The sequence below is a fragment of the Synechococcus sp. R5-12 genome (assembly GCF_047502655.1).
In the GTDB taxonomy this organism is placed as follows: domain Bacteria; phylum Cyanobacteriota; class Cyanobacteriia; order Thermostichales; family Thermostichaceae; genus Thermostichus.
The window spans coordinates 1-53,420 of record NZ_JANSIM010000002.1; the positions used below are offsets into that span (position 1 = coordinate 1).

Below are 53,420 nucleotides of genomic sequence, written 5' to 3' on the forward strand. Positions count from 1 at the left end.
TTTTGTCTTCAGAAGCAGACATGGCTCAGTCCCCCCGCAATTCGCGCGCACGGCGCAGCAGCTCCTGCATGGTCTGGCCGGGACGAGGGCCGCCTGCTGCTGAATGGGGGTTAGGAGCTTTACGAGGCTGGGCAACAGGGGCAGTCGGGGGCAGGGTGGGAGGGGAGACAGGAGAAGGGGGTGGAGCACCGCTGGGCAGCGTGGGATCCCAGAGGGCCATGTAAAGATGGCCTTGGGCGTTGCGTTCGATCCTGCCGGCCCAGGGGCCAACGCGGAATTGCACTCGCCCGGAACGTCCCTCGCGCACAGCCTGCAGTTCTCGCTGCAGTTGAGCAGGCAAGGGGGCTTGCAGCATATCCTCCAAGAGTCCTTCCACTTGAGGGGTGGGTACGCCATCGGTGACGGTGGCTTCGGTTTGCCGCAGGGCCAGACTGGATGCGTCGTAGAGCAGGCCCAGGTTCACCCCGCCAAGGCGATACAGGTCATACACGGTGTTGGGCCAAGCACCATGCCCCTGCTGGTTGGGGGATCCCAGGCTGGCCCGTACCGTCTCGCGGGAAGTCTCCAAGGGAAAGGTGCGAAACACCGGCTCGCTCCTGTTGTAGGGTTCCAGCTCCGGCGCGGGATCCCGCCGTCCGTTCTGCTCTGAAGCCAAAACAAGGGGCTCAGGGACAAGCTCCCCAGGCATAGGATGGACATTCTCTGGGGCAATGGGATCTTCCACTGCCGGACGAGATCCTGGCCCGGAAACACGGGGGGCCGAGGGGCGTTGCAGCAACTGTCCCCATTGCCAACTCACCAAAACCCAGCCCAGCAGCCCGCCCATCAGAAAGGGAATCAGGCGCACCCAAAGCAGGGATCCCCCGTTCTCGACCTCCGTGGCCGCCGTCAGGGGCCTGAGCCGCAGAGTACCGGCTGTAACCAAGGACGGCGCAGCGGCAGGGAGACCTCCAGAAAGTGGGCCAGAGGCAGCCTCTTCCGACGAGGCGACTGGGACCTGAGGGGCAATAGATCCCTGTGCTCTGGCTTGAATGTGCTCCAGCTCCGTCAACACGTTAGCCACCGATTGCGGGCGGGCGGCAGGATCTTTGGCCAGGCAACCGAGGATCAAGTCAGACAAACCGGCGGGCAGCGGAAACTTCAGTCCCCAGTCTTCTAGAGGGATGGGCCGGTGCTTGTGGTGGGCCTGGTACCAGCCCGGGAAAGATTCGGTGGTGGGCTTGAGGGGCATCTCCCCGGACACCATCTGGTACAGCATGATCCCGAAGCTGTAGATATCGGAACGGGCGTCCAGCGGCAACCCTTCCAGCTGTTCTGGGGAAGAATAGGCCAGCGTTCCCAGGTAAGCATGGGTAAAGCTCAAAGATTCATGGCTGTTGAGCAGCTTGGCAATGCCGAAATCCACCAGCTTCGCCAGTTCCCCAAAACTGCTATCAGGCACTACAATCACGTTGGCCGGCTTCAAATCGCGGTGGATCACCTGCACCCGTTGCCCTTCCATGAGGATCCCCTCGTGGGCTGCTTTCAACCCCAAGCCAATTTGACGGGCCAGCCGGAAGAAGCGCTCCAAAGGCAAAGCCCCTGCGGCCAGAATATCCTTGAGGGTTTGGCCGTTCAGGTATTCCATCACATAGAAAGGCACCTCATCGGGGGTAAGGCCATAGTCATTGACTTTGACAATGTGCAGGCTTTTTTGGCCCAAAGCCGCGCAGGCTTTCGCTTCCCGTTCAAAGCGCAGGCGGGTGCGCTGATCCATTGCCGGCTGGGAGAGCAGCTTGACGGCCACTTCCACCCCACCAAAGAGCAAATCTTGAGCCAAATAGACTCGCCCCATGCCTCCCTGTCCCAGCAGATGTACGAGTCGATAACGCTGAGCCAAGAGGCGACCCAAAAAGGGATCCGACGCAGTAAACATAGGGAATCGCGGCGGTACAGAGAACAGGTTTGCAAGCCTCGCGAAGGGATCCGGCAGGAGCGGGCTACCTCTACCATAAGCACTGGAGCCGTTATAGGCCATGCTCACCGCCGTCAATCCAGTTGCCCTTGATGTCTTTGCCAATTGTTTACCACCCCGACTACAGTGCCCCCCTGCCGCCGGGCCATCGCTTTCCCATGCCGAAATTTCGCCTCTTGCAAGAGCTGCTGCTGCGGGAAGGGGTGATCCGCCCCCAGCAAGTGCACCACCCTGAGCTGCCCCCTCTTGCCTGGATTGAGTCGGTACATACCCCTGAGTACGTCAGGGCCTACTGTGAGGGATCCCTGGAGGCCAAGCTGCAGCGGCGCATCGGCCTGCCCTGGAGCCCGGAGCTGGTGCAGCGCACCTGTCGAGCGGTGGGGGGTACCGTCTTGACCGCCCAATTGGCCCTGCGCCACGGCCTGGCCTGCAACACCGCCGGCGGCACCCACCATGCCTTTCCCGGCTACGGCTCCGGGTTTTGCATCTTCAACGACCTGGCCATTGCCGCCCAAGTCTTGCTGCAGCAAGGGCTGGTGCAAAGGCTCTTGATCGTGGATCTGGATGTCCATCAAGGAGATGGCACTGCTTGGATCTTTCGCTCCGAGCCGCGGGTGTTCACCTTTTCCATGCACTGCGAGGCCAACTTCCCCGCCACCAAACAACAGAGCGACCTGGACGTGCCCCTGCCAGTAGGTATGGAAGATGAAGCCTATCTCCAGACTTTGGCCGACCACTTGCCCGATCTGTTGGCTCAGGTGCGCCCTGACCTGGTGCTCTACGATGCCGGTGTGGATCCCCACGAGGAAGATCTCCTGGGCAAGCTGGCCCTTAGCGACCAGGGCCTGTTTCGGCGGGACATGCAAGTGCTGAACACTTGTCTAAAGCAGGGCTATCCTGTCGCCTGCGTCATCGGCGGCGGCTACGGCAAAGACCTCAACCGCCTCGTGTATCGCCACTCCCTGCTGCACCGGGCGGCCAGCGAAGTGTACCGCCAATACCGTCTTTAGCCGGGCGCAAACTAGGCGTATTCGGCAATCACTACTGTGATGTTGTCTCGCCCGCCCCGCTCTTTGGCCGCCTCGATGAGCTTTAGGGGAAGTTGCTCCAAATCTTCCACCTGCAGGCAATACTCGATGATCACTTCGTCGTCCAGCTCCTCAGTTAGGCCGTCGCTACACAACAACAGGCGATCCCCTGGGTAAACTGTAATCGGCTGCACAGAAGGTGGACCCGCATCGGGTCGGCCCAGGCAGCGCTCGAGAATATGTCGCCAAGGGTGAATCCGGGCCTGCTCATAGGTCAGCTCCCCCAGTCGAATGGAGCGAGCCACTAAGGTGTGATCCTCGGTCATTTGCTGCATTTCGGATCCCCGTAGGCGATAGAGGCGAGAATCGCCAATGTGAGCGCTCCAGCAGTTGTCATTGGGATCCACCATGGCCACCACCACCGTAGTGCCCATGTCTGCCCGCTCTGGATTTTCCCGCTGATCCTTGAGGATGGCACTGTTGGCTGCTTCTACGGCTTCGCTGAGCAACCGGGGTGCCGGCACGTTTTTCCAGCCTCGATCCAGATATTCTCGGATGGTCTCGACAGCCAACAGGCTGGCTGTAGCCCCGGCAGCATGTCCTCCCATACCATCGGCAACAATAAAATAGCGCCCCTCTGGATCGCAGTAGCAGGCATCTTGATTGCTGCTGCGGATCTTGCCGGGATCCGTAGCGCAGGCATATCGTCGCATCACATCAATCGCTCTGACCGATTCAACCTTAAGAGTACTCTGATTAAAGCAAGAGCAGCGAGGGCAGCCAAAACCAAAGTGATAACCGTTAAGGTAGCATGTCCGGCCAAAAAGAGCTGAGTTGCGCTCAAAAAAAAGGCCGCAAACAACACCCCGTAAATGACTCCCAGCCCGGTGTTGTTCAGCTTGCGCAGCAAGCGCTCCGTCTCGCTGGATCGCACCCGCAGGCGTAGCTCCCCTTGTTCTATCTTGCTCAAGGTCAATTCGATCCGGCGCGGCAAGCTGAGGCTGCTGCTGGTGAACTCAGCCGCTTGACGGCCAACCTGGGCCAAGAGGGTCTCAGTCTTGCTTCCGTTTAAACTCATCAGCTCTTCCGCAAAGGGTTTGGCCACCTCCATAAAGTCGAACTCCGGATCCAACCCTTTCCCCAATCCCTCCAGCGTGGTCAGGGCCCGCATCACAAAAGTAAAGGTAGCCGGAAAACGAAACGGCTGATCGTAGGCCAGCTCGTAAAGGTCTTCGCTAATGGCCGCCACCGAGATTTCTCCCGAGTTGCTGGAAAAGGGTTTGTCCATAAAGTGATCCAGCATGTACTGCACCGAGCGGCGCACCGGAGCCAGATCGGCGGTGGGCACCAGCACCCCCAGTTCCACCAGCGAGGCCACCACCTGATCGGCATTTTTGGAGACCACACCTGCCAGCGTGCCCATCAGCTTTTCTTTCACATCGGAGCGCAGGCGGCCCATCATGCCGAAGTCGTAGAAGATCAACGTGCCATCGGGCTTCACGGCAATGTTGCCGGGGTGGGGATCGGCGTGAAAAAAACCATCCTTGAGCAGTTGCCGCAGATAAGCCTCTGCCCCCAGACGAGCCAAAACCTTGCGATCCAACCCTGCCGCACTCAAGGCTTCGTAATCGCTGATTTTGATCCCCGGCAGGTATTCCAATGTCAACAGGCGAGGAGAGGTGTAACGCCAATACACTTTGGGAACAGCAATTTGCGGCATATCCCGAAAGTTGCGACGGAAGGTATCGGCATTGCGGCCCTCATTGAGGTAATCCACCTCTTCCCAGAGGGTGCGCCGACACTCTTCGTAGATGCCGATCCAGTCGCGGCCCGGCCCGCCCCAAGAGGTGCGATACTGAAAGAACTCGGCAATCCCACGGCAGATCTCCAAATCGATGGTGAACAGCCGGGTCAGCCCCGGACGCTGCACCTTCACCACCACCTCTTCCCCGGTTTTGAGCTTGGCGCGATGCACCTGCCCCAAGCTGGCAGCGGCCAAAGGGGTGGGATCAAAGTAGCTGTAGATTTGGGTTATCGGCCTGCCCAGCTCCTGCTGCACAATCGCCGCCACCTGTTCGTAGCTGAAAGCAGGCACCCGATCCTGCAGCTTGGAGAGCTCCTCGACATATTCCGAGGGGAAGAGATCGGCGCGGGTGGAGAAAAACTGCCCTACTTTAATAAAAGTAGGGCCTAAGTTAAGCAGCGTTTCGCGGATCCAAATGGCTCTGGCCCGGCGGCGCTTGGCCTTTCGCTCAGGCGTGGGTTGCCCCCCATAGCTCCAAGCCTGCTGATCCAGCCAAAGGTAAAACAGCCAGGTGAGCACAAATCGCCAAATGTCCAGCATGCGGCCCTGGCGAGTATAGTTCTCCCGGGCCCAGCGGTAGGCGGTATAGGGCTTGACGGGTTGTGATCCCAAAGAAGTCCGGGATCCCAAAAGGCTCGCGTTCAAGCGTTTCGACTCCGGTACTTCTGCAACTCGGAGCGCAGCTGCGCCACTTCCGCCCGCAAGTCGTCCAGAGTTGCCTGCAAATCTTCTGTCTGGAAAGGCAGCGGCACCCTTTCCTGGGCGGCCATGGATGCTTCTGCCTCAGCCCGGGTCATGACATCCTGGGCAAAGGTTTGCCAGCCCTCCTGCAGCTCAGCCCACACCTTGCCCACTTCCCCGGCAATATCGGTGAGGGCGCTTTCCAAACGCTCGCGCAGAACGTCTGCCACAGCCTTGCCGACAAAAAAAGCCTGCACAACCGGATTCTTCATGCGACCCAAGTGTTAAGAAGCATCACCCAGATTATAACGAATCCTGCTCAAACACAGCGGCGAGCCGACCCACCCGAACAGCAGCGGATCGATCGGCCCGGCGGATTGGGGAGTTCGTCCAGTCCTAGCGGCGGCTGGTGGTCATGTCCGGGATCTTCAGATCGAAGACGCTGATGTTTTGCCGCGCTGCCGGCTTGGGATTGAGCATGCGGGCCATGTTGAGGAAGTTTTCTGGATCCCCGGGTTTGGGAGGACGGGTGAGACGATAGGTGCGCACCACTTCCCGCGTCGAGCGCTTCACGCCGGAGACATCGCGCCAACGGGCTCCATAGCGGGGGGTCACCAGGTTGGCGGGCTTTTCCGACAGACGACGGCGCTGGTAGGGCACCACATCATCCCCAAAGGCAGCATTGTACTCTTCACTATCCACCACGGCATCGATAAAGCCATCCAGCCCCTTGGTGGCAACGATGATGGAGTACTTGATGCGCTCCTGTTGGCTGTAGGTGGGCCGACCCAAGAAGCGCTGGAAGGTGACTTCAATAAAGCGGTAGTTGTCGTTGGGAACCATGACCAGATCCCGGTACACCTCCGACTTGCCCAGGCCGCGCACAAACTCTTTGACCGAGATTGCCCCGTTGCGCAACTGGGACTCCAGAGCTTTTTGCCGATAACTCTCCAGCATCAGATGCTCGCTGAAGATCTGGCGATAGGCAGCGCGAATGATGTTGTCGATACCTGTCGGGTCGTCAGGACGGTAGACGGGCGGGGTTTCGTCGCTGGGCACAAAGTAGCGAGGCACCCGCTCATTTTGGGTGGTGGGGCGATCGGCAAGCAACGGAAGGGACATAGATGGTGCTCCTAAAAAAACGAGAAAAACTTAAGAAAAACACAGTGAGGCAGGGAAGCTAAGGCTCAGCAGCCAATTCCTGCCAGCTCATCTGGGCGCGGAGAGGGATCAGAGGATCGGCATCTTCCAGGGCCATCTGGAGCGCAGCCTCGACTGAGGGGCGCAGAGATTGTTCACCCTGGCGAGCCAAGTCCGTCAGGGATCCGACGGCGGCATAGCGGACTCCCCAATCGGCATCGGCAAGACATTGCCGCAATAGGTGCAAGGCTCGCTCTTGATCGGGCAAGGGCCGCTTGGCCGCCACCCGTCCCAGCCCGCGGGTCGCCGCCCGTCGCACACTGGGGGCAAAGTCCGCTACAATGGCTTCCGCCAAAAAGGGGTAGGCATCCCCATGGCCAATACGGGCCAGAGCCCGCACCGAATAGGCCCGCGCCCCATAGTCAAAACCGTCAATATGGCTCAGCAAGGGCTGCACCGCGGCTTCCCCAAAGCGCAGCACTTCCTCCAGGGCGGCTTCCCCCACTGCAGGGCGATTGAACCCAAAGGCGCGAATTAAGATGGGGATCCCTTCCACTTGGCCCAAAGCGCCCAGCGCCCTCACCACCCGCAACAATTCCTCAGGCGACGTGGCCTGCTCCAATTCTGCTGCCAGTTGAGCCACAGCAGTGGGAAACGCTTGAGCAGCCGAGGCGGAGGACATAGGCAACGAATAGTCAAAGGTACACTTGAAACCGCTGATCAAAGGCACTGAGCGCCCCAGGATCCTAGAAGAGCTTCTCCAATTGCGGCAGGATCACCGCCGTCACCTGAGCCAGCGGCACCCACCCCAACTGAAGCGCCACATCGAACAGCCGCTTCAGAGCATTGATGCGCAGGTTGAGAGCCACGTCGGCTGTGGCCAGCAGCGGTGCCCCCGCCACCCATCCCGATTCGGCCAGGTCGAACAAAGCGGCCTGTCGTAGGCTGGAGTTGGAGTGGGCCAGTAGCGCCACCAGGATTTGGGTCAGCTCCTCAGCTTGCGTAAAGCGATAGAGCACCCAAGCCGCTGCCGAACGCACCCGCTCAGAGGGATGGTTCAAAAAGGGCCGGATCGCTGCCTCAGCCTCGGTGGCCTGAAGCTGACCCAAGGCCTCGATAAGGGCTTCCCAGGGCTGCTCCTGCTCGCGGGACTGCAACAGTGCCAGCAAGGGATCCACCGCTCGCTTGTCCCCCAATTGAGCCAAGGCATAGGCAGCCTCTTCCCGCACGTGGAAGTCGGTACAAGTGAGCGCCTCGATCAAACCGGGCACGGCCCGCGCATCCCCGATTTGCCCCAGGGCCTTAGCGGCATTGCGGCGCAGAGGATAGCCCCCCAAGGCAGTGCGATCCCGCTCATCCTGCAACGCCAAAAGCAGCGGCTCTACCCCCCTTGGATCCCGAACTGTGCCCAGGTACCAGGCAGCATAGTACCGATCTTGCAAGTCATCCCCCTGCAGCCGGGCTATCGCCTGCTCCCAAGTGAGCTGCTGCGGCAGCACCGCCGTGTTGGATGCCATACGAACCGTTGCAGAGCTGTTCATGACACCTGGGCAACCTTGCCGGTAACTTCAGTCGGCCGTCGGGCCTCCCTCACTCAGCAGCGCCGTTGCCCTGAGCGGGAGAGGCATTGGCTCCCGACAAGGCAGTGACCTGCACGATTTTGCCACCCATCCGCAGAATGCGCTGCATCTCGGCAGACAACCGACTGTAGGGAACGGTGGTGCTCAGGGTGCTGCGGCGAACTTTGGCAGAGGTGGCCAGAGCATCGGGCGGGTTGAGCAGACCGGTGTACTCAACTCGGTAAACCCGGCTGCCGGCTTCTGTCAGGGCTTCAGGGCTGGTGGTGCTTTGACCAAACATCGCTTTCCCCAGGTATCTATGAGACTTCGTTTGGAAGACAGGCAAACTGACCAGCGAACAAGCCGTACCGGCTATTCTCGCGAACCAGCACGCTGCCGTTGGGCAATGCCTACAATCCAAAGGCTAACTACCCCAGACTGGAGAGCAGGCGACCAACCCAACCGGCTTAAGAGAAGCCAAGGCGCCAAACCAACCTGGAAACAGGTGGAATAGACCTCTTTGGAGCCGTCGCCTGCTCTGGAGAGACACACAATTGGAAGACAAAGAAAGAGATCGTCCACTCCCAACAAGCAGGGATCTCTGCCCTGGGATCCCCTAGCTGAGGGCGTTGATGGCGTAATCGAAGTAGATGGCAGCTTCGTTGGCCGCTTGACCGCTCAGCATGCCCAGAGCGCGGCTCTTCATGTACTGCAGAGCCACGATGTACCAGCTGGGAGAGAGGTTAAAGGAGCGGTTCACTTCCCGCAGCCCGGCCACCAGGTATTCATCGAGGGGGCCGGTGCCACCCGCAACCAGGGAATAGGTGATGAAGCGGAGGTAGTAGCCGATGTCGCGGGCACACTTGGCCTGAAACACATCGCCGTGGCCCATTTCACCCGGCTGGGTCAAGTAAGGGAACCTCTTGAACACTTCCTGCACCGCTTCCCGCACCAGGGTTTGCTGATTGTTGGTTAGGACACGGGCCGCTTCCAGAGAAGCAGCAGCACGCTGGTAACGACCATTCACGGCCTGCAGTTCGCTGGCATTCAGAAAACGCCCTTGATTGTCAGCGGCAGCAATCGCTTCAGTGATGACAGTTTTCACCTTGCAGCTCCTAAATTCATCAATTGTGTTGTTAATGGACGTTCTGTAGGGAAGGCGGACTGGATTTCCACCTGCCTATCAGAAATGAAGGGATCTAACCGATCTAAAAAGGGACGACTAAGCCAGCTTCGACCCAAAGCTCAAACGATGGCGGCAGCCGCCTTATCGAAGTAGCTGGCCACTTCGCTTTGCAGCGCCGAGCAGTCCCCAGGAGTGATGCCCTTCGGATCCATGATCTTGGCCAGCGCTTCCTTCTTCATGGCAGCAATGCCGTTGGCCACAGAAGTGGTGGGCACCCCCAGAGCAATGTAGGTTTCCCGCAGGCCGTTCAGGCAGCGATCTTCCAGCACAGAGCTATCCCCGGCCAAGGTGGCATAGGTGATGTAGCGCAGGATGATCTCCATGTCCCGTAGGCAGGCAGCCATGCGGCGGTTGGTGTAGGCATTGCCGCCGGGAGCGATCAGATCTGGCTCTTGAGCAAACAAAGAGCGAGCTGCATTGGTTACGATTTGGGCGGCATTGCTGGTCATGCGGTTGACAGCATCTAGGCGCTTGTTGCCCTCTGCCACCAAAGCCGCCAAACGGTCAAAGTCTTGGTCACTTAAAAAGGCACCGCGTGCATCTGCCTGAGCGATCACCCGGGTAAAAGCATCTTGCATGATGGATCTCCTTCTGGTCTTTCCAAAAAGTGGTGAGCGACTGGCTGAACCTCCCAAAAGCCGAATCCCAAGCTTTTTTGCGGGATCCTCTTTGACCTCCAAAAACTGGGGATTCCGTGGCAGCAGGCTGCTCAAAACTACCCCCACCGAACCCCCCAATTTTTAGATAGGTCAAGAACCTCTGCGACTTTCAGACAGCCGAGCATCCAGCCTAATTTTATATCGCGGGAGGGATGAGTGTTTTGTGAAGATTTACAAACCCATCGATACCAAAATGTCTGCTTAGCCTGGGATCTCTGGACTATGGGGCGCAGCAGGGGGGAAATGGGTCTGCGGGCTGGCTCACAAAATGTAAACATTTGTTTTGAGATGGAAGCAGTCTGAGTGGGCACCTTCCTGAACAGAAGTTAACACTCTGGAGGGGTCACCTCTTGCAGAGCCGCTTTGAGGGCTCGACAAAAGTGGGCTATTTGCTGCAGTCCCTCTTCAGGCGTGGGGGCTTTCGCCAGCCGTTGCACAAATGCGCTGCCCACAATCGCCGCATCTGCTCCCCAGAGAGCGATCTGGCGGGCCTGGTCGGGAGTGGAGATGCCGAAGCCCACCCCAATCGGCAGGGGGGTTTGTTGGCGCAGTTGCTGCAGCAAAGCCGGGATCCGCTTTTCCAGGGTGGCCCGTTCGCCGGTAACGCCGGTGGTGCTGACCAAGTAGACAAAGCCACTGGACTGCTGGGCAATGCGGCGCATGCGCTCCGGGGGGCTGGTGGGGGCCACCAGCAGGATGAGGTCGATCTCTTCGGCCTGGGCTGCTTGTCGCAGGGATCCCGCCTCTTCCAGAGGCAAATCGGGGACGACCAAGCCGGCACAGCCGGCCTGCCGCAGTTGATGCAGAAAGTTGGGGATGCCGAGCTGGTGGATGGGGTTGTAGTAGGTGAACAGGATCAGGGGGGCCTGCAGCGAGAGACAGCGCAAGCCTTGTAGAATGGCGCCCAAAGTGACTCCCCGGCTGAGGGCGCGGGTGGCTGCTGCTTGGATCACCGGCCCATCCGCCAAGGGATCCGAGTAGGGTACCCCCAGCTCGATAAGATCGGCGCCGCTCTGATCCAGAACCTGCAAAGCCTCAAAGGTGGTTTCCAAGTTGGGATCCCCAGCGGTGAGGTAGGGGATGAGGGCTTTTTCACCACGGCTGCGCAGCGCCTGAAAGCAGGCTGTGATCCGAGTGGGCATGGGATCCATTCGATTCTGAGGAGATTGAGAGCATCCCCCACTGTAGCGTCTGCCGGGATCCCTAGGGGAGAGGCACGAAATCGTAGCCGGTACCGGAGCGGTTGCCGGGCTCAACCTGCACCAGCACATGGGGAGCATTGCGGTCGCCGGAGGGCAAGAAGCGCACTTCTCCGGAAGCGCCGTCCGGCAAGCGGAAGTTCGGGTCGCCCAGGGCGGCGAGAACAGCGCTGCGGCTGGTGGCTCCTTGGCTGAAAGCTTGCAAGAAAACCCGGGTGGCATCATAAGCCAGAGCGGTGCGCCAGCTCACCTGCCCTCCCCAGAGCTGGGCTGCCTTCTGGGCAAACTCGCGGTTGCGCGGCACCTGGGGATGCCAGGGTACCGCCACCACCAAGCCCTCTACCGCTGCTCCCCCTTCTTGCAATGTGGTGAGGCTGAAGAGCACATCGCCGCCCAGAAGAGCAAGGGGCTTACCAGCTACAGCGTTCTCGCGGGCTACGGCCAGCGCTTTTTCGGCTACGGAAGCCGTGGGAGCTAAAAAAGCTACCTGGGCTCCTTGGCCGACGGCCCTTTGCAGGCTGGCCTGGGGGTTGAAGTCCGACGCCGATAAGTCGAACTCCGCCAGCACGATGCCCCCTTCGCTGGTCAGGGTGGAGGCAAAGGCGTCCCGCAGGCTGGTACTGTAAGCGCTGTTGGGGTTGTAGAAGATGGCCACCCTTTGCAACCGCAACGTGTTGAGAGCATAACGGGCCAGTTGCGTGCCGGCCACTTGATCCGAGGGCACGGTGCGAAAAATGGCATCCCCCAGCATGCTGATGCGGGTGCTGGTGGAGGTGGAGGAGATCATGGCCAAGCCGGCAGGCTGATAAACCTCGGCTGCAGCCAGGGTGGCGTCGCTGGTGTTATGGCCGATCACGCCCAAGATCTCGGGCTGGCTCACCAGAGCCTTGGCCACCGCCGTTGCTCGCTCAGGGTTATCGCCATCGTCGGCAATCACTACCCGCAGCAGCCGTCCTCCGATTCCCCCCTGTTGGAAAAGCTCCTCCTGAGCTTGCGCCACCCCGCGCAGGGTCTCTTTGGCGCGGTTGGGGTTGCTGGAGATGGGCACCACCACCGCCAGGCTCAAGGGACTGCCCTGCTGCTGGGCACGGGCATTGTTCAAGAAAATGCGAGCTTCCGGGTCGTTGCGGTTGCTTTGCAGCCCCATCTCCAACACCGGGATGGCCGCGCTGAGGTTACCTTGGCGCAACAGCTCTGCAGCGGCAACGGCAGCGGGACTGCTATCGGCAAACAAGGTGCGCTCGCCGCTGGTCAGGAGCAGATCTTGTGCTCCACCCCCCAACCCTGGCAGCGATACTGGCGGTAGAGAAATGCCTTCCGGCCAGCGAACATAGCCCGCCCGCCAAGCACGATGACCGCCCCAGAGGAGCAATAGACCCAGGACGATGTAGACAATGGGTGGCGGAGACTTGACAACCATGATTCAGGGAAGAAAACGCCGACCTTTGGCCAGCAAAGACACTGCTCGCGCCCTCAGGGATCCTCAAAAACCCGTCTTTTCAAGGATTTTCAGAGGCTTCTCGAAGAATAACTTAAGGGTAGGGACGGTAGGAAGGGCTGTTGCGGTATTGACGCTCTAGCTGCTCCACAATGGAAACAGGAACAGATGGGGTTTCTGGGGGCTCTTCTGGTGGGGTGCCGGCCTGCGGTCTGGTCTCCGCGTTGAACTGCCGAGATGTTGCCCAAACCACTGCTGCAATCAGCAAAAGGACGATAGCGGCACCGTAAAGAAAGGCGACGATGGCCATCGGGTCAATGGTTTAGCTTTCCCCTTCCATGATAAAGGCTGTCGAGAATCACCCACTTCGGGATCCCTTAGAGCAAGCCCTATGGGACTGGCACCGAGGAGAGGCCAAGGGATCCCTGCTCTTGCATGCCTACGGCCTGGAGGGGATCCCGTTGGCGGAAGAGCCCCAGGTGGTCTCCCCAGAGGTGTTCTTCACCCAGGAGCTGCCGGAGGTGGAAGCCTTGGCCTTGGAACTCTGCCGCGGTCGGGCGCTAGACATCGGCGCCGGTACGGGCCGCCACAGCCTGCTGCTGCAGGAGGAAGGATTTGCCGTGGCCGCCTTGGATCGCTCCCCTGTGGCTTTGCAGATTATGGCAGAGCGGGGGGTGCGTTGCCGCATTGCCGCCGATCTTTTCCACTGGGCGGGGCCAGGAGAGCCCTTCGATACCCTACTCCTGCTGATGAACGGCGTCGGCTTGGCGGGATCCCTGTCGGGCTTGGAGCGTTTTTTGCGCCTGGCTCGCCACTGGGTTCAGCCCACTGGCCAGTTGCTCCTGGATTCCACCGATTTGAGCGATGCCAGCGACCTCGCAGATCTGCGGAATCTGCCGGCAGAAGAGGGAGGGCGTTTAGAAAACTTGGAAGATCCCTCTGGCAAGCTGGCCGCTCCTGCCCACCTCGAAGCAGGTGGCTCAGAAGATTGGCAGGAAGGGAGCGAGGCAAAAGCCAAGGTAGTGAACTTTGTAGCCGAGTACAACGGCCAGCGGGGGGATCCCTTTCCCTGGCTATTTGTAGATCCGGAAACCCTGCTGCAGTGTGCCCACGCCAACGGCTGGCAGGGGCAGATTGTCTATCAAGAGCCGGAGGGGGCTTTTCTGGCACGCCTCACCCCCTTCTGAAGGACTCGCTAGTGGGAAAGGATCTGGGATAAAAACAGGCGGGAGCGCTCTTCTTTCGGATTGCTGAAAAACTCTTGGGGGGTGTTTTCCTCCACGATCTTGCCGCGGTCGAAGAAGATAATCCGATCCGCCACCTCGCGGGCAAAGCCCATCTCGTGGGTTACACACACCATGGTCATCCCCGAGCGGGCCAACTCCCGCATCACGTCCAGCACCTCCTTGATCATCTCTGGATCCAAGGCCGAGGTGGGCTCATCGAAGAGCATCACCGCCGGATTCATGGCCAAGGCGCGGGCAATCGCCACCCGCTGCTGCTGCCCCCCCGAAAGTTGCCCCGGGTATTTTTCTGCTTGCTCGGCGATCCCCACGCGGCTTAGCAGTTCCATAGCCCGCTCTATCGCCTCACTTTTTTTCATCTTTTTCACGTGGATTGGGCCAAGGGTTACATTTTGCAAAACCGTGAGATGGGGAAACAGGTTGAACTGTTGAAAAACCATGCCCACCTCGCGGCGAATGGCATCGATGTTGCGCAGGTCGCTGGTTAGCTCAATGCCATCTACCACAATGCGCCCTCTCTGGTGTTCTTCTAAGCGGTTCAACGTGCGAATAAACGTGGACTTGCCCGAACCTGAAGGCCCACAGACCACCACCACCTCTCCGCGGCGGATGCGGGTGGTAATGCCCTTGAGGACGTGGAAATCGCCGTACCATTTGTGAACATCTTCGCATTGGATAATGTCAGCGCTGGCTGCACTTTGCGGAGAGAGTGAAGACCTTATGTGCGGGGATCCTTGCATGGGTGGGTGACTCCCTAAGTTTCACCAAAGCAGGCATGGGTACCATGGCAGAACTGGCCGAGCCACAACCGTAGCCTCTGCAACATTTCCATACGCCCTGACATGTAAGGCTTTGAGAAAATCGTAGGCGCCTATGGCAAACCATTCTATGGGGTGTGGGGTGTGGCAGGAGTGTAACCCAATGGCACGGTATCTCGGTTGAAGTGCCGTGTATGAACGACTGTTGACGACGAAGATCTTGAGGATTGACATGGGGTAATTTTATGAACTGGATAAAGCATTTGAACGGATTGGCTCCCTTGGCCGGGGCACTGGCGTTGTCTATGGGCCTGCAGTCCCTTCCCGCTTGGGCGCAGCTGGGGCCGCTCACCGACCGCATCAAGGCTCGGGGCGAGTTGATCTGTGGGGTAAACAACCAACTGCCCGGATTCGGCAACCTGGATGACCAAGGCAAGTATGTGGGTTTTGATATCGACATCTGCCGGGCGGTAGCTGCCGCTCTCTTTGGAGATCCGGACAAGGTTCGATACGTCTACCTGACGGCGGCCAATCGCCAGTCTGCGATTCAGTCGGGCGAGGTCGATATGATTAGCCGCAACACCACCTGGACCCTCACTCGGGATCGCGAGTGGGCGGTCACCTTCGGCCCCACCACCTACTACGACGGCCAAGGATTTATGGTGCGGAAGTCGCTGGGGGTGGAAAAGCTGGAAGACCTGAACGGGGCCACCATCTGTGTGATTGCCGGCACCACCACCGAGCTGAACTTGGCGGATACCTTCCGCGCCCGTGGCATTGCCTTTACGCCAGTAACCTTCGACGGCGATGATTCTTCTTTCAACGCCTACGAAGAGGGCCGTTGCGATGCCATCACCAGCGACCAAAGCGCCCTCATCTCCCGCCGGGCCAGCTTGGCTTCTCCCGACGACCACGTGATCTTGCCGGAGGTGATCTCCAAAGAGCCCTTGGGGCCGCTGGTTCCCCACGGAGATGAGAGTTTCTCCGACATTATGAACTGGACGGTCTACGCCCTCTTCTATGCAGAAGAAAAGGGGATCACCAGCGCCAATGTGGACGAGTTCCTCAAGTCCGAGGATCCCGACATTCGCCGCTTCTTGGGCCAGGAAGGCAACCTGGGAGAGCTGCTGGGCCTGAAGCCGGATTGGGTGGTCAATGTCATCAAGGCGGTGGGCAACTACGGCGAGATCTTCGACCGCCACCTGACCCCCTTGGGCGTGCCGCGGGGCTTGAACCAGCCCTACACCAAAGGTGGGATCCAGTACGCGCCGCCTTTCCGCTGATCGGCTGATTCGGAATCCGGGCCTAGGGATCCCGGTTGGTCAGTACCGGCCAGGGATCCCCTATTCTCTGCTGTGCTCTGAATTTTTGCTTGCCCCGCATGACTTCTCTGTCCGACCAGTCCCACCTTCGCCCCCCCTGGTGGCGGGATGAGCGTATCCTGAAGCTCTTGCTGCAGGTGGCCTTTGTCGTGGCCGTGCTGCTGGTGTTCGGGATCCTTGCTCAGAACCTCCTCGCCAGCCTGCGCCGCCTGGGCATCAGTTTGGGCTTTCGCTTTCTGGGCAACTCCGCCAACTTTGGGATCACCGAGGGGCTGATCCCCTACGACCCTTCCGAGAGCTACCTGAAGGCGCTGGTGGTGGGGGCGGTGAACACCCTCTGGCTGTCGGCAGTCAGCATTGTGTTGGCGACGGCGATGGGCTTTGTCCTGGGGATGGCTCGCCTCTCCAGCAACTGGCTGGCCCGCCAGCTGGCCACCGTTGTTACCGAGATCTTTCGCAATGTCCCGGTGCTGCTGATCGTGATCTTCTGGTACCAGGGGGTGATCCTCACCCTGCCGGGGGTGCGCAACAGTCTCTCCATCGGCGGGCTTGTCTTTATCAACCAGCGGGGAGTGAAGCTGCCCGGGTTGGATCCCAGCGGCTGGCTGGTTCCCGCGCTGGCCATTGTAATCGCGGCTGGGTGGGGGATCCGCAAGCTGCTCCTAGTCTGCCGACCCGAGCTGGGATCCCGGCAGCGGAACCTGTGGGTGGCTGCGGGGGTGGCGCTGCTGGCGGTGGCCTGCTGGGTGCTCTTCCCAGAGCCGCCGGTGCGGCTGGATGTCCCGGTACTGGAGCGCTTTAACTTCCGGGGTGGGATCCAGCTTTCGGCGGAGTTTACCGCCATGATGCTGGGCTTGGTGACCTACACCGGCTGCTACATTGCCGAAGTGGTGCGGGGATCCTTTTTGGCGGTGCCGCGGGGGCAGTGGGAGGCGGCCCGGGCCGTCGGCCTGTCGGAGCTGCAAACCTTTCGCTTGGTGATTGTGCCCCAGGCCCTGCGGATCATGATCCCCTCCTTGAACACTCAGTATCTCACCCTGATCAAAAACTCCAGCTTGGCCATTGCCGTTGGCTTCTCCGATCTGTTCAACATCAGCAGCACCATCATCAACCAGTCGGGACGTTCGGTGGAGATGTTCGCCATCCTCATGGCCACCTACCTGACCTTTAACCTGGTGGTTTCCTACGGCATGAACTGGCTCAATGCCCGCGTCAAATTGGTGGAGCGCTAACCCATGCCCAGCAGTCTCTCCTCTCCCCTTGTAGAAGAAAAGGTACTCCCCCCCAGGGAGAAACAAAGTCCTCTGGCTTGGGTGCGCCGCAACCTGTTCGACTCCTGGCTGAGCACCTTGCTCACCTTGGTCTCCGCCTTGGTGTTGGCCTGGGCAATTTCCCTGTTCTGGAACTGGGCGTTCACCCAAGCCCGCTGGGAAGTGATCCCGGCCAACCTGAAAATCTTTGCCAGCGGCACCTACCCCAGCAGCCAACTGTGGCGGGTGTGGGCGGTGTTGGGAATTGTGCTGGCCACCTTGGGGGTAGCGGGGGGGGCTTGGGGCGGTGTGCTGCTGCACTACCTCATTCTCTTGGGAGCTGCTATGGGCTTGGCCGCTTTCCTGCCTTTGGGAACCCAGTCGCAGGGGTGGCTGGCGGTTTGCTCTGGAGCGACTTTTGCCGCTATTGCCCTCAGTCGCGGACGGGAATCCTGGCGGCTGGCTTCCATCTGGGTTTGGGCCTTGATCTTGCCCCTCTGTCTGGAGCTGCTGCTGGGCAACCTGGGCCCCAATTGGCCGGCAGTGCGGGCTGAGCAACTGTCTGGACTGCTGCTGACCTTGATCTTGGCGGCAGCCGCCATGATCATCGGCTTCCCCATTGGGGTGTTGCTGGCGTTGGGCCGGGCCAATCGGGCGTTGCCGGTGATCCGGATCTTCTGCACGCTGGTGATCGAGCTGGTGCGGGGGGTGCCCCTGACCACCATTCTGTTTGCCGCCTGGCTGTTGGTGCCCTTCTTTCTGGGGGGGATCAGCGTCAACCTGATCATCAGGGCGGAGGTGGCCTTCATCTTGTTTACAGCCGTGTACGTGGCCGAGGACGTGCGGGGCGGCCTGCAGTCAATCCCGCTGGGCCAGCTAGAAGCGGCACGGGCACTCGGCTTGAACCCCTTTCAAGTGACGGCTCTGGTGATTTTGCCCCAGGCACTGCGGGCAGCCGTTCCGGCGCTGGTGAACGAGTTCCTCACTCTCTTCAAAGACACGTCGCTGGTGTTCATTGTCGGCCTCATCGACCTGCTGCAGGCGGGGCGCGTGGTGTTCACTAACCCCAACTGGCTGGGCACCCAGCGGGAAGTGCTGTTTTTTATCGGCCTGATCTACTTTATCTGCTGCTTTGCCATGGCTTACGCCGCCCAGCAGGTGGAAAAGGCGCTGGGCTTGGGCAAGCGCTAGAAATTGCAGCCACTCCCCTTCCCCGTCCCCTCTGCTCAGGCCCCAAGATCCCCTTAACAGGCCAGGGCTACATCCCCCTATAGCGGCTCGACAAGTGCTTTTCCCTGGAGAGGGGGCAGCGCTAAGATAGCGGGGAACGTCTCGTTACACCTTGGCCCATGACCCTTGCCTCTGAGACCGAATCCCCGGAGCAAGCCGCGGCGGCCCCTGAGCCTGGTCGGGTGCGGGATCCGGAGTTTCCCTACGAGGTCGAAATGACCTTGATGGAGCACTTGGAAGAGCTGCGCAGCCGCCTGTTGGCCAGCGTGATCGCGGTGGCGATCTGCATCATCGCCTGCTTTGCCGTGGTGAATCGCATTGTCGCCCTGCTGGAGGTGCCCGCTCGGGGGGTTACCTTTTTGCAACTGGCGCCGGGGGAGTATTTTTTCGTTTCTGTGAAGGTGGCGGCCTACTCGGGGTTATTGCTGGCCACGCCCTTTTTGCTCTACCAAATTGCCCGCTTCGTCTTGCCGGGGCTGAGCGTGAAGGAGCGCAAGCTGCTGGGGCCGGTGGTGCTGGGATCGAGCCTTCTGTTTGTGGCCGGCTTGGTCTTTGCCTACTATCTCCTCATTCCGGCGGCGCTTAACTTTTTCATTCGCTATGGCGAAGGGGTGGTGGATCAGGCTTGGTCCATTGACCGCTACTTCGAGTTTGTGCTGCTGCTGCTGTTCAGTACCGGCCTGGCCTTTCAGGTGCCGATTTTGCAGGCGCTGCTGGGGGCGCTGGGGCTGGTGACTGCCGAGCAGATGTTCAAGGGCTGGCGCTATGTGGTTCTGGGCGCGGTGGTGGCGGGGGCCATTCTCACCCCCTCGACGGATCCCCTCACCCAGAGCCTGTTGGCCGGGGCTGTGACGTTTCTGTACTTGTTTGGCATTCTGCTGGTGAAGCTCCTTGGCAAATGAGCCGAAGCTGCATGCGCTGATCTTGGCGGCTGGGTTTTCCACGCGGATGGGAGAGCCGAAAGCCTTTCTGCCCTGGAAAGATGGGCAAACCCTGCTCTCTTACCAGATTTTTCAGTGGCGACAGGCGGGGTTTCAACCCTGGGTGGTGCTGGGATCCCAGCATTTGGCGGCAGCCCAACCCCACTTGGCAGGGGCAGAGGTGCTGGTCAATCCGGCTCCTGAGCTGGGCAAGACCCACTCCATTCGGGTAGGGGTGGAAGGGATCCCTGCCGATTTTCAGGTGCTGGCCATTTCGGCGGTGGATCAGCCCCGCCCGGCGTGGATCTACCACAGCTTGCTGGAGTACCATCTGCGCCACCGCGCTTGGGCTACTGTGCCGGTGCATCGAGGACGACGGGGGCACCCTACCCTGATCGACAGGCGCTTGCGGGAAAAGCTGTTGGATCTCCGAGAAGAAACCCTGGGCCTGCGCCGGTTGTTGCAGGATCTGGGCAGGCGGGTACAGGAGGTGGAGCTCTACACTCCTGAGATCTTCCTGGACTGCAATACCCCTGCCGATATGGAGGCCGCTGCTGCCGGTTGCGACAGCGTTGCCCAGGAGTGAGGGGATCCCCTTCAGCACTTGTCCTGCGACCGGTCGCCTCAGCGGTACCGAGCACTTCGGCGTTGCCCAGCAAGATGTTCTTCCCATTGCTCGTATGAGAAAGGGCCTTTATCCTGCCAGCACCTACGATCCTGCCTGCCCGGTCGGCAGCTACTGGGAGAGCACGATAGAAGATCCCGGCTGGCGGCATCCGGCACCTTTGCAGGAGCAGGTGAGCGCGGAGGTGGTCATTGTGGGGGGAGGATTGACGGGGCTATCGACGGCTCTGCACCTGGCCCGCGACCATGGCATCCATGCTTGTCTGCTGGAGGCGGGATCCCTGGGTTGGGGGGCCTCGGGACGCAACGGTGGCTTTTGCGGGGTGGGGTCGAGCCACCTTACCCACACCCAGATGGTGCGGCGGGTGGGCCTGGCAGAGACAGAGCGCTACTACCGGGATCAATGGCAGGCAGTGGAAACCGTTCAGAAGCTGGCGGCCAGCGAGGGCTTCTCCCTAGAGGCTCAGGGACAGGGCTGCTACGCAGTGGCCCATCGTCCACAGGCATGGTCGGAGTTAGAGGCCGAGTACCAGATCTGTACTCAGGTGGCGGGCTACCCGGCCCAGCTCCTCAACCCCAAAGAGCTGCGGGAACGCGGCTTCAACAGCCAAGAGAACCACGGCGCTTTGCACATCGGGGTGGGGTTTGGCCTCAACCCCCTCAAGCTCACCCAAGGGCTGGCCCAAGCGGCCCACCGGTGGGGGGCGAAGCTGTACAGCGGCAGTCCGGTCACGGCCTGGGAAAAGGTGGGATCCCAACACATCTGTCACACGCCGGGAGGAACGGTGCGCGCTCGACACTTGGTCATCGCCACCAACGGCTACACCCCAGAGGCCCTGTATCCCCAACTGGCGGGATCCCTGCTGCCGGCACTGTCCAACATCCTGGTCACCCGACCTCTGACGCCTCAGGAGCAGAAAGCGCAAGGGTGGTGGAATCCGACGCCACTCTACGACATGCGGCGGCTGCTGTTTTATTACCGCCTACTGCCGGATGGGCGTTTGCTGTTTGGGGGGCGGGGCGGCACCCGCGATACCCCGACGGAGCGACGGCAGTTGCGCGCTTGGATGACCCGACAGCTCTATCGTCTTTTCCCTGCTTGGGAAGGGGTGGAGATCGAGTACGCCTGGAATGGACTGGTCTGCCTTTCTCGGCAGTTTCACCCCCATATTGGCCCTTCGCCGGCGGATCCCAGCCTGTGGTACGGCTTGGCCTATCACGGCAGCGGTGTGGCCACAGCAGTGTGGGCGGGCAAAATGCTGGCCCAGGAGATCGCCGGGATCCCTTCCCAGATGAGCGCTCTGTTTCGCCAGCCGCCCCGCGCTTTCCCTTTGCCCTGGTTACGGCTGCACTATCTGCGGCTGGGGTATCTTTGGTGGCAGTTGACGGATGGATAGCCTCTCCAAGTGTGCGGGGGATCCCTCTGTTCGGCGGAGAAGTCCTGCCCTAGTCTGGTCGTAGTTGGGTGGAAACCATCGCTTGTTGTTGCTCCCGAGGTATCCAGTGCTGCTCACGTCTTGCCATCGGCCCAGTCCAGATCCGTCTCCTCTCCAAACCCAATCGGCAACCTGTCGCCGCCAACGGCTTTCGCAAGCGGGGCAGCGGCTGGGGTTTGCTCTGCTGCTCAGCCTACCCACCATGTTTTGGCCTTGGCCCCCCGGATTTGCCCAGATTGCCGGATCCCTTCTCAGCCCTTTGGTGGCGGCTTGGATCCGTTCTGAGGTGCAGAGGGTCGATAACCTGCAGGTACAGATTGCCGGCTCCGACGCCCAGATTTTGAACGGGCAGATCCCTCAAGCCCAGGTGTCGGGAGACAACCTCAGCTATCAAGGCTTTCAGATCAGTCATCTGCGGCTGCGGGGCCAGGATATTCGCCTCAATGTGGGCGAAGCCATCCAGGGACGGAGCCCGCTGCGGCTATTGGCCCCTGTGCCGGTGCAGGTGAGTTTACGCCTTACCGAGGAAGACCTGAACCGCACCCTTCAGGCTCCCCTCATCCAAGCCCAACTGGCCCAGGCCCAGGTGCAGTTGCCCGTTGGGGGCCAAGTGGTGCCCTTTCTCATCCGCCAGCCTCAGGTCACGCTGGAACAGGGTCGGCTGCGCATCCAGGCTAACCTGACCACTCCGGAAGGGGTGGAAGCGCCGGTGACGGTGCTGACCGGCCTAGAAGCCCAAGGCCCCAACCGGTTGCGGCTGGTCAATCCCCTTTGGGTGAGCGAAGGCCAAGAGATCCCCATCCCCGGCCTGGCCGATTTCCCCATTCAGTTGGATCCGGGCGTGCGCATTGACCGCCTGGAGGTGCAGCCCGGCCAAATCCTCTACGAAGGGATCCTGACCATTTACCCAGAAGTCGCAACCGTGCCGCAGGGATAGTTCGCCTGGGCAGGACGGAGACCTTTCCCGTTCAGCAACGGGTGTGATCGGGATCAATCTCAAAGGGTGTGCCTCTGGGCGAGGATCCCTCTAGCGGTGAGCGGGAAAACCCTCTGCGGGCCAAAAGCGGTGGCGTGGGAGTGGTGTATTGAGGTGAAGCCATGATCCAGGGCTCCCAGAGGCAGCCATCCAACTGCAAACTCAAACCCTTAATCTGCTGGGCGCTGCTGCTGATTTTGTCGGTTGGTTTTTTGGGGGGATGTGCTGGCGACCCAGTTTCCACGGTGCCTCTGGACGGCACGGCTGTCGGCACGCGGACGGCCACTCCCGAAGGCCGATCCTTTTCCGATATTCAGCCTGGTCGGGAGCCCCGTCTGAAACACCTTTGGGCCAGTTTTGTCATCACTGCTGAGCAACTGCAATCCGCCCGCGAGGCTCCCGTTTCGCTCCATCCGCAGGCCATTTTTCCCTGCACCGACTGCGAAAGCCTGCCGGGATCCCCGCCCCCCACTGCTTCCCCCGCTCCAGGCACCTACCGATCTGACCAGCTCACCTTCTCCTTCCGGGTTGAGCCCAACGAGACGTCCACCCGCCTCAGGGGTAGCTTTCACCTGGATACCACCACGCCTCTGATCCACCCCGGCGCAGGGGTGCGCTTGGTAATCCAACGGGCTTTCTGGGGGGAAGACCCGCTGGAACCGCTGCCACCTCCCCAGGACTTTCACCCTCAGCAGATCATCCGAGGCCAGTTCCAGGAGCGCAGTTGGATCCTCCCTTTCTCCCTGCCGCATCCCCCTGCCGGTGAAGTTTTGCCGCCGCTGCGGCTGGAGGTTGTCCTTACCTCGCCAATCCCACCCGATTCCGCCCCCTTTCAACGGGGTAGGCCGCTGCCGCCGCCTCCGGGCCGGCTATATCACGGGGCTGCTTGGCCGGGCATTCCCACTTGGGATCAGCTCTTGTCCTACCGCCAGGCCATTGGTCAACCCCCCGCCTGGGCAGCCGTGGATCACCTCTGGGATCCCCGCCAGGACTTTCCACAGCAGTTGGCCAGTCGCCTGCGGGAAAGCGGCTCAGTCCCCTACCTGCGCCTGCGGCTGGATCCGGCCCAACTTTCTGCCTTGGCCAATGGGGATCACGATGAGACCTTGCGCTCTTGGGCCCGCGGGATCCAGCGCTTTGCCACCCCCATCATCCTGGCCGTCGTTGTTGGCGACGGGGATCCCGAACGCGCTCGCGGTAGCGGTGGGGAGCCCTTTGGTGGGACGGAGTCCTCGCTGCAACAACGGGCCTACCAACACCTGATGCAAACCCTACGCTCTGTTCGCGTTAGCGGGACGGAGTCCTCGGCCAATTTGCTCTGGGTGGTGGAGCTGGACGGAGAAGATGCAGAGGCCGTGTCCGCCTGGGCTAACTTCCCTGGGATGGACTGGCTGAGCCTACAGGTAACGGGGGATCCCGCCGCTTTTGAACCGCTGTACCGCCGCCTTGAGGCCCTCAACCCGGAAGTGCCTGTGGTGATCCGCGGGCCGGCTCCGGGCTCAGCAACCTCTCAACCGCTGCTGGAAGGTCTGGAGGCGCAGCGCTGGCCTCAGGTGATCGGCTGGAGCTGGACTTTAAGCCCGGACGGGATCCCTCCTGCAGCCGCACAAGATTGGCGGCAGCATCTGCAACAGGGGGATCCCCAGATATGGCTGGGGGAAATGCGGGTGCAGCCCCCGCCCAGCCCCCTTCCCTCGCCCAAGCTCTGAGAAAGGACGACCTGTCTGGAAAAACCTCCTGGAAAAGTCGATAATAGGCCAGCCCGTTTTACCCTTTCTGCCGAAATTGTGGCCCTGATCCCCTCATCACCTCCCCTGTCCCGCTTCGCCCAGGCCATCCAGCAGGGGGAATTTCTGCTCACCGCCGAGATCACCCCCCCCAAGGGATCCGACACCAGCACCCTGCTGTCTTTGGCCCAGCAGCTCAAGGGGCGGGTGCATGCCATCAACATCACGGACTCCAACCGAGCCATGGCCCGCATGAGCCCGTTGGCGGCCTCGGTGCTGTTGCATCAGGCGGGTGTTGAACCGATCCTGCAGTTGGCCTGTCGAGATCGCAACCGTCTGGCCCTGCAAGGGGATCTGTTGGGGGCCTCAGCCCTTGGCCTGCGCAATGTGTTGGCCCTCACCGGGGATCCCATCCACATCGGCGATTGCCCCGATGCCCGCCCCGTATTCGATCTGGAGTCGGTGCGCTTGCTGCAGCTTATCCAACGGCTGAACAATGGCCTCGATTGCAATGGCAAACCTCTCCCGGATGGGGGCACGCATCTGTTGCCGGGGGCAGCAGTAGAACCCCAATCGGGCAGCTTTTCCGGCCTGGAGCGGCGCTTCCACCGCAAGCTGGAAAACGGAGCCCAATTTTTCCAAAGCCAGATGGTCACCGACTTCGAGCAGCTGGAGCGCTTCATGGATAAGTTGGGCCGTCCCGCCGGCAAGCCCATTTTGGCTGGCATCTTTTTGCTCAAGTCGGCCAAAAATGCCGAGTTTATCAACCGCAACCTGCCAGGAGTGAAGATCCCAGACGGGATTATCCAGCGGCTGGCCAACGCCGCCCACCCCCTCGAAGAAGGGATCCGCATTGCCGCCGAACAGGTGCGGCAGGCCCGCCAAATCTGCCACGGGGTGCATCTGATGGCCGTCAAAGCCGAGCACCTCATCCCCCGCATCCTGGATGAGGCCGGGATCCCTCCCCTGACCCACTAGCTCAAGACCTGCTCCAGCCCGTAGACCAAACCTTGAAGCTGCAGCACCTTGCGGATCCCCAGGATCACCCCTGGCATAAAAGCTATCCGATCCGTGGTGTCGTGTCTCAACGTGAGGGTTTGCCCCATCCCACCAAAGATGACCTCCTGGTGGGCGATCAACCCCGGCAGACGAACGCTGTGAATGGGGATGTTGGGGCCAGAGAGCCCTCCCCGCGCACCGGGGATCAGCTCTTTTTCTTCCACTGAGGACTCCGTCCCGCTGTCGCGAACGGGCGGGTTAAAGGCCTTGCCCAATTGCCCCAGCCGTTGGGCCGTCTGCAGAGCCGTGCCGCTGGGGGCATCCGCTTTGCGGTTGTGGTGCAGCTCGATGATCTCGACATGGTCAAAATACTGGGCCGCCTGCAGCGCCATCTGCTGCAGCAAAATCATGCCGATGGCGAAATTGGGCGCGATTAAACAGCCCACACCCGACTTGTCCGCCAGATCCCGCAGCCGCTCCACCTGCTCCGGCGTCAGGCCCGTCGTCCCCACCACCGGGCGTACGCCAAAGGCAATGGCCGAGCGAACATGTTCAAAGGCCGACCGAGGATGGGTAAAGTCCACCATTACGCCGCGGCTGCTGCGCTGCGACAACCTCAGCAACTGCCCCGGCAGGTCGTCGGTAATCTCCACCCCCAGGGATCCCAGGCCCAGCACCTCGCCAATATCCGAGCCCAATTGCGAGCGGGCTACTGCCCCCACCAACCTCATGTCGGGCGTCTGGGCAACGGCTCGCACCACCTCCCGCCCCATTTTGCCCAGGGCCCCCACCACCAAAACCGGGATGGGGGATTGGGCCGCTCCTGGAGTTGCCAACCCCTGAGAGGGGTCTGTACCACTATCGCGATCGACCGGATCAACCGATGTTGTCACCCGCTGCTGCCCTCATCCAAGCTCTACGAAATGACTGCGAAAGCGGGGGATCCCTGCAGATCCATCACAGCTTCACCTCGATATCTACCCCTGCCGGCAGATCCAGCTTCATGAGAGCATCGATGGTTTTGGAAGAGGGGGAATAGATGTCGATAATGCGCCGGTGGGTGCGGGTTTCAAAATGTTCCCGCGAGTCCTTGTCGGTGTGGGGGGAGCGCAGCACACAGTAGATGCGGCGCCGAGTAGGCAAAGGAATCGGGCCAACCGGCACGGCGTCGGTACGACGAGCCGTATCCACGATTTTGTCGCAGGAAGTATCCAGCAGCCGATGATCGTAAGCCTTCAGGCGGATACGAATTTTCTGTTGAGTCAAGGTAGGCATGGCCGGAGAGCAATCCAGAAAAAGGGGGACTCAAAAAAGCTGGCAGGGAAAGTGCTCCGCGCCACTATCGCAACTGAGTTGGTCTGGGGCCGTCGGCACTCAATCCCTGCCGAGAAAAAGCAGCTTACTTCAGGATCTTGGAGACAACACCCGCTCCGACGGTACGGCCACCCTCGCGGATAGCAAAGCGCATCCCCTGCTCAATGGCGATGGGCTGGATCAGCTCCACCGTCATCCTGACGCGGTCACCAGGCATCACCATCTCTGGCTGGGATCCGTCATCAGCCGTGAAGGAAGAGATGGTGCCGGTTACATCGGTGGTGCGCACATAGAACTGAGGACGATAGCCGGCAAAGAAGGGCGTGTGGCGACCTCCCTCCTCTTTCTTGAGGACATACACCTCAGACTCGAAGTTGGTGTGAGGAGTAATGGTCTTGGGCTTGGCCAGCACCATGCCGCGCTCCACTTCGTTCTTCTGAATGCCCCGCAACAGCACACCAACGTTGTCGCCGGCAATCCCTTCGTCGAGGGTTTTCTGGAACATCTCCAGGCCGGTAACGGTGGTAGAGCGAGTTTCCCGCAGGCCCACCAATTCCACCGTTTCGCCCACTTTGATGCGGCCCCGCTCGATCCGGCCCGTGGCCACCGTGCCCCGACCGGTAATCGAGAAGACATCCTCCACAGCCATCAGGAAGGGCTTGTCCACATCCCGCTCAGGCGTGGGAATGTAGGAGTCCACCGCATCCATCAGCTCATAAATTTTGTCCACCCAAGGATCTTCGCCCCGCTGGGTTTTGGGGTTGGCGGTCATTCTTTCTAGGGCTTTCAGCGCCGATCCTCTGATGATGGGAACGTCGTCGCCGGGGAAGTCGTATTTGGAGAGGAGCTCCCGCACTTCCAGCTCCACCAACTCCAGCAACTCTGGATCGTCCACCATGTCTTCTTTGTTTAGGAAGACCACCAAGCTGGGCACCCCTACCTGACGGGCCAACAGGATGTGCTCCCGTGTTTGGGGCATGGGACCATCAGCTGCAGACACCACCAAGATGGCCCCATCCATCTGAGCCGCGCCTGTGATCATGTTCTTCACGTAGTCGGCGTGGCCGGGACAATCCACGTGGGCGTAGTGACGGTTGGCAGTCTGATACTCGACGTGGGCGGTGTTGATGGTAATGCCGCGAGCTTTTTCCTCTGGCGCTGCGTCGATCTCATCGTACCTTTTGGCTGTGGCCTGACCCAAAGCGGCCAAGGTGGTGGTGATGGCAGCCGTCAGGGTGGTCTTGCCGTGGTCAACATGGCCGATGGTGCCAACGTTGACATGGGGTTTGGTGCGTTCAAACTTAGCGCGTGCCATGAATCATCACTTCCTTTTTGGTTTCAGTCAGCTACTCATTTCCTTTGTTTTTGGCAATGATGGCTTCGGCGATACTGCGAGGAACTTCCTCGTAGTGGCTGAACTCCATCGTGAAGGTGCCTCGACCCTGGGTCTTGGAGCGAATGTCGGTGGCATAGCCAAACATCTCCGCCAACGGAACTTTGGCATTGACTTTGGTAATGCCGCCTTCTGTATTCATCCCCTCCATCTGGCCGCGGCGGGCGTTGATGTCCCCGATGACATCCCCCACAAAGGCTTCAGGGACTTCCACCTCGACCTTCATCATCGGCTCCAGCAGGGTAGGGCTTGCCCTGCGAGCGGCCTCCTTCAGAGCCATCGAACCGGCGATCTTGAAGGCCATTTCGCTGGAGTCTACCTCGTGGTAGGAGCCATCCACCAGGGTGGCGCGGATGTCGATCAAGGGATAGCCCGCCAGCACACCGGATTCGCAGGCTTCTCGGATCCCTTGCTCGGCTGGCCCAATGTATTCTTTGGGCACAACGCCACCCACAATCTTGGAAACGAACTCAAATCCTGTACCCGGCTCCGCCGGCTCTAGGTCGATAACCACATGGCCGTACTGGCCGCGGCCACCACTCTGGCGAACAAACTTGCCTTCCACGCGGCTAACCGGCTTGCGAATGGTTTCGCGGTAGGCCACCTGTGGGTTACCAACATTGGCTTCTACGTTGAACTCCCGCAGCATCCGATCCACCAAGATCTCCAGGTGCAGCTCGCCCATCCCAGAGATGATGGTTTGATTGGTCTCGGGATCCACAGACACGCGGAAGGTGGGATCCTCCTTGGCCAGGGCCTGCAGGGCCTTGGAGAGCTTATCGATATCGGCTTTGGTTTTGGGTTCTACCGCTACTGAGATCACCGGCTCTGGGATAAACAGAGACTCCAGGATCACCGGCGCATTTTCGTCGCAGAGGGTGTCTCCGGTGGTGGTGTCCTTGAGGCCCACCACAGCTCCCAGATCTCCTGCCCGCAGCTCATCCACGTCCAAGCGTTCATCGGCCTTCAGCACCACCAACCGCGAAATTCGCTCCTTCTTGTTCTTGGTGGAGTTGAGCACATAAGTACCTTTGGTCAACACCCCCGAGTAGACGCGAATAAAGGTGAGATCCCCGTACTTATCACTCATCAACTTGAAGGCCAGGGCGGAGAAGGGCTCATCGTCGCTGGCACGGCGGGACACTTCTGAGCCATCTGGCAGCACCCCCTTGATGGCCGGAATATCCACAGGCGAGGGCAGGTAATCCACCACCGCATCCAGCAGCATCTGGACTCCCTTGTTCTTGAAGGCAGAGCCACACAGCATGGGCACAATTTGGCCGCTGATCGTGCCTTTGCGCAGACCCGCCATCAAGTCGGCTTCGCTCAGATCTTCTTCGGCGAAGTACTTTTCCATCAGAGCTTCGTCCGTCTCGGCCACTGCTTCCACCAGCTTGGCCCGATACTCTGCCACGAGATCTTTCATCTCCTCAGGGATGGGGGCCGGACGAATGTCTTTGCCGATCTCATCCATATAAATGCGGGCTTGCATCCGCACCAAGTCAACAATGCCGCAAAACCCGTCTTCGGCACCGATGGGCAGTTGGATGGGCACAGCATTGGCCTTGAGGCGCTCCCGGATCTGGTTGTAAACCTTGAGGAAATTGGCCCCCATGCGATCCATTTTGTTGACGAAGGCAATGCGGGGCACATTGTAACGATTGGCTTGCCGCCAGACGGTCTCAGACTGAGGCTGCACGCCGCCCACCGAGTCAAAGACGGCGATCACCCCATCCAGCACCCGCATGGAGCGCTCAACTTCAATGGTGAAATCGACGTGCCCAGGAGTATCGATGATGTTGATGGTGTACTCCGGTGCGCCGGAGAGGGGCTGGGAAGGATTTGCGGGATCCCGCTTAGTCCAACGGGTGGTGATGGCCGCAGCGGTGATGGTGATGCCCCGCTCCCGCTCCTGGGCCATCCAATCGGTGACCGCAGTTCCGTCGTGAACTTCGCCAATTTTGTGCACCAGACCGGAGTAGAAGAGAATCCGCTCTGTGGTCGTGGTCTTGCCAGCATCGATGTGAGCCGCGATGCCGATGTTTCGGACTCGTTCTAGGGGAACTGTGCGTGCCACGTCAACCTCCCAATCCTCGTCGCCCTGCGACTTGGGCAAACTAAAAAATCCTTTACAATTCTAATCTTTTTTGCCGATTTTTCTCCACCTCGCTGGAACTCGGGCTGGGCAGAACAGGGATCCCAAAAGTCTCCACTGCTCCGCCAGGCTAGTTCAGTAGCGGTAGTGGGCAAAGGCCTTGTTGGCCTCGGCCATGCGATGCACCTCTTCCCGCCGTCGAATGGCGCTGCCGGTTTCGTTGGCTGCATCGATCAGCTCATTGGCCAACTTGGCGGCCATGGTGCGACCTGGACGAGTGCGCGAAAAGGTCACCAACCAGCGCAGCGCTAGGGAAGTGCCCCGTTCTCCTCTCACCTCCACAGGCACCTGATAAGTGGCTCCGCCCACCCGGCGGGCTTTCACCTCCACCAGTGGGGTGGCGTTGCGAACAGCATTTTCCAGCAAGGGCAGTGGGTCTTGGCCAGTGCGCTCCCGCACAATGTCCAGAGCTTCATAGAGGATCCTGGCAGCCAGGGATGCCTTACCCCTCATCATCAACTTGCGGATCAGCATGGTAACCAGACGGCTCCCATACTTGGGATCCGGGGGCACATCACGACGAGGGGCACGGTTGCGGCGAGACATAGGAGCTGGGTTGCTTGTTCAGATGGGGATGGCAGAAAGAAAGATGACGAGTGGGATATGGAGGGTTGAGGGTGAGGGCAAAGCTATTTTTTCTTGCCAGCGGCGGCTGGAGCTTGGCCCGGCTTGGGCCGTTTCGCCCCGTATTTGGAGCGGCCTTGTTTGCGGTCTTTGACCCCTGCAGCGTCGAGGGTGCCCCGGATAATGTGGTAACGCACGCCGGGCAAATCCTTAACCCGCCCACCGCGAATCATGACCACAGAGTGCTCCTGCAGGTTGTGGCCGATGCCAGGAATGTAGGCAGTGACCTCAAAGCCGGAAGTGAGGCGAACGCGAGCCACTTTTCTCAGGGCCGAGTTGGGCTTTTTGGGCGTTGTCGTGTACACTCGGGTGCAAACCCCCCGCCGCTGTGGACAAGCCTTCAGGGCAGGAGACTTGGTCTTGCGAGCGGCAACGCTGCGCTCCTCACGGATCAGTTGCTGAATGGTGGGCATGGGCTGGCAGAGAAGGTCACGACTTAAATTTTAAATTATCCGGTTGAATTATCCGGCGATATTGAATCCTAGCAAGGCGGGATCCCAGCGTCAACTTGGGGATGGACTGCTGGGCTGTTAGCCTGGCCGAGTCTGAATTTCGGCCTCGTTCCCCCCTTGCCTCAGCTTTTTAGGAGACTCTGCACACCAGAAAGGATCCCTAGCAGACGATGGGCTGGTTAGATTGGTGGATTGTGCCTCCATGTCCGCTTTGCCGGCGCCCTGCCAAGGCCGTGTTCTGTCAAGACTGTCAAAGGCGGTTGCAGGCGGAGCGCCTTGCCACTTGGCCAGTCACCACCTCGCCTTGGCCACTTTACGCCTGGGGGATCCACCGGGGGGCGCTGCGCAGGGCCATCTACTGCCTGAAGTACGAAGGACAACGGCGCATTGGCTCGGTTTTGGGAGAATGGCTGGGATCCCGTTGGGTCGAAAGCCAGTCCACCTCTTTAGGCTCCCCTGGGGCCTACACGGTGGTGCCCATCCCTCTGCATGCGGAGCGGCTGCGGCAGCGGGGCTACAACCAGGCGGCTTTGATCAGCCAAGCTTTTTGCGAGCGGACGGGTCTAAGACATTTACCTGACGCTCTGGTGCGGGTGCGGGCCACAGCGGCCCAACATGAGCTCAACCCCCTGCAACGCCAGCAGAACTTGGCAGGCGCCTTTGCTCTCAAGCGCGCTCCCGCCACGCCGGTGCTACTGGTGGATGACATCTACACCACCGGCTCCACCGTCCAAGCGGCGCAGCAGGTCTTGGTCGCTGCCGGGATCCCGGTGGCCGGAGTAGTTGTCGTCGCCCAAACCCCAAAAGCTGCCTGTCCAGCCTGGCCCGGAACCCTAGCCCCTATCCCGCCTCCAGCAGATTAAAGGCCGTAACAAACATAAAGTCACAAAACTCGCGCACCAAGTTCGGATCCCGCCAGCCCTTGCGGGTTTCCTCCCGCAGCACTTCCAGGGCCTGTTCGGCGGTCAGGGCCGGTTTGTAGGGGCGAGGGGAGATCAGAGCGTCGAAGATGTCGATCACCTGAAAGACGCGGGCCAACAGAGGGATCTCTTCGCCTGCCAGCCCATCCGGGTAGCCGCTGCCATCCCAACGCTCGTGGTGGTGGCGGATGATCGGCAGCACATCCTGCATGGTGCGCAAGCCCCGACAAATGTCTTCGCCGATCAACACATGGGATTTCATGATCTCCCATTCTTCCGGGGTATGCTTGCCCTGCTTGCACAAAATCGCATCCGGGATCCCGACTTTGCCGATGTCGTGCAGGTAGCCGCCCCAGCGCAGGGCCTTGACCTGTTGACGAGACAGCCCCAAGTAACGGCCAAACTGTTCCCCCATGACCACCAAGCGTTCGCAATGGTCACCCGTGGTGGGATCCCGGCTCTCCACAGCGCGGGCAATGGCAAACAACACCCTGGCAGCGTGATCCAGGTCTTCGTTCAAGCGCTTTTGGTGGATGGATGAGCGTACCCGCGCCAGCAGCTCCACGTGATCGAAGGGCTTGGTCAAAATGTCGTCGGCCCCCACCTGCATCCCCATCAGGCGATTGGAGCGGTCGGTCAGGGCAGTGATCAGCACAACGGGGATCAGGCGGGTCAGCTCATTGGCCTTCAGTTGCCGGCAGACATCGAACCCGCTCATGTTCGGCATCAGCACATCCAACAGCACCAAGTCTGGCCGAAGCCGCTCCACAGCCTCCAAAGCCTCTTCGCCGTTGGTGGCCTCGCTCACGCGGAAGTGGGCCGACCGCAACAGCTCACCGATGTAGAGGCGGCTGCTGGCCTGATCGTCCACCACCAAAACATGATCCGCCTCCGCCAGCTTCGGGTTTAGACGGGGAAAGGGGGTGTGAGTCAGGCGGGAGTTCATGGCGGCCAAAATCTAGTCTTGCATCGAGTACGAGCTTTCCCCCTCAGCCGGATTCGGCGCAACCCCACAGGGGATCCCAGTCCAAACACTTGGCGGTAGGATGCCAACAAACTCAAACGGCATCCCTCAGCCCTCGTATCTAGACACACTCTACACCCAGGTTTTTAAGACTGTACTCCGCAACTTCGCTGAACCTACTGCCCTCTTTGCAGGGCTGCCTGATGGGGATCCACATTGAGAAACACGGTGGCATCGCCCTCGACGCGGATGATGCGCAAACGGGGCAGCGAGCCCGTCGGGTTTTGGATGCGCTCTTGCAGCTTCTCGTAGAACAGCAGATCCGCCAGTTGCGCGTTCTGCGCTGCCGCTTGTCCTTTCAGCTCAATGGCCCGCTGGTTGGCCGCCGCCAAGATCAGCAGCCGCTCGGTCTCTTTTTCCTGAATTTGCGCCCGCACTGCCGCCGTTTGTGCTGTAATCGAGGCCACCTGTTTGCGTTCAATCGAGTCTCTTAAGGCTTGTGGGAAATTGGGGTTGCCCAGAAACAGGCCCTCCACCTGCACCAGAGGCAGGGTTTGGCCATCGCGGTTGACAGTAGGCATCTCTTGGCGAATCAAGTCCAGCGCTCGTTGTTCGATGGCAGCCCGCTGGCTTTTCCGGTAGAAGTCTTCCGAATCGAAAGAGGCGGAGATATCCCGAATTTTGGAGCGCACCACTGGCACCACCACCGTGGAAAGATAGTTCTCGCCGATGCTGGCGTGCAGCTCGTCCAAAGTGGCGAGGTTGGGCTTGAGGGCAATGGCCACATCGATGACAAAGGCTTGTCCATCGGCGGTGTTCACGGTGATGGCGTTGCTGATGGCATTGGCCGAGGCGGGGTTGTTGGTAAACTCCCAAACGCGGGTGAGCACGGTGTAGGTGATCGGCGTTTCGATCCCCGGGATCCGGAAGATGGCCCCTGGCAGTTCCACCCGCCCCTTCTGCAACCCGGAAAAGGTATTGAACACTACAGTGGCATGTCCGGGCAAAGTGACGTACAGGCAAGCGCGGAGCACTCCCAGGGCCGCCAAGACGGCGATCCCTCCTACGGTTAACCAACCCACTCTGCTTTGGGGTGTTTCTCCTGTTGGATACATGGTGGCTGCTCCCGTTCGAGGGTCGGTGAGAAGAGCTGAAGAAGCTGGGGCTGAGCCAAAAGGATTGATTTCCTAATTGAGTTATCTATTTGGTGATCAAAGTTTCCAGGCGGGATCCCAGTACCGCAGCTTTCACCACCTCTAAGTACTGCGGATTTTGGGTGAGGGCCTGTGCTTTGGCTCTCAATTGACCGGCTTCTGCCTCCGCTTGAGAAATGATGGCGCGGGCATCTTGGCGGGCCTGCTCGATCTCAAATTGCTTTTGCGCCAGTTGATTTTCGGCAATGGTCTTTGCCTCAATGGCCGCTACAAAATCAGGATCGAAATCCACATCCCGCAGCAGAAAATCCAAAACCTCGATGCCGTATTCCTTCAGCAGAAGAGCCACCCGTTCGCGGATTTGGCCCTGGAGCAGCGGGCGCTCCGTGGAATACAGAGCCTGGGCAGAAAAGCCGCTGGTCTCATTCAGAATGACCGACCGAACAATGGGAGCGATGCGATCCAGGTAATTTTCCCCCAGTTGCGTATAGACCTTGGGGGCGTCCACAATGCGAAACTGCAGCGTCGCCTCAGCCGCAATCTGCTGCCCATCCTGAGAAAGGGCCACCAGCCGCGGTGCGTAGGCGGTCGGGTCGTTGTCTTTCCAGGTCAGAGCTTGGGTTTTTACATCAAAAATCACCGTGCGAGAGACAAAAGGCGGCACCCAATGCAGACCTGGCTGCAAAGCCATCGGGCTCACCCCCCCTCCCCAGGTGAACACCACCATATTTTCTCCGTTGCCCACCAGTCGCAGCGGCCTGCCCATCGCCACTAGGATCAACACGGCTCCGGCAAGGGTGGCCTTGGGCAACCAGCGACCAACTCGCCTTTCCCAACCTTCTGCTCGCATCTCCCCATCTCCTGCGCATGCAGCCATTCTCGCGGCTGTGGGGAAATGAGGCTGAGAAATCGCCGCTATCTTTTAAGTTTTCTCCAGGGATCCCGCGAGAGATCCCGCGCTTGCTCGCCCACTGTTCTCAACGATGTCGAGAACTCTACAAAGTTTACAAAAGATCACTTCATACTTTGCAAAGACCCGTGACGGACAGGCGAAAAGGGAAGAAGATTAAAACATAATAAAGATTTGGGTTGCCGTTCATGCTACCTACTGTCGACTACGAGCGGCGAGACATCCAGGTGCCACCCTCGTGCATTCCCGCTGCCGCCCAGGCCTTGATCCGGCAGGGGGTATCCATCTGCTGGCGGGAAGAGAGCCTGTCTGCCCTAATTCGTCTCGGATCCAAAGGCGCCGCCGACCGGGCCGCCATTTTGCTGGTGGAAATGAGCCTCATGGGCCAACCTGAGGAGCTAAAAAGCTGGCTGGAGATGTGCTGGCAACTGCCCGCTTGTCCCAGGGAACCGCTGCAGGTGTAGGGGTACCCTCTGTGGACGAATGCGGGATCGGCTTCTGTAGCTATTCCTCTGTAGCTACTCTGAACATGTCTAAGACATCCCCCGCCGCCTTGCCCTGCTAGCCTCTCTCCCACTTTGTTTGGGAAGCTGCAAGCTTTTTTGCTCGAATTCTACCGAGTTTGTACCCCAGACTACAGCGCTGCTCAATCCAATTGTGACCTCAAGGTTTGCACTCCCCGCCGCGACCAGCTTACCGCTCCAGACCGATCGGCTACGTAGAGGGGTCGTTGTTTCTGCCGGAACCAGGTGACCACCGTCTCGCCGACAGAGCCAGAGCTAATGCCCGCCTGCACCTGAAAGCGCTCCAGGAGATCCAAAATCAGGGATCCCCCGTCCCACCACAGCCAGTCGATCTGGGCCGGCATCAGCGGGGATCCGGTTAGCTCGGCTTGCACATGGGTGCCGGCAGAGCCCAGCAGCAGCCAATGGGATCCCTCTGTTTCTAAAGTCAACACCAGGGGGTTGGTGTGGATGGCCTGTAGGTTCAACCGCTGCGACACCGGGATCCGGTCGGCAGGCTGCAACACTCGATAGGGGATCCCGGCAGCTTGCACAGCACTGAGGGAGCGCAGGTAACTTTCGGAAGCCGCATTAGCCCCTCCCCCGTCCCAGAATTGCCCAATCGCGTTGGCGGGACGTACTCCTTTGGAGAAAGCCGACAGCAGGATCTCCCAGCCGCCATTGGCAGAGCCGGCGGAGGTCATGGCCACCGCCCCGTCCAGACGGTGCAAGCCCTGCTGCCGCAAAAAGGGCAACACCGTGCGTTCTGCCAAACGGGGATCCCCGCTGTTGAGCAAGAGGTGGCGCCCTTCCGCTTGAATGGCCAGGATGGGAATTCGTCCACTGGCCAAGGCGGTAATTTGGACCGGCGGCCCCGGCCACATCCTTGGACCCAGGAGGATGGCGGCCATGATCAGGGCTGTGCCCTGCCAGCGGAAGGCCTGTCGCCACCGCGGCCAAAAGGTTAGGGCCACCAGCGCCCCGTAGAGGAGCAGGCACTGGAGCAGGGAGACCCGGCCGGTGTAGTAGGAACTCAGAGGCCAGCTGGCCATCCAGTTCACCCAGTTGATCAGAGGCGTGATCAAAAACGTCAAGGGCCGGGCCAGCAGGGATCCCAGCCCCGGCCAGAGCAAAGCCCCAAACGCCACCCCGAACCCCGCCACCAGCAGCGGCACCAGCAGAATCAGCAGCAGCGGGTTGGCCAGCAGCGAGTAGGTGGGGATGCGGCCAAAGATGGCCACTTGCAGCGGCAAGGTCCAGATCTGGGCTGCCAGCGGAACGGCCAAGGCGGTGGCCACAGCCGGAGGCAAAAAGTCCAGCCGGGAAACAATTGGGGCTGTTCCGACCAGCAGGCCCAGGGTGGCGGCAAAGCTGAGCTGAAACCCCAGGTCTGTAATCCACAGCGGCTCGTAGATTAAGAGCAAAACTGCCGCCACCAGTAGCGTCCCCAGGGGATTGAGCTTCACCTTTCCTTCCAGGCGCGGCTCCGTCAGCACCAGCATGGCCGCCGCCCCCATCAGTGCCGCTCGCAACACCGAAGGGCTGAACCCCGTCAGGGCGGTATAAAGCCCCAGCACCGCCAGGATGCTCCCCTGCTGCAGGCGCACCGCCAACCGCCGTGTTAGGACAAACACCACCCCCACCAACAGCGACACATGAAACCCAGAGGCGGCCAGCGCATGGGCCATGCCGATTTCCCGGAAGGCATCCTGCAAGTCGAAATCCAATTGGGCGGCCCGGGATCCCAGCACCAAGGAAGCCAACAGATTCCCCTGCCGCTCCCCCAATCCAGCAACGAACGCCTCTCGCACCCGCCGCCGCAACACCCAGCCCCCCCAACCTCTTCCCCCCGGCTGCAGGATCACCTCACGGGCGCTGAAGCCGGCAAAAGCCCCCTGGCGCTGCAGGTAGGCTTGAAAATCAAAGCTGCCCGGGTTCAAGGCCGGACTGGGAAGGTACAGGGATCCCGTCAGGCGCACCCGTTGGTTGGGGTGGAGATCCTTGTCCTGGAGGGCCTCAGGGCCGGTGGTGACGTAGAGCTTGCCGCTGACCTGGCGGGCCGTGGAGTCGGCGTTGAGCACCTGCTCTGCTCTCAGCCAAAATTGCCGCCGTTCGCTGCGGGTGGGACGAGGTTCCGAGAGGACGGTGCCCACCAAGTTCATCTGCTGCTGGGGGGCCAACAGGCTGATATCCGTCGGCCCGGGAAAAGGCTGCCGCCAACCCAGGTAATTCCAAGCCAGACACCCCACCAGACCCATCGCCAGCCAAGTGCGGGCCAGACGCGGTTGCCGCCGGCACAGCAGGGATCCCGCCAGCCCCAATCCCAGCAGGATCCCCCAGCCCCACCCGGCAGCCTGGGGCCAAGCCCGCACCAGCAGGCCCAAGATCCAGCCCAACCCCAGCAGATAGGTTCTTTCCATGTGCCGCAGACCCGTCTGCCCCCCACTGTACCGATGTGGTCAAGCGGGATCCATTGCGTTGTCTTAACCTTGCTCGCCTGCCGAAAGAATTGTATTAAAGGATACTCTTTCTCGACCTTGGCAAAGGGAGTGTAGATTAGGGCTGGTCGCGCCAGCGGGATGTAGTCCTTGGCAGTTTCCTGCGCCGGCATCCTGAAAACGACCCTAAAACGACCCTAAGTTATCTGTCCCCTTCCCCGCTGTTTCCCCTAGACCCTATGCGCATCCGATCCATCCGCGTTCTCAGTGGCCCCAACTACTGGAGCATCCGTCGTCATAAGCTGATTCAAATGCGGCTCGATCTGGAAGACTTGCAGGAGCGACCCACCAACACCATCCCGGGTTTCAAAGAAAGGTTGGAGGCCCTGTTGCCGGGACTGTGGGAACACCAGTGCTCCCGCGGCTGCTATGGGGGATTCTTGCAACGGGTGGAAGAGGGCACCCTCATGGGCCATGTGGTGGAGCATGTGGCCTTGGAACTGCAGACTCTGGCCGGCATGAAAGTGGATTTTGGCCGCACCCGCGAAACCTCCACCCCCGGCACCTACAACGTGGTGTTCGAGTATCAAGAGGCAGAGGCCGGGCGCTTTGCAGCCAAAGCTGCAGTCTACCTCTGTCAGGCTTTGGTGGATGGAGAAGACTACCGCCGCGACCTGGAGCTGGACATCCAAGAGTTGCGAGAGATCCGAGAGAACGTCCGCTTCGGCCCCAGCACCCAAGCTTTGCTGGACGAGGCCGCCCTGCGCGGGATCCCCTATCTGCGCCTCAACAAGGGATCCCTGGTGCAACTGGGGTACGGCGTCTACCAAAAGCGCATCGAAGCCACCACCACTGAAAAAACCAGCATCATTGCTACCGACCTGGCCGCCGACAAGCGGGCCACCAAAGAACTGCTGCAGGACATGGGGATCCCGGTGCCCAAGGGCTATACGGTGCGTCGCCGCAGCGAGTTGGCAGCCACCATCGAGGATGTCGGGGGCTTTCCGGTGGTGATCAAGCCCCTTAACGCCAACCACGGCAAGGGCATCACCGTCAACATCACCAGCCTGGAAGCCGCCGAGATCGCCTACGATGCCGCCAGCCAATACTCCGATGTGGTGTTGGTGGAAAAGCACCTGGTGGGGGATGACTACCGCCTGCTGGTGATCAACAACAAGCTGGTGGCTGTGGCCAAGCGGATCCCAGCCTATGTGGTGGGAGATGGCCGCTCCACCATTCAAGAGCTGATCGACGAAGTCAACAGGGATCCGCGGCGGGGGTTTGGCCACGAAAACGTGCTGACCCAAATTAGCGTTGACGACATGACCCTGCGTATCCTCGAAAGCAAAGGCTACACCCTGGATACGGTGCTGCCCAAAGGAGAACATTGCACCCTCAAATCCACCGCCAACCTGAGCACCGGAGGCATCGCCGTCGATTGCACCGATATCATCCATCCCTACAACGCCTTCATTGCCGAACGGGCAGCTCAGATCATCGGCCTGGATGTGGCGGGCATCGACCTCATCTGCCCGGACATTGCCCAGCCCGTCAACGAAACCGGTGGCGGCATTGTCGAGGTGAACGCTTCTCCGGTGCGCATGCACCTGGCCCCCAGCGAAGGGATCCCGCGCAATGTGGCTGAGCCCATCATCGACATGCTCTTTCCCCCCGGCAGCCACACCCGCATCCCCATCCTGGCCGTCACCGGCACCAACGGCAAAACCACCACCACCCGCCTGATCGCCCACATCCTCAAAGGCATCGGCAAGCGGGTCGGCTTCACCACCACCGACGGCGTTTACATCCAAAACCATCAAATTGCCAAGGGAGACATGACCGGCCCCCACAGCGCCCGCCTGGTGCTCAGGGATCCCACCGTAGAAGTGGCGGTGCTGGAAACGGCGCGAGGCGGCATTTTGCGAGAGGGGCTGGGGTTTCCGGAATGCGATATTGGCGTGGTGCTCAACGTAACCTCAGATCACCTGGGGTTGGGGGATATCGAAACCCTAGAAGACATGGCCCGCGTCAAATCCGTCTTGGTGGAAGCGGTACACGAGCGGGGCTACGCCGTCCTGAATGCCGATGATGGTCTGGTGGCCGCCATGGCCGCCAATGTCAAGGCGACAGTGGCCTATTTCAGCATGAACCCGGAAAATCCCCTCATTCAAAAGCACATTGCTTCCGGGGGCATAGCAGCTGTCTATGAAGAGGGCCACATCTCAATTTTGAAACGGGGCTGGAAACTGCGCATAGAAGATGTAACCAAAATTCCCCTCACCCTCTCCGGCAAAGCCAGCTTCATGATCCAAAATGCCCTAGCCGCCACCTTGGCAGCCTTCCTGCACGGGGTTTCCATCGACGACATCCGCATGGCGCTGGGCACCTTCACCAGTTCTGTAGCCCAGACCCCCGGTCGCCTCAACTTGTTTGATGTAGGGGGCTACCAGGTGTTGGTGGACTATGCCCACAACCCAGCAGGTTACGAAGCCATTCAAAGTACCCTGGAGCGCTGGGATTGCCAACGAAAAATTGGGGTTATCGGCGGGCCTGGGGATCGGCGCAACAGCGACCTACGAGAGCTGGGAGTCTTGGCAGCGCGCATGTTCGACCGAGCCATTGTCAAAGAAGATGATGACCGGCGAGGACGGGAACCAGGCGAGGTGGCCGCCCTAATCCGGCAGGGTTGGGAACAGGAAAAGGCAGGGGATCGTCTGCAGGAAATCTTGGATGAGGCAACTGCTATCGAAACCGCTCTGGAGAAAGCCGAACCCGGAGACCTGGTGGTGATCTTTCCGGCGGATGTACAGCGCACCATCCAGATCATCACCCGCTTTCAAGACAAGCTCAACCCCAAACCCAGTTACCGCGGCTCTTCCTACAGCATCGGCCCAGATTTGATCTCCCCCAGCCCTGACGGCAAGCCATCTTAGGACGGCTGTCGACAACTCCCCAGTACTCCATCAGTTGCTTCCGTTCTTCGGACAGGTATTGCGATATTGAGTGGGTGGAGATGACCCATGAGTTCTCGGCAGCGATATCCTAGGTTTAGGCTTGGCGGGGGCAGGGCAGTTTGTCTCTTCTCTTAGAAAGAAGCAGGTGTAAAGAAGCAGGTGTTCGGCTTGAGGGATCCCCGGCTTTCAAGGGGCCCTAAGCATCTCCAAAAAAAGCCTGAGGACGTCAGGGATCCAAAAGGGCTTGAGGATCCTATCCCGCTAACGAGCAAGGACTCCGTCTCGCTGACACAATGGGAAGGTCGTTAGGGTAGTCGTGAACTTGGCAAGGTAGGAAAACAGCTCATGGACAGCGCTCTGCTTCAAGCGGCTCGCCAGATTTATCAATTTCATCTGCAGCATCGACCGGAAGTGCTGGAGCAACCCCCGCGGGGAGTAGTCATCCACCGCCGTACCCTGCGAGGGGATCTGATCTTTTCCGAGTTCCCCATCCTGCTGCCCCAGGAAACTTTTATTCCGCTGCAGCAATTGGAGCCGCTGCGGTGAGGCACAAGGAGCTACGCTGACAGAGCAGATCCTTCCTTTTTCTGCCTTTAGGGACTCCGTCCTGCCGACGCGATAGGAATGGCTGCCATGCTCGAGGTTCTCCCCTACTGCACAACGCTCGCATGATGTGGCTGAGCATGATGTGGCTGAGCAGCGCCGACGCCAACAGAATCTGGGAGCTGCGCCTGTTGGCCTGGGTGCTGGTACTGGTGCTGGGGGCCTGTGTGGGCAGCTTCTTGAACGTGGTGGTCTATCGCCTGCCGCAGGGTCTTTCTCTGCTCCATCCCGGATCCCATTGTCCAAGCTGCAAGACGCCGCTGGGCCCCACGGAGAACATTCCCATCCTAGGCTGGTTGTTGCTGCGCGGTCGCTGCCGCCATTGTGGAGCGCAGATTAGCTGGCGCTACCCTGCCGTTGAGGCGTTGACAATGGGCCTGTTTGCCCTCAGCATCGGCGCTTTGGGGTTTTCTGCCCAAGGGATCCTCACCTGCATCTTGTTGAGCTGGCTGTTGGCCCTGGCGCTCATCGATCTGGATACCTTTTTGCTGCCGGAGGAGCTGACCCGTTCAGGCCTGGTGGTGGGGCTTTTGGCCCGCCTGGCTCTGCCGTGGCTCCAGGGATCCGGATCCCTGGCCGCTACAGGCCTGTCACTGGTGGAAGGGATTGCAGGAGCTGTGCTGGGCCTCTGGCTGCTGGAGGGCATTGGCCTCTTGGCCCGTTGGGTCTTGGGGCGGGAGGCTATGGGCGGGGGAGATGGCAAGCTGTTGGCCCTGATCGGCATGTGGTTGGGCTGGCAGGGGGTGGTGGTGGCCCTTCTTTTGGGTTCCGGGTTTGGCCTGCTGGCTAGCTTGCTGGCCATGACCAAGGGGCGGGCCCGCCTGGGAAAGCCCATCCCTTTCGGCCCCTACTTGGCTATGGGCGGAGGGGTAGCCGCTCTAGCCGGATCCCAACTGGTGGAGGGCTACCTGCGCTGGCTTGACCTGGTGGGGTAGAGGGAACGTCCATTCAACATTGGATACTTCATGTTTCGGGATCTATGACTTCAAACTGATCGGGAAAAAGAATGAGATTAAAATATCGAAAACCTCCTACCAAGCTCAAATCTGGAACCGCTAAATCAACCGCATAGCCTTCAGTGGGATCTGAGTAACATTCCACAATGGATCCCTGAGTTCCAGCAGGAATAGTGGTCTCGCTGAAATACTCCTTGACATCTGCCACAGTTTTGACTCTACTGTATGGCTTGATTCTAGAAGTGGTTTTACTCATCATTGTGTACCTCTAGCCAATTGGTGACCAAACGAGGGATTAAACTTTCCTTATCAACCTGCCACACGGTCACTAAAGTGCCTTTTTTCTGATTGAGGCCCAAAATTTCAATCTTGATCGATAGCGGCTTCCATAGGGTGTTGGAAACGGATCCCCGGCTAAGGCGCAAGGCAGAGCAGCAGTAACCTGTTGCAGAATGTGAGCAAATCCCACCCTTCTTCCCTCTGGTGTACTGACATCATAGCCAAGCTCTGCAAAGGCAATCCACTTGCCTTGATTTCCAGGATTAGCTGGATTCATAGAGTAATCAACGAACTTGGCAGGATCCACTGCTGCTTCAGAAGCCCTGGGCAAGGATCCGGCCATGGTTGCAGCTTTTGCCGACTTCACGTAAGGTCTAAGGACTCCGTCCCGCTGGCGCGAACAGTAGCCCAGACGTCTCACGCTAACCTGAAACAACCATATTAATTACTCCACCCCTTCGATTCTGTCCTCGATCTCCTGATACAGCTCCTGCAGACGCTCGATATTGGCCTGGGAAGTCTGCCAGTAGCCACGCCCATGCACCTCCAGCAGGGATCCGACAATGCGCCGGAAGGAGTGGGGATTGAGGTTCATCAAGCGCTGCCGCATCGCCTCGTCCTTGATGAAAGTCTCGTTGGTTTCCTCGTAGATCCAGTTGTCCACCGCGCCTGCCGTAGCTGACCAGCCGGAGGTGTTGACCAGCCGCTTGGCGATCTCCCGTACCCCTTCGTAGCCGTGCTTGAGCATCCCCTCATACCACTTGGGGTTGAGGAGCTTGGTGCGGGCGTCCAGACGGATGGTTTCGCTCAGGGTGCGGATCTGGGCGTTGGGCGTGGTGGTATCTGCCATGTAGGCCGAGGGGGCCTTGCCGTCGGGGCGCAGGCTTTGCACCAGCTTGGTGGGATCCGCGTCGAAGTAGTGGCTGACATCGGTCAGGCTGATCTCCGAGGAGTCCAGATTCTGGAAGGTCACATCCACCGTCTTCAAGCTGGCTTCAAAAAGCTGCCGCATCTGCTGGTTAGGCAGATTCGAGCCAAAGGCAAAGGACTTGCGGGATAGGTACATCTCCCGCAGCTCGCTTTCATCTTCCCAAGAGCTGTTTTCCACCGCCAGGTTGATGTTGGCCGAGTAGGATCCGGAAGCGTTGGAAAAGACCCGCGTTGCCGCCTGCTCCAACGTCAGCCCCAGTTCTTCTGCCTGCTGCAAGGCGTGCTTGCGCACAAAGTTCAGCTCCGGTGGCTCCACCGCTGCGGCCGCCAGCTTCACCGCCCGGTCGATCAGGTCCATCTGGTTGACAAACAGATCCCGGAATACCCCCGAGCAGTTCACCACCACATCAATGCGGGGCCGGCCCAGTTCCTCCAAGGGGATCAGCTCCACCTTGTTCACCCGCCCCAGGGCATCGGGTTTGGGTCGCACCCCCAGCAAACACAGCACCTGCGCCAGGGATTCCCCATAGGTCTTGATGTTGTCGGTGCCCCAGAGCACCACCGAGATGGTCTCCGGGTACTTGCCGCCGTTGCTGCTCATCTCGCGGGCCAGCAGCCGTTCCACCACGATCTCCGCAGACTTAATCGCGGCTGCCGTGGGGATAGACTGGGGATCCAAAGCGTGGATGTTGCGCCCTGTCGGCAACACATTGGGGTTGCGGATGGGATCCCCCCCCGGCCCCGGCGAAATGTACTCCCCTTCCAAGGCCCTCAGCAGGGATCCCAGCTCATAATCTGCCGTAATTTGCTTGAGGCACTCCTCCAGAAATTCAAACAAGGGCTTCAAAAGATCCGGATCCACCTGGGGGTAGCCCGCTTCTTTTAGGACTGCCAACCAGGGGGCTTGCCGGCCCATGTTGAAAAAGTTGAGCTTGGCCACCCGCGAGACCCGCCCCTGGGCGTCGGTCTGCTCCTGCACCAGCGCCGCCACCGCCTTCTGGCAGGCCTTGTTGATGCGATCCAGCAGCTCCGTATCCGCCAGGTGTCCCCGATCCCGGTTGCGGTAGATCTCGTCGATGTCCCGGCCCAGGCTTTGGGCAAGAATGCGCGGCAGACCCAGGATCCCTTCTTCCGGGCGGTCAATGCTGGCAATGCTCACCAGGGTGGCAATCGCCTCCTCTGCCGTGGGGGGCGCTCCAATGACGTGCAGACCACAGGGCAACAGCCGCGACTCGATCTCCATCAGCTGGGCGTAGAGCTTGCCCACCACCCTGTCCCGCTCTTCCAAGCTCAACTGGGCGGCGTCCCCCTGGGGCAACTCCACATCCTTGTCCAGGTTCACCAGCCGCGCCTTGTCGCAGATGGCGTTGACGATGGCGATGCCCCGCGCCCCCTCCCGCAGGGTTTGGTAGGAGCCGATCATCTCCCGCAGCTCTTGCAGCCCCTTGTAGAGGCCGGCGTTTTCTGCCGGCGGCGTCAGGTAGCTGATGGTGCAGGCGTAGCCCCGCCGCTTGGCAATAGTGGCCTCACTGGGGTTGTTGGCGGCGTAGTAGTACAGGTTGGGCAGGGATCCAATTAGATTATCCGGATAGCACTCGCCCGACATGCCGATCTGCTTGCCCGGCATAAACTCCAGGGATCCATGGGTGCCGAAGTGCAACACCGCATCCGCCCCCCAAACTTTCTCCAGGTAGGTGTAGTAGGCAGCAAAGCCGTGGTGGGGGCTGGCTGACCTGGAAAAAAGCAGCCGCATGGGATCCCCTTCATAGCCGAAGGTGGGCTGCACCCCGATGAACACATTGCCAAAGTGCTTGCCGTAGATGAGCAGGTTTTGCCCATCGGTATTCAGGTGCCCCGGCGCTGGCCCCCAGTACTGCTCGATGGCTTTCACGTAGGGTGTCAGCGCCTCGTATTCCCGCACCGACAGTTTGGCGGCCACATTCAGCTCCGGGCTGGCGTACTGGGCCTGGGGATCGTGCAGGATGGACTCCATCAGCTCCTGCGGGGTTTTGGGCAGCTCGGGGCCGAGGTCATAGCCGTTGTGGGCCAGGGCCTGCATCACCCGGTGAATAGAGGCAAATACATCCAAGTAGGCCGCCGTCCCCACATTGCCCTTGTCCGGCGGGAAGCTGAAAACGGTGATGGCGATCTTCTTCTCCAGCTTGGGCTTACGTCGCAGGTTGGCCCACTTAATCGCCCGCGCCGCGATCAACTCAATCCGATCCTGCATGGCATGGGCTTTGCCGGTGGCCGCGTCCCGCCCTGAGAGGATGATGGGATCAATGGCCCCGTCCAGCTCGGGAATGGCAATCTGCAGAGCCACCTGCACCGGGTGCAGCCCCAGGTCGCTGGCAGCCCATTCCTCCGTCGATTGAAACACCAAGGGCAGCGCCACCATGTAGGGGCGATTCAGCCGTTGCAGCGCTTCCACTGCTTTGGGGTGATCCTGCCGCGCCGGCCCTCCCACCAGGGCAAACCCGGTTAGCGACACGACCACATCCACAATGGGCGCTGTCTTCTGCGCGTTCCAGAAAAACTCGTTCACCGGCTTGGAGAAGTCCAGGCCCCCGGCAAACACCGGCACCACCCGCGCCCCGCGCGACTCCAGCTCTTGCACCATGGCCACGTAGTGGGCATCATCCCCCGTCACCAGGTGGGTGCGCTGCAGCACCAATCCCACACAGGGGGCCAAGGGATCCTTCACGTCCTGCGGCAGATCCTCGCGGGCGTTGTACCAATCCAAATACTCCGCCAGACTGGCAAACATCTGCGGCGCCAAGGGGTGCCAGATGCCCATCTCCAAATAGGTGACCGGCTCGGCAAAGGAGAGCTGCCCCCGCATACCCGGCAGGTAGCGATCCGCCAGCATCAGCAAAAAGTTCTCCAGGTTCTCGCGGGATCCCCCCAGCCAGTACTGGAAGCTGAGCATGAAGTTGCGGGCATCCTGCGCCTTGTCGAAGGGCAGATACTTCAGCACCTTGGGCAGCGTCTGCAGCAGCTTCAGCATCCCCTCCTGGAAGTTGGATCCCTGCTGGCGCTTGCGCATGAACTGGGCAATGGCGCTCTTGGACTGGCCTAGCTGCGCCATAGAAAAGGATCCCATCTTGTTCAGGCGCATCACCTCTGGCATGGAGGGAAACACCACCACCGCATCCAGCCGTTCCCGCAGGGGTTCTACCGCCTGCACCACCTTCTGGGCAATGTCTTCGATGAAGATCAAGGATCCAATAAAGACATTGGCCGTTTCCAGATCCCGCCGAAAAGCCTCATAGCCCGCGGGATCCCGCAGCTCCTCCACCAGATAGCCGGACAGCTCCACCGCCAGCTTGGAGTTGTGGGCGTTGATGTGCTGCACTGCTGCGGTCAGGGCACTCTGATATTGCGGCTCCAACACCACATACACCACCTTCATCAAGCGGCGATCCCCCACCTCGGCAGGGGTAACGTGGCGGGTGATGGGCTTAACCAGAGTAAACATGCGGTCGCTCTCCGTCCGGTGATGCAAACAGCCTACGGGTAAGCATTATCCCTTATGACCTGTTTCCCGTTCTACCCGAGAAACGGATCCCTGCTGGGGGCACGGAGGCAAGGCTGTAACAATTCGAAATAACCTTTGAGCCTCTGTAAGGGCAGAGGGATCTGATCACTCTGTGGGAGCCTTTCACGTTACCCTTAGCAAGGGAGCAGTGCAGTACGTTGTCTACGTTAAGGCTGCAGAGGATTGTTGAAGCAGAAGAGAATCGGCCAGGGTGAGTGAAGCGGAGTTAGCAGAACTTGTTTTGACTAAGCTTAAAGAAGCTGGGTTCGTAGTAACAGATGAAGGTAAGCTATGCCCTTCTGTCCTTGGTAAGGAGAGCTTGCGGCGGGTACACAGGCCTGCTCTTCAGTTAGAAATCGCTAACCGGCAAGATTGGCTTCGCCAATATCTTCCTAAATACCTCACCTTCTTCGCAGACGGTAACGAGATTATACCTGAGCGCATTGATCCGGTTTTAGTTGAGGTTACCAAACAGCAGCACCATGACCTCTTCCGCATAGCTCGGCTACTCTGGTCTATCCCGTTCTCCAAGGGATATGGGCGCCGCTCCCGGTTTCTAATCATAGACAAAGCTAATGACAAGCTGATCGGTCTGTTAGCTCTGCAGTCCCCGCCTCTTAGTTTTCCAGCTCGCGATCGTCTGTTTTGCTACCCCCCTGGCAAAAAAACGGAGATGGTTAACCAGACAATGGATATTCAAACTTTGGGCGCTGTGCCACCATATAACCGTCTCCTAGGTGGAAAACTGGTAGCGTTGGCAGCAGCGTCAAATGAGGTTCGACAAGCCTACTGGCACAAATACCTGGGTCGTGTGACTGAAATCGAACAGCGCATCCTAAAACCTCACCTAGTTGCACTTACAACCACAAGTGCTTTTGGAAGAAGTAGCCTGTATAACCGCCTGAGTTACAAAGGAATTCTTGTAGCTAAGTCTATTGGCTATACCGAAGGATACGGAGCTTTTCACCTAGCGGAACTTTACCCACTATTCCGAGAGTTTTTAGAAAACCAAGGCATTTCGACTCGCGGTGGCTTTGGTAGTGGGCCAAGGCGGAAATGGCAAATAATAGTGAAAGCCCTCAGACGGCTAGGTCTTTCAGATCAGCTCCTCTACCATGGCGTAAAGCGGGAAGTGTTTCTGTTTCGCCTGGTGGACAATCTGGAAGCATACATGGAAGGCCGTGACACTGAACCAATCTATCGCAATTTGCCATTCTCGGAACTGGTCGCCTGGTGGCGGGAGCGCTGGCTGCTGCCGCGAGCAGGGCGAGTGGATGGATGGCGGGCTTGGCGCAAAGAGGAAATCAAGAATATACTTCTGATGGAACAGAATAAGGCCACAGAGTAAAGATGGAGTAATTTGTAATGGAATCTGGAGAGCGTCCCTTTGGCGAACTTCCTGCTGCTTTAGTTGATGAGGTTCTCAAACGCACAGCGGATCTTGGTCAGAAACTGCTGGATAATTTTGAGCAAGTACGCACTCGTCGCGAGGAATGGCGAGAGGGCCTCAAGAGAGCAGGCTTGCTTCATCGCGATGCCGAGGTTCCCTATACGTCTGTTCCAACAACCTGCGGTGTAGATGGTTCCTATGCTGTTGAGCGATTGTTAGCCAGCGACCTGATTGCAGCAGCTGCTGTGGCTGTCGAAGGCTTGACGCCACCTTCAGAAACGCGCTACTGGCCCGAACCTCGCCACCGAATTTGGATAGAGACGGAGGCGCACGAAGCCGAAACGGGCACCATCCTGCGTGCTCTGATGATCGGTATGGAGTTAGAACTGGCAGCACAAGCGCCGCACGAGGTTGTCTTTATAGATGGCTCTCTCACGACCCCTCTCATTTACTTTAATCAGGCGCTGAACAAGAGTCAGGATGCTTTACATTTGCATACGACGGCCCGCTTTCTTGGGGGCGTGCTCTCGTTCCTGGAAGCTTACCGAACAGTATTGGCCTCAGCTCGAAGCGACCGTTGCTGGGTAGCGATACCCAAATATACGACAAGACGGGAAATTGGCCAGAAAATGGGCTGGCCTGATACCCACGACGATCGCGGACTTCTAAGTTTTGTGCTGGAGCCGGGTGAATACACAGGCCCTATGGTTCTCCAACAGCCTTCTCAACCCTGGCACTTGAATCTGGATCCACTCGCATCTAATCTCAAGCAAGAAGCAGAAGGCGTAACAAGGGAGATTGTTGCTCTACTGGGTGAAATCCGGGTCGTTTATTATCGTCCTTATCCCTGGCTTCCCGCTCTTCGAGTGGAGATGAACCCGAAGGTATCTGAAAATCGGGCGCGCCTGGCCACAGTGCTCCATGGCATTCGTCATCAATGCGGTACACCGGCGGTCATGGAGCCCTACCCCCTCTACATGGCGGATCGTATGGTCAAGCACTTGCCCAAGGCCATCCCTACGTTTCGGCAGGTTACCAGCCAGCATATCGCTGAGACGTATTTGGGGGACGTTAGTGAGGTTTTTCTAGGCCTGCATGGTTATCGCACCGAGTCAGGAGTCTGATCCTATGCCAACGAATAATCTTGATCAGCTTGTGGATGCAGCGGAACGGATTGGCGTGGTGGGGTCACCATCCTCTACCAGTGAATTGGCGCTGGACATCTTGGCCGGAGCCGTCAGCAAGAAGCTTGTGGGGGAACTGGCCCTGTTTCGCTATTACCAGGATGGGCTTTCTCATTATGCTTTGGGACAGATTACTGAGGTGAAACTGCGCAATGTCTGGCACGAAGACCCCACCATGCGCAGCCTGATTCGTCAGCGTGGGCGGGTGGATACAGTCAGCGAACGCCAGGATACCCATACAGGGGAGATGACGATCAGCGCCGTCTTCTCTGCTGAATCCAATGGCTACCGTCCCAGTATCCTGGGCACTGTCCCGGCTACAGGCACGCCCATTCATCTTGTCAATGATGCCGTTTTATCCGAATTGCTCTCGCCCTATCGTGACCAGCTTTTCTACCTGGGGCATGTCTATGGCTCAAAACCGCTTTTGCCCCTTTGGTTCAAACATTTCGACACTGGTCCCCAGGGTGCTGGCGAAGCCTACCATCTGGGCATTTTTGGCAAAACCGGTTCTGGAAAGTCGGTGCTGGCTAAGATGATCCTGCTGGCCTATGCCCGCTATCCCGGGATGGCACTCCTGGTCATTGATCCGCAGGGTGAATTTGCTAAAGAGGCGAGAGGTGAGGCAGTTCCAGGCGCATTCCAGTTGCGAATGAAAGAAGTCCTGGACAGGCTTGGAAAGCCGACCAATGTGCATAGCGTGAGGAATTTGGTGCTGGACCGGTGGAACTTGTTTGAACAGATCCTCTTGGAGTCAGGATTCTTTCAGCGGCTTGGCGTTAAAGCAGTCGAAAACCAGCGTCAGGCCGCAGAGGCCATAAGTGAGCAGTTGCAGAAAGACAGTGTACATCTTGCCGAGTTACACAAACGTGAGAGTTTCGATAAAGCGTGGGGATATTTGCAGGAAGAGCGTATTCAGGTGCGATTTTATGGTTCGAAGGAGGCTAGGGAACGAGTCCGTCAGCAGATGGCTGGTGCCAATCAGAATGACCTATATCAGACAATTTGGCTTCCTGTTACGCAACTGTTTCGTGAAGATCGATCAGGAGCACAGAAAGTAGAGCAGCTGTTGGCCAGCCTGTTTAACTCTGATCGAAATCAGCGGCCTCTCGTCGTGATAGACTTGTCTATAGAACAGGCAACTCAAACTGCTGCGAGTTGGAATACGCTCCCCCTTTTTGGTGGAGATCAATCCCAGCCGCAGAGTACTCCCTTGTTCTGGAATGAGACGATACAAGCGCTGGTGATCAAACGGCTATTGGAAGGTATTCGCACAGCGGCAGAATATGCCTATCGGCAAAGCCAAGGTCTCAACACACTGGTGCTGATAGATGAAGCTCACCGCCTTGCACCCCGTGAAGAACCTGAGAGTGAAGAGAAGAAAGCTGTACGGGGCATCTTGATTGATGCGGCACGCACCACTCGTAAGTACGGAGTAGGCTGGCTATTCATTAGCCAGACCCTATCCAGTCTGCACCGAGAGATTTTGGAGCAGCTGCGCATCCTTTTCTTTGGCTTCGGCTTAGGTATGGGAGCTGAATTCAAGACATTGAGTGAGCTAGTAGGTGGGCGTAGCAAAGCCCTTGATCTCTATCAGCTATTCCGTGACCCACACTCGTCCTTTGACACTGAAAGCCGAGAGTACTCATTTATGACCATTGGCCCAGTTTCTCCTCTCTCGTTTGCGGGTACACCGTTGTTCTTCAACGCTTTTAGCAATGCCGACGAGTTTTTAAGGGTCAACTTTAGTAGTGTAAAGAGCACGATGAAGTTAAGGGGATCCATCAACTACCTCCAAGTACACTAAGAAACCCAGCCCCCGGAAACGTGACTGCCTGATTCTAGAAGCAGTGACAGCGAGGCAGCCTGGCAAGCCACGGGGGCTATGCTAGGCCGGGAGGTTAGTCTTGAAGCTGAGATGCGCGCTCACTACCTGCAACATGTGCCGTTTGAGGGTCTTGGCTACATAGAGTCTTGGCTTGGAGCCAAGGGATACCCTGTAACAGGCACAAGGTTCTTTGAATCGACGAGATTGCCGAGCCTGGATGAATTTGACATGCTCATCGTCATGGGTGGCCCTATGAGTGCCAATGACGAAAGCACGTTTCCTTGGCTGGTCCAGGAGAAAGAGTTCATCCGCAATGCTATCGAGGCTGGCAAGTCTATTTTGGGCATCTGCCTGGGGGCGCAACTGATTGCCAGCGCAATGGGGGCTCGGGTGTTTCCAAATCCCGTTAAGGAAATAGGCTGGTGGCCGGTGCAAGGGATCCAACCGGCTAACGAGCTGGCCTTTCGCTTCCCGCCTTCGATTGAGGTTTTTCACTGGCACGGGGAAACCTTCGAGCTGCCCCCTGGTGCAATTCACCTTGCCAAGAGCGAAGGCTGTGAGAACCAGGCCTTTCAGCTTGGACGCTCAGTGATCGGCCTCCAGTTTCACTTGGAAACCACGCCAGAATTGGTGCAAGGGCTTGTCTCCCACTGCCGCAACGAACTGTTGCCATCTACCTATGTGCAGTCGGAAGCAGAGATCCTCTCAGCCTCCCCTGAGAAGTACCAAGCCATAAACCGTCTAATGGGCGAGGTTCTCTCCTTTCTCTGTCGCTCCGATCCCTAGGCCCCGCGCTGCGCTCTAGAGAGCGGCCAAAGCCGTAAGATGCAGATCTGCAAGCCAAAGTTCCAAGAGGATAGACGTGGGCCATCAGGTTTTGGGACTGGGGATCGCGGGTTGGTCGGCTGCACGGCTGCTGCGGGCCCAGGGAAAAGAGGTGTGGGTCTGGGACGAGCAGGATTCGGAGCTCTTGCGGCAACGGCAGGCGGAGCTGGAACGGGAAGGGATCCCTGTCCTCTGCAAGGTGTGCCTCGGCTCAACTGTGCCTGCGACTTGCAAAGCGTTATGAATCTTTGTTTGAGTCGTAATTGAGAGGAAATAGGTGAGCTATAATTCCTAATGGACTTTTCTTTTCATTGCAGGTTGGGTAATGCAAAAACAGGAAGTCGTTACATTACTGGCAAATCACCAGAACACTCTGAAGGACTTTGGCGTAAAGTCTCTAATGCTCTTTGGTTCAGTAGCAAGGGATGAAGCGCAAACAGACAGTGATATCGATCTGCTAGTAGAGTTTGACCGTCCAGTTGGATTGTTCACTTTTGTACGCTTGAAACGATATCTAGAGGAAATTTTAGAGAGTCCGGTTGATCTAGGTACGCCTGACTCCCTCAAGCCCTATCTGCAAGAATCCGTTCTCCGGGAGGTGGTTCGTGCCTTCTAGAGATTGGCAGAACAGAGTAAGATCGGAAATAGAGGCAATTAAGTTAGATGAGGATCCCTCTGGGCCAGGATATATGGTTGTTTCAGACTGCAGGAAAGCAACTTGGGGATCCCAGGTTCCCCTAGTCTGCTTTGGGAGACAGATAAGGGGTATGTTTGTGTTGGCCGGTTAGAGATCGAAGGCAGGGCAAATGTCCCAGACTTATTCGGAATGACTATCGCGAACGGAGCTATTGTACTGGCTACCGTCTCATCGCCATTTGAATTGACTATAAGTAAACACACAAGCTCTCAAGCACGGGGGGGCAACGGTGGGCATTGGATCCCGGGAACCAGGGATTCCAGCAAGCCGCTACA

General features: G+C 59.2%; 49 protein-coding genes. 22 read left to right on the forward strand and 27 right to left on the reverse strand.

Features of this window, described 5'->3' with window-relative positions; all coding sequences use genetic code 11:
• Positions 1–25: 25 nt before the first annotated feature.
• Complete coding sequence (locus tag NW843_RS00025) at positions 26–1,915, reverse strand: serine/threonine-protein kinase (protein WP_414521737.1); 1,890 nt, start codon at positions 1,913–1,915, stop codon at positions 26–28.
• A gap of 131 nt (positions 1,916–2,046) precedes the next feature.
• Here NW843_RS00025 and NW843_RS00030 point away from each other — a divergent pair, with 131 nt between their 5' ends.
• Complete coding sequence (locus tag NW843_RS00030; protein ID WP_414521738.1) at positions 2,047–2,964, forward strand: histone deacetylase; 918 nt, start codon at positions 2,047–2,049, stop codon at positions 2,962–2,964.
• 11 nt (positions 2,965–2,975) lie between these two features.
• On the opposite strand, the gene NW843_RS00035 is transcribed toward NW843_RS00030, so the two are convergent.
• The 12 genes from NW843_RS00035 to NW843_RS00090 form a co-directional block, all read right to left on the reverse strand.
• On the reverse strand, positions 2,976–3,695 hold the full coding sequence (locus NW843_RS00035; RefSeq protein WP_414349919.1) for a PP2C family protein-serine/threonine phosphatase: 720 nt from the start codon (positions 3,693–3,695) through the stop codon (positions 2,976–2,978).
• Entirely contained in the window at positions 3,695–5,398 is a 1,704-nt protein-coding gene (locus NW843_RS00040) for an ABC1 kinase family protein (protein ID WP_414343151.1), read from the reverse strand. Before NW843_RS00040 ends, NW843_RS00035 begins: the two co-directional genes overlap by 1 nt.
• Positions 5,399–5,427: 29 nt before the next feature.
• Positions 5,428–5,739 carry a DUF6825 family protein gene (locus NW843_RS00045; RefSeq protein ID WP_414343148.1) on the reverse strand — a complete coding sequence of 104 codons (312 nt, stop codon included), beginning with the start codon at positions 5,737–5,739 and terminating at the stop codon, positions 5,428–5,430.
• A 124-nt stretch (positions 5,740–5,863) separates the two neighbouring features.
• Positions 5,864–6,589, reverse strand: coding sequence for a phycobilisome rod-core linker polypeptide (locus NW843_RS00050; RefSeq protein WP_011432578.1), 726 nt, complete (start codon positions 6,587–6,589; stop codon positions 5,864–5,866).
• Between the two features lie 58 nt (positions 6,590–6,647).
• The gene (locus NW843_RS00055) at positions 6,648–7,289 is read right to left on the reverse strand and encodes a HEAT repeat domain-containing protein (protein WP_414521739.1); all 642 of its coding nucleotides are present in this window, start codon (positions 7,287–7,289) and stop codon (positions 6,648–6,650) included.
• Between the two features lie 64 nt (positions 7,290–7,353).
• On the reverse strand, positions 7,354–8,148 hold the full coding sequence (locus tag NW843_RS00060; protein ID WP_071818148.1) for a HEAT repeat domain-containing protein: 795 nt from the start codon (positions 8,146–8,148) through the stop codon (positions 7,354–7,356).
• A 49-nt stretch (positions 8,149–8,197) separates the two neighbouring features.
• Positions 8,198–8,467, reverse strand: a complete 270-nt coding sequence (locus NW843_RS00065) for a phycobilisome linker polypeptide (protein ID WP_011432575.1) — start codon at positions 8,465–8,467, stop codon at positions 8,198–8,200.
• 315 nt (positions 8,468–8,782) lie between these two features.
• The gene (locus NW843_RS00070; protein ID WP_011432574.1) at positions 8,783–9,271 is read right to left on the reverse strand and encodes a phycocyanin subunit alpha; all 489 of its coding nucleotides are present in this window, start codon (positions 9,269–9,271) and stop codon (positions 8,783–8,785) included.
• 140 nt (positions 9,272–9,411) lie between these two features.
• Positions 9,412–9,933, reverse strand: coding sequence for a phycocyanin subunit beta (locus NW843_RS00075; RefSeq protein ID WP_304411987.1), 522 nt, complete (start codon positions 9,931–9,933; stop codon positions 9,412–9,414).
• Between the two features lie 404 nt (positions 9,934–10,337).
• Positions 10,338–11,153: a tryptophan synthase subunit alpha gene (gene trpA / locus NW843_RS00080; protein ID WP_414329025.1), complete on the reverse strand. Its 816-nt coding sequence runs from the start codon at positions 11,151–11,153 to the stop codon at positions 10,338–10,340.
• A 61-nt stretch (positions 11,154–11,214) separates the two neighbouring features.
• Positions 11,215–12,630, reverse strand: a complete 1,416-nt coding sequence (locus tag NW843_RS00085; protein WP_414521740.1) for an ABC transporter substrate-binding protein — start codon at positions 12,628–12,630, stop codon at positions 11,215–11,217.
• 112 nt (positions 12,631–12,742) lie between these two features.
• A complete protein-coding gene (locus NW843_RS00090; protein ID WP_414521741.1) occupies positions 12,743–12,958 on the reverse strand; it encodes a hypothetical protein in 216 nt (71 codons plus the stop codon).
• Positions 12,959–12,986: 28 nt separating this feature from the next.
• On the opposite strand from NW843_RS00090, the gene NW843_RS00095 reads away from it, so the two are divergent.
• Positions 12,987–13,835, forward strand: coding sequence for a class I SAM-dependent methyltransferase (locus tag NW843_RS00095; protein WP_414521742.1), 849 nt, complete (start codon positions 12,987–12,989; stop codon positions 13,833–13,835).
• 8 nt (positions 13,836–13,843) lie between these two features.
• Here NW843_RS00095 and NW843_RS00100 read toward each other — a convergent pair whose 3' ends face one another.
• Positions 13,844–14,632: an amino acid ABC transporter ATP-binding protein gene (locus NW843_RS00100; RefSeq protein ID WP_011432567.1), complete on the reverse strand. Its 789-nt coding sequence runs from the start codon at positions 14,630–14,632 to the stop codon at positions 13,844–13,846.
• Positions 14,633–14,913: 281 nt separating this feature from the next.
• Between NW843_RS00100 and NW843_RS00105 the strand changes: the two genes are divergently transcribed.
• From NW843_RS00105 to NW843_RS00135, 7 genes are all read left to right on the forward strand, one after another.
• The gene (locus NW843_RS00105; RefSeq protein WP_414356383.1) at positions 14,914–15,933 is read left to right on the forward strand and encodes an amino acid ABC transporter substrate-binding protein; all 1,020 of its coding nucleotides are present in this window, start codon (positions 14,914–14,916) and stop codon (positions 15,931–15,933) included.
• A 35-nt stretch (positions 15,934–15,968) separates the two neighbouring features.
• Positions 15,969–17,204, forward strand: coding sequence for an amino acid ABC transporter permease (locus NW843_RS00110; protein ID WP_414521743.1), 1,236 nt, complete (start codon positions 15,969–15,971; stop codon positions 17,202–17,204).
• A 3-nt stretch (positions 17,205–17,207) separates the two neighbouring features.
• A complete protein-coding gene (locus tag NW843_RS00115; protein WP_414521744.1) occupies positions 17,208–18,413 on the forward strand; it encodes an amino acid ABC transporter permease in 1,206 nt (401 codons plus the stop codon).
• Positions 18,414–18,667: 254 nt separating this feature from the next.
• Entirely contained in the window at positions 18,668–19,354 is a 687-nt protein-coding gene (gene tatC / locus NW843_RS00120; RefSeq protein WP_238376970.1) for a twin-arginine translocase subunit TatC, read from the forward strand.
• Positions 19,344–19,958, forward strand: a complete 615-nt coding sequence (locus NW843_RS00125) for a nucleotidyltransferase family protein (protein ID WP_414343123.1) — start codon at positions 19,344–19,346, stop codon at positions 19,956–19,958. The genes tatC and NW843_RS00125 overlap by 11 nt, the downstream gene beginning before the upstream one ends.
• Positions 19,945–21,393, forward strand: coding sequence for an NAD(P)/FAD-dependent oxidoreductase (locus NW843_RS00130; RefSeq protein ID WP_414521745.1), 1,449 nt, complete (start codon positions 19,945–19,947; stop codon positions 21,391–21,393). The genes NW843_RS00125 and NW843_RS00130 overlap by 14 nt, the downstream gene beginning before the upstream one ends.
• Positions 21,394–21,499: 106 nt before the next feature.
• The gene (locus NW843_RS00135; protein ID WP_414521746.1) at positions 21,500–22,369 is read left to right on the forward strand and encodes a DUF2993 domain-containing protein; all 870 of its coding nucleotides are present in this window, start codon (positions 21,500–21,502) and stop codon (positions 22,367–22,369) included.
• 31 nt (positions 22,370–22,400) lie between these two features.
• On the opposite strand, the gene NW843_RS00140 is transcribed toward NW843_RS00135, so the two are convergent.
• Entirely contained in the window at positions 22,401–22,532 is a 132-nt protein-coding gene (locus NW843_RS00140; RefSeq protein WP_414521748.1) for a hypothetical protein, read from the reverse strand.
• A gap of 73 nt (positions 22,533–22,605) precedes the next feature.
• Here NW843_RS00140 and NW843_RS00145 point away from each other — a divergent pair, with 73 nt between their 5' ends.
• Both NW843_RS00145 and NW843_RS00150 read left to right on the forward strand, forming a co-directional pair.
• Entirely contained in the window at positions 22,606–24,117 is a 1,512-nt protein-coding gene (locus NW843_RS00145) for a hypothetical protein (RefSeq protein WP_414521749.1), read from the forward strand.
• Between the two features lie 78 nt (positions 24,118–24,195).
• Positions 24,196–25,113, forward strand: coding sequence for a methylenetetrahydrofolate reductase (locus NW843_RS00150; protein ID WP_414521750.1), 918 nt, complete (start codon positions 24,196–24,198; stop codon positions 25,111–25,113).
• Here NW843_RS00150 and dapB read toward each other — a convergent pair.
• The 6 genes from dapB to rpsL all read right to left on the reverse strand — a co-directional run bounded on the left by dapB (position 25,110) and on the right by rpsL (position 31,033).
• Positions 25,110–25,970, reverse strand: a complete 861-nt coding sequence (gene dapB / locus NW843_RS00155; RefSeq protein WP_414521763.1) for a 4-hydroxy-tetrahydrodipicolinate reductase — start codon at positions 25,968–25,970, stop codon at positions 25,110–25,112. The genes NW843_RS00150 and dapB overlap by 4 nt on opposite strands.
• Before the next feature lie 121 nt (positions 25,971–26,091).
• Positions 26,092–26,409 (reverse strand): 30S ribosomal protein S10, encoded by a 318-nt coding sequence (gene rpsJ, locus NW843_RS00160; protein WP_414328725.1) that lies wholly within the window; start codon positions 26,407–26,409, stop codon positions 26,092–26,094.
• Positions 26,410–26,533: 124 nt separating this feature from the next.
• Complete coding sequence (gene tuf / locus NW843_RS00165) at positions 26,534–27,763, reverse strand: elongation factor Tu (RefSeq protein WP_414399300.1); 1,230 nt, start codon at positions 27,761–27,763, stop codon at positions 26,534–26,536.
• A 31-nt stretch (positions 27,764–27,794) separates the two neighbouring features.
• Entirely contained in the window at positions 27,795–29,918 is a 2,124-nt protein-coding gene (gene fusA, locus NW843_RS00170) for an elongation factor G (RefSeq protein WP_011432555.1), read from the reverse strand.
• 153 nt (positions 29,919–30,071) lie between these two features.
• Positions 30,072–30,542 carry a 30S ribosomal protein S7 gene (gene rpsG, locus NW843_RS00175; RefSeq protein ID WP_011432554.1) on the reverse strand — a complete coding sequence of 157 codons (471 nt, stop codon included), beginning with the start codon at positions 30,540–30,542 and terminating at the stop codon, positions 30,072–30,074.
• Positions 30,543–30,625: 83 nt separating this feature from the next.
• Positions 30,626–31,033, reverse strand: a complete 408-nt coding sequence (gene rpsL, locus NW843_RS00180) for a 30S ribosomal protein S12 (RefSeq protein WP_011432553.1) — start codon at positions 31,031–31,033, stop codon at positions 30,626–30,628.
• A 209-nt stretch (positions 31,034–31,242) separates the two neighbouring features.
• On the opposite strand from rpsL, the gene NW843_RS00185 reads away from it, so the two are divergent.
• Complete coding sequence (locus NW843_RS00185) at positions 31,243–31,935, forward strand: ComF family protein (RefSeq protein ID WP_414521751.1); 693 nt, start codon at positions 31,243–31,245, stop codon at positions 31,933–31,935.
• Here the strand turns inward: NW843_RS00185 and NW843_RS00190 are convergent.
• The 3 genes from NW843_RS00190 to NW843_RS00200 form a co-directional block, all read right to left on the reverse strand.
• Positions 31,913–32,938: an HD-GYP domain-containing protein gene (locus NW843_RS00190; protein ID WP_414521752.1), complete on the reverse strand. Its 1,026-nt coding sequence runs from the start codon at positions 32,936–32,938 to the stop codon at positions 31,913–31,915. The genes NW843_RS00185 and NW843_RS00190 overlap by 23 nt on opposite strands.
• 194 nt (positions 32,939–33,132) lie before the next feature.
• Positions 33,133–34,071: a prohibitin family protein gene (locus NW843_RS00195; protein ID WP_414521753.1), complete on the reverse strand. Its 939-nt coding sequence runs from the start codon at positions 34,069–34,071 to the stop codon at positions 33,133–33,135.
• Between the two features lie 85 nt (positions 34,072–34,156).
• Positions 34,157–34,960, reverse strand: coding sequence for a prohibitin family protein (locus NW843_RS00200; protein WP_414343102.1), 804 nt, complete (start codon positions 34,958–34,960; stop codon positions 34,157–34,159).
• 248 nt (positions 34,961–35,208) lie between these two features.
• Between NW843_RS00200 and NW843_RS00205 the strand changes: the two genes are divergently transcribed.
• Positions 35,209–35,484: a hypothetical protein gene (locus NW843_RS00205; protein ID WP_414521754.1), complete on the forward strand. Its 276-nt coding sequence runs from the start codon at positions 35,209–35,211 to the stop codon at positions 35,482–35,484.
• A 182-nt stretch (positions 35,485–35,666) separates the two neighbouring features.
• Here NW843_RS00205 and NW843_RS00210 read toward each other — a convergent pair whose 3' ends face one another.
• Entirely contained in the window at positions 35,667–37,943 is a 2,277-nt protein-coding gene (locus tag NW843_RS00210) for a ComEC/Rec2 family competence protein (RefSeq protein WP_414521755.1), read from the reverse strand.
• 257 nt (positions 37,944–38,200) lie between these two features.
• Here NW843_RS00210 and cphA point away from each other — a divergent pair, with 257 nt between their 5' ends.
• From cphA to NW843_RS00225, 3 genes are all read left to right on the forward strand, one after another.
• Complete coding sequence (cphA, locus tag NW843_RS00215) at positions 38,201–40,894, forward strand: cyanophycin synthetase (protein ID WP_414521756.1); 2,694 nt, start codon at positions 38,201–38,203, stop codon at positions 40,892–40,894.
• Between the two features lie 366 nt (positions 40,895–41,260).
• A complete protein-coding gene (locus tag NW843_RS00220; RefSeq protein ID WP_414330572.1) occupies positions 41,261–41,461 on the forward strand; it encodes a hypothetical protein in 201 nt (66 codons plus the stop codon).
• Positions 41,462–41,598: 137 nt separating this feature from the next.
• Positions 41,599–42,453 (forward strand): prepilin peptidase, encoded by an 855-nt coding sequence (locus tag NW843_RS00225; protein ID WP_414521757.1) that lies wholly within the window; start codon positions 41,599–41,601, stop codon positions 42,451–42,453.
• Positions 42,454–42,802: 349 nt separating this feature from the next.
• Here the strand turns inward: NW843_RS00225 and NW843_RS00230 are convergent, their stop codons facing one another.
• Both NW843_RS00230 and NW843_RS00235 read right to left on the reverse strand, forming a co-directional pair.
• The gene (locus NW843_RS00230) at positions 42,803–43,096 is read right to left on the reverse strand and encodes a hypothetical protein (RefSeq protein WP_414521758.1); all 294 of its coding nucleotides are present in this window, start codon (positions 43,094–43,096) and stop codon (positions 42,803–42,805) included.
• Between the two features lie 102 nt (positions 43,097–43,198).
• Positions 43,199–47,161, reverse strand: coding sequence for a magnesium chelatase subunit H (locus NW843_RS00235; protein WP_414521759.1), 3,963 nt, complete (start codon positions 47,159–47,161; stop codon positions 43,199–43,201).
• Positions 47,162–47,432: 271 nt separating this feature from the next.
• Between NW843_RS00235 and NW843_RS00240 the strand changes: the two genes are divergently transcribed.
• The 6 genes from NW843_RS00240 (at position 47,433) to NW843_RS00265 (ending at position 53,064) form a co-directional block, all read left to right on the forward strand.
• Positions 47,433–48,569, forward strand: coding sequence for a Druantia anti-phage system protein DruA (locus tag NW843_RS00240; protein ID WP_414348242.1), 1,137 nt, complete (start codon positions 47,433–47,435; stop codon positions 48,567–48,569).
• A gap of 17 nt (positions 48,570–48,586) precedes the next feature.
• Positions 48,587–49,735, forward strand: coding sequence for a DNA double-strand break repair nuclease NurA (locus tag NW843_RS00245; RefSeq protein ID WP_414348239.1), 1,149 nt, complete (start codon positions 48,587–48,589; stop codon positions 49,733–49,735).
• A 4-nt stretch (positions 49,736–49,739) separates the two neighbouring features.
• Positions 49,740–51,602, forward strand: coding sequence for an ATP-binding protein (locus NW843_RS00250; protein ID WP_414521760.1), 1,863 nt, complete (start codon positions 49,740–49,742; stop codon positions 51,600–51,602).
• A 111-nt stretch (positions 51,603–51,713) separates the two neighbouring features.
• Positions 51,714–52,409: a type 1 glutamine amidotransferase gene (locus tag NW843_RS00255; protein ID WP_414521761.1), complete on the forward strand. Its 696-nt coding sequence runs from the start codon at positions 51,714–51,716 to the stop codon at positions 52,407–52,409.
• A gap of 76 nt (positions 52,410–52,485) precedes the next feature.
• Positions 52,486–52,692 (forward strand): hypothetical protein, encoded by a 207-nt coding sequence (locus NW843_RS00260; RefSeq protein ID WP_414381071.1) that lies wholly within the window; start codon positions 52,486–52,488, stop codon positions 52,690–52,692.
• Positions 52,693–52,773: 81 nt separating this feature from the next.
• Complete coding sequence (locus NW843_RS00265; RefSeq protein ID WP_414521762.1) at positions 52,774–53,064, forward strand: nucleotidyltransferase family protein; 291 nt, start codon at positions 52,774–52,776, stop codon at positions 53,062–53,064.
• Positions 53,065–53,420: the final 356 nt, after the last annotated feature.

Bases quoted from the DNA above. Each gene is read 5' to 3' on its own strand.
- NW843_RS00115 (WP_414521744.1), top strand. From the start codon at position 17,208: ATGCCCAGCAGTCTCTCCTCTCCCCTTGTAGAAGAAAAGGTACTCCCC.
- NW843_RS00140 (WP_414521748.1), bottom strand. From the start codon at position 22,532: ATGGCTTCACCTCAATACACCACTCCCACGCCACCGCTTTTGGCCCGC.
- tatC (WP_238376970.1), top strand. From the start codon at position 18,668: ATGACCTTGATGGAGCACTTGGAAGAGCTGCGCAGCCGCCTGTTGGCC.
- NW843_RS00095 (WP_414521742.1), top strand. From the start codon at position 12,987: ATGATAAAGGCTGTCGAGAATCACCCACTTCGGGATCCCTTAGAGCAA.
- NW843_RS00065 (WP_011432575.1), bottom strand. From the start codon at position 8,467: ATGTTTGGTCAAAGCACCACCAGCCCTGAAGCCCTGACAGAAGCCGGC.
- NW843_RS00090 (WP_414521741.1), bottom strand. From the start codon at position 12,958: ATGGCCATCGTCGCCTTTCTTTACGGTGCCGCTATCGTCCTTTTGCTG.
- rpsL (WP_011432553.1), bottom strand. From the start codon at position 31,033: ATGCCCACCATTCAGCAACTGATCCGTGAGGAGCGCAGCGTTGCCGCT.
- NW843_RS00025 (WP_414521737.1), bottom strand. From the start codon at position 1,915: ATGTTTACTGCGTCGGATCCCTTTTTGGGTCGCCTCTTGGCTCAGCGT.
- NW843_RS00055 (WP_414521739.1), bottom strand. From the start codon at position 7,289: ATGTCCTCCGCCTCGGCTGCTCAAGCGTTTCCCACTGCTGTGGCTCAA.
- NW843_RS00200 (WP_414343102.1), bottom strand. From the start codon at position 34,960: ATGCGAGCAGAAGGTTGGGAAAGGCGAGTTGGTCGCTGGTTGCCCAAG.
- NW843_RS00235 (WP_414521759.1), bottom strand. From the start codon at position 47,161: ATGTTTACTCTGGTTAAGCCCATCACCCGCCACGTTACCCCTGCCGAG.
- rpsJ (WP_414328725.1), bottom strand. From the start codon at position 26,409: ATGCCTACCTTGACTCAACAGAAAATTCGTATCCGCCTGAAGGCTTAC.
- NW843_RS00250 (WP_414521760.1), top strand. From the start codon at position 49,740: ATGCCAACGAATAATCTTGATCAGCTTGTGGATGCAGCGGAACGGATT.
- NW843_RS00190 (WP_414521752.1), bottom strand. From the start codon at position 32,938: ATGAACTCCCGCCTGACTCACACCCCCTTTCCCCGTCTAAACCCGAAG.
- NW843_RS00210 (WP_414521755.1), bottom strand. From the start codon at position 37,943: ATGGAAAGAACCTATCTGCTGGGGTTGGGCTGGATCTTGGGCCTGCTG.
- NW843_RS00050 (WP_011432578.1), bottom strand. From the start codon at position 6,589: ATGTCCCTTCCGTTGCTTGCCGATCGCCCCACCACCCAAAATGAGCGG.
- NW843_RS00030 (WP_414521738.1), top strand. From the start codon at position 2,047: ATGTCTTTGCCAATTGTTTACCACCCCGACTACAGTGCCCCCCTGCCG.
- trpA (WP_414329025.1), bottom strand. From the start codon at position 11,153: ATGCCCACTCGGATCACAGCCTGCTTTCAGGCGCTGCGCAGCCGTGGT.
- NW843_RS00035 (WP_414349919.1), bottom strand. From the start codon at position 3,695: ATGCGACGATATGCCTGCGCTACGGATCCCGGCAAGATCCGCAGCAGC.
- cphA (WP_414521756.1), top strand. From the start codon at position 38,201: ATGCGCATCCGATCCATCCGCGTTCTCAGTGGCCCCAACTACTGGAGC.
- NW843_RS00060 (WP_071818148.1), bottom strand. From the start codon at position 8,148: ATGAACAGCTCTGCAACGGTTCGTATGGCATCCAACACGGCGGTGCTG.
- NW843_RS00230 (WP_414521758.1), bottom strand. From the start codon at position 43,096: ATGGCCGGATCCTTGCCCAGGGCTTCTGAAGCAGCAGTGGATCCTGCC.
- rpsG (WP_011432554.1), bottom strand. From the start codon at position 30,542: ATGTCTCGCCGCAACCGTGCCCCTCGTCGTGATGTGCCCCCGGATCCC.
- NW843_RS00255 (WP_414521761.1), top strand. From the start codon at position 51,714: ATGCGCGCTCACTACCTGCAACATGTGCCGTTTGAGGGTCTTGGCTAC.
- NW843_RS00220 (WP_414330572.1), top strand. From the start codon at position 41,261: ATGGACAGCGCTCTGCTTCAAGCGGCTCGCCAGATTTATCAATTTCAT.
- NW843_RS00185 (WP_414521751.1), top strand. From the start codon at position 31,243: ATGGGCTGGTTAGATTGGTGGATTGTGCCTCCATGTCCGCTTTGCCGG.
- NW843_RS00205 (WP_414521754.1), top strand. From the start codon at position 35,209: ATGCTACCTACTGTCGACTACGAGCGGCGAGACATCCAGGTGCCACCC.
- NW843_RS00265 (WP_414521762.1), top strand. From the start codon at position 52,774: ATGCAAAAACAGGAAGTCGTTACATTACTGGCAAATCACCAGAACACT.
- NW843_RS00100 (WP_011432567.1), bottom strand. From the start codon at position 14,632: ATGCAAGGATCCCCGCACATAAGGTCTTCACTCTCTCCGCAAAGTGCA.
- NW843_RS00045 (WP_414343148.1), bottom strand. From the start codon at position 5,739: ATGAAGAATCCGGTTGTGCAGGCTTTTTTTGTCGGCAAGGCTGTGGCA.
- tuf (WP_414399300.1), bottom strand. From the start codon at position 27,763: ATGGCACGCGCTAAGTTTGAACGCACCAAACCCCATGTCAACGTTGGC.
- NW843_RS00085 (WP_414521740.1), bottom strand. From the start codon at position 12,630: ATGGTTGTCAAGTCTCCGCCACCCATTGTCTACATCGTCCTGGGTCTA.
- NW843_RS00225 (WP_414521757.1), top strand. From the start codon at position 41,599: ATGATGTGGCTGAGCAGCGCCGACGCCAACAGAATCTGGGAGCTGCGC.
- NW843_RS00245 (WP_414348239.1), top strand. From the start codon at position 48,587: ATGGAATCTGGAGAGCGTCCCTTTGGCGAACTTCCTGCTGCTTTAGTT.
- NW843_RS00195 (WP_414521753.1), bottom strand. From the start codon at position 34,071: ATGTATCCAACAGGAGAAACACCCCAAAGCAGAGTGGGTTGGTTAACC.